49 protein-coding genes (2 of these 49 cut by a window edge) are annotated in these 57,010 nt (G+C 69.6%); 33 read left to right on the top strand and 16 right to left on the bottom strand.

Annotated features, from left to right (window positions below; translation table 11 throughout):
* The 12 genes from ASG72_RS01185 to glp all read left to right on the top strand — a co-directional run.
* Positions 1-524 carry the 3' portion of a biotin/lipoate--protein ligase family protein gene (locus tag ASG72_RS01185; RefSeq protein WP_056707817.1) on the top strand. The gene continues 220 nt to the left of window position 1, outside the view, so 524 of the gene's 744 nt are visible here — the last part of the coding sequence; its start codon lies beyond the left edge, outside the window; its stop codon occupies positions 522-524.
* Positions 521-1,075, top strand: coding sequence for a DUF6505 family protein (locus ASG72_RS01180; protein ID WP_056707813.1), 555 nt, complete (start codon positions 521-523; stop codon positions 1,073-1,075). The genes ASG72_RS01185 and ASG72_RS01180 overlap by 4 nt, the downstream gene beginning before the upstream one ends.
* Positions 1,072-2,082, top strand: coding sequence for a DUF6352 family protein (locus ASG72_RS01175; RefSeq protein ID WP_056707810.1), 1,011 nt, complete (start codon positions 1,072-1,074; stop codon positions 2,080-2,082). Before ASG72_RS01180 ends, ASG72_RS01175 begins: the two co-directional genes overlap by 4 nt.
* A 10-nt stretch (positions 2,083-2,092) precedes the next feature.
* Entirely contained in the window at positions 2,093-2,611 is a 519-nt protein-coding gene (locus ASG72_RS01170; protein ID WP_056707807.1) for a DUF3305 domain-containing protein, read from the top strand.
* Complete coding sequence (locus ASG72_RS01165; protein ID WP_056707804.1) at positions 2,608-3,312, top strand: DUF3306 domain-containing protein; 705 nt, start codon at positions 2,608-2,610, stop codon at positions 3,310-3,312. The genes ASG72_RS01170 and ASG72_RS01165 overlap by 4 nt, the downstream gene beginning before the upstream one ends.
* A gap of 110 nt (positions 3,313-3,422) precedes the next feature.
* A complete protein-coding gene (locus ASG72_RS01160) occupies positions 3,423-4,232 on the top strand; it encodes a Cro/CI family transcriptional regulator (RefSeq protein WP_056707801.1) in 810 nt (269 codons plus the stop codon).
* A gap of 38 nt (positions 4,233-4,270) precedes the next feature.
* Complete coding sequence (locus ASG72_RS01155; RefSeq protein ID WP_056709848.1) at positions 4,271-4,465, top strand: hypothetical protein; 195 nt, start codon at positions 4,271-4,273, stop codon at positions 4,463-4,465.
* 13 nt (positions 4,466-4,478) lie between these two features.
* Complete coding sequence (locus tag ASG72_RS01150) at positions 4,479-7,457, top strand: formate dehydrogenase subunit alpha (protein WP_056707796.1); 2,979 nt, start codon at positions 4,479-4,481, stop codon at positions 7,455-7,457.
* Between the two features lie 14 nt (positions 7,458-7,471).
* Positions 7,472-8,068 carry a formate dehydrogenase FDH3 subunit beta gene (gene fdh3B, locus ASG72_RS01145; protein ID WP_056707793.1) on the top strand — a complete coding sequence of 199 codons (597 nt, stop codon included), beginning with the start codon at positions 7,472-7,474 and terminating at the stop codon, positions 8,066-8,068.
* Between the two features lie 95 nt (positions 8,069-8,163).
* On the top strand, positions 8,164-9,171 hold the full coding sequence (locus ASG72_RS01140) for a formate dehydrogenase subunit gamma (protein ID WP_056707792.1): 1,008 nt from the start codon (positions 8,164-8,166) through the stop codon (positions 9,169-9,171).
* Between the two features lie 97 nt (positions 9,172-9,268).
* Positions 9,269-9,799: a molybdopterin-guanine dinucleotide biosynthesis protein B gene (gene mobB, locus ASG72_RS01135; protein ID WP_056707789.1), complete on the top strand. Its 531-nt coding sequence runs from the start codon at positions 9,269-9,271 to the stop codon at positions 9,797-9,799.
* A 4-nt stretch (positions 9,800-9,803) separates the two neighbouring features.
* Positions 9,804-11,057, top strand: a complete 1,254-nt coding sequence (gene glp / locus ASG72_RS01130) for a gephyrin-like molybdotransferase Glp (protein ID WP_056707786.1) — start codon at positions 9,804-9,806, stop codon at positions 11,055-11,057.
* Positions 11,058-11,086: 29 nt separating this feature from the next.
* Here the strand turns inward: glp and ASG72_RS01125 are convergent, their stop codons facing one another.
* The 3 genes from ASG72_RS01125 to ASG72_RS01115 form a co-directional block, all read right to left on the bottom strand.
* Positions 11,087-11,860 (bottom strand): TIGR02186 family protein, encoded by a 774-nt coding sequence (locus ASG72_RS01125; protein WP_056707783.1) that lies wholly within the window; start codon positions 11,858-11,860, stop codon positions 11,087-11,089.
* Entirely contained in the window at positions 11,857-12,786 is a 930-nt protein-coding gene (locus ASG72_RS01120; RefSeq protein ID WP_056707780.1) for a sulfite exporter TauE/SafE family protein, read from the bottom strand. Before ASG72_RS01120 ends, ASG72_RS01125 begins: the two co-directional genes overlap by 4 nt.
* A gap of 243 nt (positions 12,787-13,029) precedes the next feature.
* On the bottom strand, positions 13,030-16,512 hold the full coding sequence (locus ASG72_RS01115) for an SEL1-like repeat protein (protein ID WP_056707777.1): 3,483 nt from the start codon (positions 16,510-16,512) through the stop codon (positions 13,030-13,032).
* A 348-nt stretch (positions 16,513-16,860) separates the two neighbouring features.
* Between ASG72_RS01115 and ASG72_RS01110 the strand changes: the two genes are divergently transcribed.
* The 4 genes from ASG72_RS01110 (at position 16,861) to ASG72_RS01095 (ending at position 23,051) form a co-directional block, all read left to right on the top strand.
* Positions 16,861-17,304, top strand: coding sequence for a MerR family DNA-binding transcriptional regulator (locus ASG72_RS01110; RefSeq protein WP_244488654.1), 444 nt, complete (start codon positions 16,861-16,863; stop codon positions 17,302-17,304).
* 210 nt (positions 17,305-17,514) lie between these two features.
* A complete protein-coding gene (locus ASG72_RS01105; RefSeq protein ID WP_056709846.1) occupies positions 17,515-19,311 on the top strand; it encodes an acyl-CoA dehydrogenase C-terminal domain-containing protein in 1,797 nt (598 codons plus the stop codon).
* Positions 19,312-19,498: 187 nt separating this feature from the next.
* Positions 19,499-20,707 (top strand): acetyl-CoA C-acetyltransferase, encoded by a 1,209-nt coding sequence (locus ASG72_RS01100; protein ID WP_056707768.1) that lies wholly within the window; start codon positions 19,499-19,501, stop codon positions 20,705-20,707.
* A 145-nt stretch (positions 20,708-20,852) separates the two neighbouring features.
* Complete coding sequence (locus ASG72_RS01095) at positions 20,853-23,051, top strand: 3-hydroxyacyl-CoA dehydrogenase NAD-binding domain-containing protein (protein WP_056707766.1); 2,199 nt, start codon at positions 20,853-20,855, stop codon at positions 23,049-23,051.
* A 129-nt stretch (positions 23,052-23,180) separates the two neighbouring features.
* On the opposite strand, the gene ASG72_RS01090 is transcribed toward ASG72_RS01095, so the two are convergent.
* Positions 23,181-24,521 (bottom strand): aspartate aminotransferase family protein, encoded by a 1,341-nt coding sequence (locus ASG72_RS01090; protein ID WP_056707763.1) that lies wholly within the window; start codon positions 24,519-24,521, stop codon positions 23,181-23,183.
* A gap of 161 nt (positions 24,522-24,682) precedes the next feature.
* Here ASG72_RS01090 and ASG72_RS01085 point away from each other — a divergent pair, with 161 nt between their 5' ends.
* The 3 genes from ASG72_RS01085 (at position 24,683) to ASG72_RS01075 (ending at position 29,130) form a co-directional block, all read left to right on the top strand.
* On the top strand, positions 24,683-26,506 hold the full coding sequence (locus tag ASG72_RS01085; RefSeq protein WP_056707760.1) for a hypothetical protein: 1,824 nt from the start codon (positions 24,683-24,685) through the stop codon (positions 26,504-26,506).
* 154 nt (positions 26,507-26,660) lie between these two features.
* Positions 26,661-28,172, top strand: a complete 1,512-nt coding sequence (locus tag ASG72_RS01080; protein ID WP_156395742.1) for an EAL domain-containing protein — start codon at positions 26,661-26,663, stop codon at positions 28,170-28,172.
* 88 nt (positions 28,173-28,260) lie between these two features.
* Positions 28,261-29,130 (top strand): TIGR01459 family HAD-type hydrolase, encoded by an 870-nt coding sequence (locus ASG72_RS01075; RefSeq protein WP_244488653.1) that lies wholly within the window; start codon positions 28,261-28,263, stop codon positions 29,128-29,130.
* Positions 29,131-29,134: 4 nt separating this feature from the next.
* On the opposite strand, the gene ASG72_RS01070 is transcribed toward ASG72_RS01075, so the two are convergent.
* The gene (locus ASG72_RS01070; RefSeq protein WP_056707755.1) at positions 29,135-29,518 is read right to left on the bottom strand and encodes a response regulator; all 384 of its coding nucleotides are present in this window, start codon (positions 29,516-29,518) and stop codon (positions 29,135-29,137) included.
* A gap of 256 nt (positions 29,519-29,774) precedes the next feature.
* Here ASG72_RS01070 and ASG72_RS01065 point away from each other — a divergent pair, with 256 nt between their 5' ends.
* The 11 genes from ASG72_RS01065 to ASG72_RS01015 all read left to right on the top strand — a co-directional run bounded on the left by ASG72_RS01065 (position 29,775) and on the right by ASG72_RS01015 (position 43,615).
* Positions 29,775-30,224 carry a MaoC family dehydratase gene (locus tag ASG72_RS01065; RefSeq protein ID WP_056707751.1) on the top strand — a complete coding sequence of 150 codons (450 nt, stop codon included), beginning with the start codon at positions 29,775-29,777 and terminating at the stop codon, positions 30,222-30,224.
* A 93-nt stretch (positions 30,225-30,317) separates the two neighbouring features.
* Positions 30,318-31,301 (top strand): bifunctional riboflavin kinase/FAD synthetase, encoded by a 984-nt coding sequence (locus ASG72_RS01060; protein WP_056707747.1) that lies wholly within the window; start codon positions 30,318-30,320, stop codon positions 31,299-31,301.
* 203 nt (positions 31,302-31,504) lie between these two features.
* Positions 31,505-34,495 carry an isoleucine--tRNA ligase gene (ileS, locus tag ASG72_RS01055; protein WP_056709842.1) on the top strand — a complete coding sequence of 997 codons (2,991 nt, stop codon included), beginning with the start codon at positions 31,505-31,507 and terminating at the stop codon, positions 34,493-34,495.
* Positions 34,492-34,974, top strand: coding sequence for a signal peptidase II (gene lspA / locus ASG72_RS01050; protein WP_056707744.1), 483 nt, complete (start codon positions 34,492-34,494; stop codon positions 34,972-34,974). The genes ileS and lspA overlap by 4 nt, the downstream gene beginning before the upstream one ends.
* Positions 34,975-35,053: 79 nt before the next feature.
* Positions 35,054-35,707, top strand: coding sequence for a hypothetical protein (locus ASG72_RS01045; protein WP_056707741.1), 654 nt, complete (start codon positions 35,054-35,056; stop codon positions 35,705-35,707).
* A 75-nt stretch (positions 35,708-35,782) separates the two neighbouring features.
* A complete protein-coding gene (locus ASG72_RS01040) occupies positions 35,783-37,078 on the top strand; it encodes a pitrilysin family protein (protein WP_056707737.1) in 1,296 nt (431 codons plus the stop codon).
* 55 nt (positions 37,079-37,133) lie between these two features.
* On the top strand, positions 37,134-38,432 hold the full coding sequence (locus ASG72_RS01035; RefSeq protein ID WP_056707734.1) for a pitrilysin family protein: 1,299 nt from the start codon (positions 37,134-37,136) through the stop codon (positions 38,430-38,432).
* A gap of 40 nt (positions 38,433-38,472) precedes the next feature.
* Entirely contained in the window at positions 38,473-39,795 is a 1,323-nt protein-coding gene (locus ASG72_RS01030; RefSeq protein WP_056707731.1) for a hypothetical protein, read from the top strand.
* A gap of 58 nt (positions 39,796-39,853) precedes the next feature.
* Positions 39,854-41,665 carry a DNA mismatch repair endonuclease MutL gene (gene mutL, locus ASG72_RS01025; protein WP_056707730.1) on the top strand — a complete coding sequence of 604 codons (1,812 nt, stop codon included), beginning with the start codon at positions 39,854-39,856 and terminating at the stop codon, positions 41,663-41,665.
* Between the two features lie 199 nt (positions 41,666-41,864).
* Positions 41,865-42,851, top strand: coding sequence for a DUF3616 domain-containing protein (locus tag ASG72_RS01020; RefSeq protein ID WP_056707727.1), 987 nt, complete (start codon positions 41,865-41,867; stop codon positions 42,849-42,851).
* A gap of 77 nt (positions 42,852-42,928) precedes the next feature.
* Positions 42,929-43,615: a glycoside hydrolase family 19 protein gene (locus tag ASG72_RS01015; RefSeq protein WP_056707724.1), complete on the top strand. Its 687-nt coding sequence runs from the start codon at positions 42,929-42,931 to the stop codon at positions 43,613-43,615.
* 9 nt (positions 43,616-43,624) lie between these two features.
* Here ASG72_RS01015 and rsmD read toward each other — a convergent pair whose 3' ends face one another.
* Both rsmD and ASG72_RS01005 read right to left on the bottom strand, forming a co-directional pair.
* Positions 43,625-44,185 carry a 16S rRNA (guanine(966)-N(2))-methyltransferase RsmD gene (gene rsmD, locus ASG72_RS01010; RefSeq protein ID WP_056707720.1) on the bottom strand — a complete coding sequence of 187 codons (561 nt, stop codon included), beginning with the start codon at positions 44,183-44,185 and terminating at the stop codon, positions 43,625-43,627.
* Positions 44,186-44,195: 10 nt separating this feature from the next.
* Positions 44,196-46,244 (bottom strand): pseudouridine synthase, encoded by a 2,049-nt coding sequence (locus tag ASG72_RS01005; RefSeq protein WP_082539985.1) that lies wholly within the window; start codon positions 46,242-46,244, stop codon positions 44,196-44,198.
* 102 nt (positions 46,245-46,346) lie between these two features.
* On the opposite strand from ASG72_RS01005, the gene ASG72_RS01000 reads away from it, so the two are divergent.
* Positions 46,347-46,775: a nucleoside deaminase gene (locus tag ASG72_RS01000; RefSeq protein WP_056707718.1), complete on the top strand. Its 429-nt coding sequence runs from the start codon at positions 46,347-46,349 to the stop codon at positions 46,773-46,775.
* A 9-nt stretch (positions 46,776-46,784) separates the two neighbouring features.
* Here the strand turns inward: ASG72_RS01000 and ASG72_RS00995 are convergent, their stop codons facing one another.
* The 5 genes from ASG72_RS00995 to purD form a co-directional block, all read right to left on the bottom strand.
* Positions 46,785-47,636 (bottom strand): hypothetical protein, encoded by an 852-nt coding sequence (locus ASG72_RS00995; RefSeq protein WP_056707715.1) that lies wholly within the window; start codon positions 47,634-47,636, stop codon positions 46,785-46,787.
* Positions 47,637-47,763: 127 nt separating this feature from the next.
* Positions 47,764-48,504 (bottom strand): sulfite exporter TauE/SafE family protein, encoded by a 741-nt coding sequence (locus ASG72_RS00990; RefSeq protein ID WP_056707710.1) that lies wholly within the window; start codon positions 48,502-48,504, stop codon positions 47,764-47,766.
* Between the two features lie 66 nt (positions 48,505-48,570).
* Positions 48,571-49,443, bottom strand: a complete 873-nt coding sequence (locus ASG72_RS00985; protein WP_056707707.1) for a patatin-like phospholipase family protein — start codon at positions 49,441-49,443, stop codon at positions 48,571-48,573.
* 28 nt (positions 49,444-49,471) lie between these two features.
* Positions 49,472-50,386: an alpha/beta hydrolase gene (locus ASG72_RS00980; protein WP_056707704.1), complete on the bottom strand. Its 915-nt coding sequence runs from the start codon at positions 50,384-50,386 to the stop codon at positions 49,472-49,474.
* Positions 50,387-50,442: 56 nt separating this feature from the next.
* A complete protein-coding gene (gene purD, locus ASG72_RS00975; RefSeq protein ID WP_056707701.1) occupies positions 50,443-51,723 on the bottom strand; it encodes a phosphoribosylamine--glycine ligase in 1,281 nt (426 codons plus the stop codon).
* Positions 51,724-51,866: 143 nt separating this feature from the next.
* Here purD and xseA point away from each other — a divergent pair, with 143 nt between their 5' ends.
* Positions 51,867-53,453 carry an exodeoxyribonuclease VII large subunit gene (gene xseA, locus ASG72_RS00970; RefSeq protein WP_082539984.1) on the top strand — a complete coding sequence of 529 codons (1,587 nt, stop codon included), beginning with the start codon at positions 51,867-51,869 and terminating at the stop codon, positions 53,451-53,453.
* Positions 53,454-53,455: 2 nt separating this feature from the next.
* On the opposite strand, the gene ASG72_RS00965 is transcribed toward xseA, so the two are convergent.
* On the bottom strand, positions 53,456-54,301 hold the full coding sequence (locus ASG72_RS00965; protein ID WP_056707695.1) for a dienelactone hydrolase family protein: 846 nt from the start codon (positions 54,299-54,301) through the stop codon (positions 53,456-53,458).
* 77 nt (positions 54,302-54,378) lie between these two features.
* On the opposite strand from ASG72_RS00965, the gene ASG72_RS00960 reads away from it, so the two are divergent.
* Positions 54,379-54,600, top strand: coding sequence for a DUF2093 domain-containing protein (locus ASG72_RS00960; RefSeq protein ID WP_056707693.1), 222 nt, complete (start codon positions 54,379-54,381; stop codon positions 54,598-54,600).
* Here ASG72_RS00960 and lpxK read toward each other — a convergent pair.
* The 3 genes in view from lpxK to ASG72_RS00945 are tightly spaced (each overlapping or abutting the next) and all read right to left on the bottom strand, a layout consistent with a single transcriptional unit that may run on beyond the window.
* Positions 54,577-55,596: a tetraacyldisaccharide 4'-kinase gene (gene lpxK / locus ASG72_RS00955; RefSeq protein WP_056707690.1), complete on the bottom strand. Its 1,020-nt coding sequence runs from the start codon at positions 55,594-55,596 to the stop codon at positions 54,577-54,579. The two genes, ASG72_RS00960 and lpxK, sit on opposite strands and share 24 nt — an antisense overlap.
* Positions 55,596-56,897: a 3-deoxy-D-manno-octulosonic acid transferase gene (locus tag ASG72_RS00950; RefSeq protein ID WP_056707688.1), complete on the bottom strand. Its 1,302-nt coding sequence runs from the start codon at positions 56,895-56,897 to the stop codon at positions 55,596-55,598. The genes lpxK and ASG72_RS00950 overlap by 1 nt, the downstream gene beginning before the upstream one ends.
* Positions 56,894-57,010: the 3' end of a lysophospholipid acyltransferase family protein gene (locus tag ASG72_RS00945; protein WP_056707685.1), read on the bottom strand. It continues 627 nt past the right edge of the window; 117 of the gene's 744 nt are visible here — the last part of the coding sequence; its start codon lies off the right edge, out of view; it ends in the stop codon at positions 56,894-56,896. Before ASG72_RS00945 ends, ASG72_RS00950 begins: the two co-directional genes overlap by 4 nt.

Raw genomic sequence — 57,010 nt, 5'->3', positions numbered from 1 at the left:
TCGCGCATTATCTCGCCATGAACGCGCTGGCCGATGCGCTGGCCGTGCATTGCCCGCCCGAGCGGCCGATCCTGTTCCGCTGGCCTGATGCGCTGATCTACGATCTCGGCCTGATCGGCGGCGGCCGCCTGGCCTGGCCCGCTTGCTGCGACGAAAGCGAGGTGCCGGACTGGCTGGTGTTCGGCGGCATGATCCGCGCCAGCACCATGACCCCCTTCGAAATCGGGCATATCGGCGTCGGCATGGCGGAGGAGGGCTTCGAGGAGGTCGATGCGGTCGATCTGATCGAGGCCTTCGCGCGGCATCTGATGCTGGGCGTGACCCATTGGCAGAGCGAGGGCCCCAAGGCGATCGTGCGGCGCTGGCTCGACCGGATCGAGAAGGTGACCGGCACGCGCCATGGCATCGAGCCCAATGGCGATCTCCTCCTGACGACCCAGGCCGGCACCGAGCGCCGCAACTTCGTCGATGCGCTGGCGCGCGTCGACTGGCTGGATCGCGAGAGCGGCGGGCCGAAGCTGTGACGGCGCTCAGGCTGCCCAGGGCGATCAGGCTCGACCCCTCCGATGGTTTCGTCTTCCGCCAGGCGGCGGAACCGGGGGAGTGGCTGGTGACGGGCTCCTTCCTGTTCGATCCGGCCGGGCTCGACGGGCTCGATCCCAAGGGGCGCGCCGCGTTCCGCTCCGGCTTTCTCGGCATCGGCAGCTTCGGCTGGTCGACGCTCGCCATCGTCACCGACGCGACCGAGGCCGAGCGCGACGCGGCCATCGAGCAGCTGGCGGGGCAATTCGTCGAGCGGCTCGGCGCCCCCGATCTCGCGACGGCGCGCCGTGCCGCGCAGGAGGAGATCGGCTTCGCTGCCTCGCTCTGCGACCATCCCGACCAGACGCTGCTCGCGCTCCATCGCACGGTCGAGGAGGGCGAGATCCGGGAGCGGTTCCGCACGCTGAGCAAGCGGCCCGCCCATGACACGCAGGGCTTCCGCGCCTTCGAATTCCTCGCCGTGGACGGTGAAGACGACGCCGTCTCGGAGGAGGTCGATCTCCTTTCGCTTGGGAAGACCGCCAGACCATGACGCATTTCTGGGCGACATCCGGCCATCTCCTGCTCGACCGCCGTCCCGGCGGCGGGCTCGTGGTCGGCGATGATTTCCTCAAGGCCTATCTGGCGCGGCCGGAGGTGCTGCCGCCCGAAGACGCCTGCGCGGCCGAGCGCGCTCTGCATGCGCGGCTGATGGACCAGCCGCAGGCCCCGGTCGCGCCGGCCGAGATCGCGGCTTTGGCCGATCCCGATGCGCGGGAGAACTGGCAGTTCCTGCTCGGTTGGCGCGAGCGCCTGCTGGCGGAGCCGACGCTGGAGGGCGCCTATGCCCGCATCATCCGCGAGGGCGCCGGCACGATCCCGCCGCTGTTCCTCGACCAGCTCGTCCATGTCATCCTGCGCGGCGCGCTCGACGAGGTCGAGGATCCCTTCGTCGTCCGCGCCGCGGAATGCCTGTTCCGGCCGCAGCGGGTCAGCCTCCATGAGGGGACCCTGCTGCTGGCCGATGCCGAGATCATCGAGGGGCATGAGGCGGACCGCCATGCCTCACCGCTGCTGGCGATGCTGGGCGGGCCCGCCGTCACCTCGCTGGACATCCTCAAACCCGCCAATGCCGACCAGTACTGGCAGCGCTCCGACGGGTTCGACATGGTGCTGGACCTCGGCGGCACGCCCTCAGGCCGGGCCGCGCTGGGGCAGGCGCTGGCGGTCTGGGTCAAGGCGATCCATGGGTTCGACGTCGCGATCGAGCCGGTCGAGACGGTGAAGGACGCGAATTGGCGCTGGTTCGTCGGGCTCGATGCGGAGGCGACCGCGATCGGCAACGCGCTCTGGCAGGGGGAGGCGCCCGGCGAGGAGCCGCTGTCGCGGGTGATCGCGCTCTACCGGATGACGCTGCCGCCGCAGGTGCCCGTGCTGGCCGCTGCCGCAGGCGCGCCGATCTACCTGATCATGGCGATGACGCCGGACAAGCTGCTGCGGATCAAGCCGCAGAACCTGGTGACCGGCCTGCCTCTGGCGGCGCCCGGTCCGACGCATTGAGGAGGCCGCGATGACGCAGCAGCACATCGAGGTCGGCATCGTCGCCGAACGCCGCCGCATCGATTCGCCCTGGGCCGACCATGCCTGGGCGCCGCTCGCCGTGCTGCCGGAGCCGCCGCCCTTGGCGCCCTGGACCGTGCTGGCCGAGACCCCCGAGCGTCGCAGCGTCTATCTCGGCCCTGCGGTGCTGACCCTGCACTCCGTCGATACGGCGCATTTCCGCGAGAATTTCCAGGCCGGCCGGGCCAAGCTCTGGGTCGCGATCCGCCCCACCGGCATCGAGCCGGAGCTCGAGATCGTCGGCGTCACCGCCGATCCCTTCGAGGGCGAGGTCTATTCGGAGAATGTCGACGACCTCGTCGAGGCCGTGCCGATGCCGGAACCGATCGCCCTGCAGGTCCTGGCCTTCTTCGAGGCGCATCATGTCGAGCGCGCTTTCGTCAAGCGCCAGCGGGCCGAGTTCGACCCGCGCAAGGGTGGCGGCCCCCGCTCGGGACCGCCCGGGCTGCGCGGGGGGAGGGGCTCGTGAGCGCCCGCACCGAGGATGAGGGCGGGTTCCTGGCGCGCTGGTCGCGGCGCAAGCGCGAACTCGCCGAGCCGGAGAAGGCCCCGGTCCCGCCGCCCGAAGCGGCGCCGCAACTGCCCGCCGCACCGGCCGGAGAGGAAGCGGCGGCGCCGGAGATGGTCGAGCCGCCTTCGCTCGACCTCGTCGACAAGGATTTCGACGTCGCGCATTGGCTGAAGCAGAATGTCCCGGAGAGCTGGAAGCTCGCGGCTCTGCGCCGGGCCTGGGAAGGCGATCCGGCGATCCGCGACTATCTCGATCCGGCGCGCGACTACGCGCTCGACTGGAACACGCCGGGCGGCGCGCCGGGCTATGGCCCCCTGACGGAATCGGACGATGTCGCCGCCATGGTCCGCAAGGTCTTCGGCGACGCCCCGCCCGAGCCGACCGTCATTGATCAGGATCAAAGCTGCGACACTCTGGCACATGAACTTTCGTCGGCTGACGAAAATGCCGCAGCCTCTGCTGCAACGCAGCACGACGCAACGTCAGAATCGCTTGAAAGCGCCGGGCTGGAGCGCGATCTTCAGGATGAAACGCAGCTCATTGAGGCGAAAACGCGGCCGGTTGAGCAGGGCGCCTTTGCTGCAGCGCAACAAAATCCCGATGCGGATATCCCGAAGCCGAGGCTGCGCAAGCGGGGAGGGGGCGCGATACCCCTGTAGCCGGTGTTTGGAACAGTTGTAATTTTAGGCGATAAGCGCTCATTATCACGGCTCTAAACAATCAACAGCGGCGGCGAACCGCCGGCTTGTCTTGGGGAACGAAAGCTTCGATGCGCGATGCGGCTCTGGACAGAGCTATCGATGTCATGGGCGGGGTCCGCGCTCTGGCGCGAACGCTGGGCGTCTCGCAGCCGGCCATCTCGGGCTGGAAGCGCGTGCCCGCGGCCCGTGTCCTGGCTGTCGAGGCCTCGACGGGGGTGTCCCGTTCCGAGCTCCGCCCCGATCTCTATCCCTGCGAGGCGCAGGCCCCGGAACCCCGATACATGAACGAGTTGCAGAGCGCCCCGCTCGACGAGATCGACGAAGCGCGGGCCCGCGAATACGAGCTGATCGGGGCGCTGATGTGGCGCGCGCCCACGGCCGAGACCCTGGAGTTCCTGCAGACGCTGCAGGGTGACGGCTCGCCGCTCGGCCTGGCGCATCTCGCCCTCGCCGATATCGCCGCCCAGACGACGCCGGAGGCGATCCGCGACGAGTTCTTCGAGCTCTTCATCGGCGTCGGCCGCGGCGAGATCCTCCCCTACGGCTCCTATTACCAGACCGGCTTCCTGCATGAGCGCCCGCTCGCCTCGGTGCGCGAGGATATGGGCCGGCTCGGCATCGCCCGCGCCGAGCGCGCCGGCGAGCCGGAGGACCATATCGCCATCCTGATGGACATCATGGCGAACCTCATCCGCGGCGAGTTCGCCGGCGCAGGGGTCGACGAGGCCGGCTTCTTCGCCCGCCATATCGAGCCCTGGGCGGAGCGCCTCTTCGCCGATCTCGAAATCGCGAAAGCCGCCCGATTCTACAAGGCCGTCGGCCGCATCGGCAGCCTGTTCCTGTCCATCGAGACGGAGGCCGCGAGGCTGCCGTCATGACCAAACACACCGTGATGCCCGACGCGAAGGAGACGACGATGTCGCAAGAAACCAGGAAGGCGGCCTTCGATCGCCGCAGCTTCTTCAAGGCCCTCGGCGCCGGCGCCGCCGTGGCCGCTTCTCCCGCCGTCGTGACGCCGGCCGCCGCCGTCGATCCGGGCAAGGAAGAGACCAAGGGGCGCTATCGCGAGAGCGATCACGTCAAGAATTTCTATCGGGTCAACCGGTACTGAGAGGGTCGAAACCATGCTCATCAAGCGCAAATCGGCCGATGTTCAGCGCGGCAAGCTCCAGGCCGCCATGGCCGGCCTCTCCTCCGGGGTGATGGATCGCCGCACCTTCCTGCGCCGCTCCGGCCTCGTCGCGGGCGGCGTCGCCGCTGCCGGCGCCCTGCAGATCGGCTCGGTCCGCAAGGCCGAGGCCGCCGGCCTGGGCCCCGCGACCGGCACCAAGATCGTCAAGAACATCTGCACCCATTGCTCGGTCGGCTGCACGGTCAAGGCCGAGGTCGCCAACGGCGTCTGGGTCGGCCAGGAGCCGGCCTGGGAGAGCCCGATCAACCGCGGCAGCCATTGCGCCAAGGGCGCTTCGGTGCGCGAGCTGGTCCATGGCGACCGCCGCATCAAATATCCGATGAAGCTGGTCGACGGCCAGTGGCAGCGCATCAGCTGGGACGTCGCGATCAACGAGATCGGCGACAAGATGCTGGAGATCCGCAACAAGTCCGGCGCGGATTCCGTCTATCTCCTCGGCTCGGCCAAGTTCTCCAACGAGGGCGCCTATCTCTTCCGCAAGTTCGCCGCCTTCTGGGGCACGAACAACGTCGACCACCAGGCGCGCATCTGCCACTCCACCACGGTCGCAGGTGTCGCGAACACCTGGGGCTACGGCGCGATGACGAACTCCTATAACGACATCCGCAACGCCAAGACCGTGCTCTTCATGGGCTCCAACGCCGCCGAGGCGCACCCGGTCGCGATGCAGCACATCCTCGAGGGCAAGGAGGTCCAGCGCGCCAACGTCATCGTCTTCGACCCGCGCCTGACCCGCACCGCGGCCCATGCCACCGACTATGTCCGCTTCCGCTCCGGCACCGACATCGCCGTGATCTGGGGCATGATGTGGCACATCTTCAAGAATGGCTGGGAGGACAAGAACTTCATCGCCGCCCGCGTCCACGGCATGGATGACGTCCGCAAGGAGGTCGAGAAATACGACCCCAAGACCGTCGAGGACATCACCGGCGTGCCCGAGGCGCAGATGAAGCGCGTCGCCGAGACCTTCGCCAAGGTCAAGCCGGCCACCTTCATCTGGTGCATGGGCGTCACCCAGCACTCGGTGGGCACCGCCAATGTCCGCGCCATCTGCAACCTCCTGCTCGCCACCGGCAATGTCGGCGGCATGGGCAATGGCGCCAACATCTTCCGCGGCCACTGCAACGTGCAGGGCGCGACCGACTTCGGCTTGGATATCTCGAACCTGCCCTGCTATTACGGGCTGGTCGAAGGCGCCTGGCGCCATTGGGCCCGCGTCTGGGACGTGCCTTACGATTATTTCGTCTCGCGCTTCGACGAGGTTCCGGCCAAGGGCGGCCGTCCGGCCCGCACCCGCAAGGCCAATATGGAGACCTCGGGCCACACCTCGACCCGCTGGTTCGACGCCGCCAACATGCCGGCCGAACAGGTCGACCAGAGGGACAACCTCAAGGCCATGTTCGTCATGGGCCATGGCGGCAACACCATCCCGCGCATGCCCGATGCCGTGAAGGGGCTGGAGAAGCTCGAGCTGCTGGTCGTCGCCGACCCGCATCCGACCAATTTCGTCTCGCTCGGCGGGCGCAAGAACGGCACCTATCTCCTGCCGATCGGCACGCAGTTCGAATGCTCGGGCTCGCGCACCTGCTCGAACCGCTCGGTGCAATGGGGCGACAAGGTCGTCGAGCCGATCTTCGAGGCCGCCAACGACTATTGGGTGATGTATAAATTCGCCCAGAAGCTCGGCTTCGCCGAGGCGATGTTCAAGAACTACGAGATGGTCCAGGGCAAGTTCGGCATGGAGCCCTCCGCCGAATCGATCCTGCGCGAGATCAACAAGGGCGGCTGGTCCACCGGCTATACCGGCCAGTCGCCGGAGCGCCTGAAGCTGCACATGCAGCATCAGGACAAGTTCGACATGGTCTCGCTGCGCGGCGCCAAGGGCTCGCCCGTGGAGAACGACTTCTACGGCCTGCCCTGGCCGTGCTGGGGCACGCCGGAGTTCAAGCATCCCGGCACCCACATCCTCTACAACACCTCGCTCGAGGCCCGTAACGGCGGCGGCACCTTCCGCCCCCGCTTCGGCCTGACCCGCGAGCGGACGCTCCCGGACGGCAGCAAGGTCAACGACACGCTGCTGGCCGAGAACGGCTCCTACTCGCTGAATTCGGAGATCAAGGACGGCTATCCCGAGTTCACCATGGGCGTGCTGAAGAAGCTCGGCTGGGACAAGGATCTCACCCCGGCGGAACTCGCGACCATCACCGCGATCGGCGGCAACGCCATCGACGGCGTCAGCTGGACGACCGATCTCTCCGGCGGCATCCAGCGCGTCGCGCTCGAGCATGGCTGCGTGCCCTATGGCAACGGCAAGGCCCGCGCCAACGCCTGGAACCTGCCCGATCCGGTGCCGGTCCATCGCGAGCCGATCTACTCGCCGCGCGTCGATCTGGTCGCGAAATGGCCGGCGCGTCCGGACGAGCGCACCCTGCGCATCCCCAACCTCCACACCTCCGTGCAGAAGGCGGCCGTGGAGAAGGGCATCGCCAAATCCTTCCCGATCGTCCTCACCTCCGGCCGCCTGGTCGAGTATGAGGGCGGCGGCGAGGAGACCCGGTCGAACAAATGGCTGGCCGAGCTGCAGCAGGACATGTTCGTCGAGATCAATCCGGCGGATGCGGCGGCGCGCGGCATCAAGGACGGCGCCTTCGTCTGGGTGTCCGGCCCGGAGAACAACGCGAAGGCCCGCGTCAAGGCGCTGGTCACCGAGCGTGTCGGGGCGGGCGTGGCCTTCATGCCCTTCCACTTCGGCGGCTTCTACCAGGGCCAGGATCAGCGCGGGAACTACCCGAAAGGGACCGACCCGATCGTGCTGGGCGAATCCGTCAACGTCATCACCACCTATGGCTACGACCCCGTGACCGCCATGCATGAAGGCAAGGTCACGCTTTGCCAGATCGCAGCGGCGTGAAGAGGAACTGAAACATGGCCCGTGTAAAATTCCTCTGCGACGCCGATCGCTGCATCGAGTGCAACGCCTGCGTCACCGCCTGCAAGAACGAGAACGAGGTGCCCTGGGGCATCAACCGCCGCCGCGTCGTCACCATCAATGACGGCAAGCCCGGCGAGCGGTCGGTCTCGATGGCCTGCATGCACTGCACCGATGCGCCCTGCGCCGCGGTCTGCCCGGTCGACTGCTTCTACACCACGGCGGACGCCGTGGTGCTGCACAGCAAGGACCTCTGCATCGGCTGCGGCTATTGCTTCTACGCCTGCCCCTTCGGCGCGCCGCAATATCCCAAGGTCGGCAACTTCGGTTCGCGCGGCAAGATGGACAAGTGCACCTATTGCGCCGGTGGTCCGGAAGCCGATCTCTCGCCGGCCGAGTTCCAGAAATACGGCTCGAACCGCTTGGCCGAAGGCAAGCTGCCGCTCTGCGCCGAAATGTGCTCGACCAAATCGCTGCTCGCCGGCGATGGCGAGATCATCGCCCAGATCTACAAGGAGCGGGTGGTGAAGCGCGGCTACGGCTCGGGCGCCTGGGGTTGGCAGACCGCCTACAAGGAAACGATCGCCATCTGAGGCTTGGGGAGAGGGCGCGTCACGGCCGGAACCGGCCGGGCGCGTCCGCCCCCCCGGAGCAGGTGTCCGGTTCATCTCGCGAGAGGATTTCGCTCATGCGTCTCGGCGCTCAACTTCGTTTCCTGGCCCTCGGCCTCATGCTGGCCCTTGCCGCCGGCTTCGCCACTCCGAGCTCGGCCCAGCAGATCAATCCGACCGCCAGCGCCGTGAAGGAACAGCAGTTCCTCGACGCGCTGAAGGGCAACAAGGATGCCGAGCTGCAGGGCCGCATCACCATTCCCGACGGCAAGGCGGCCACTCTGGAACGCCCGGCCGGCCGCGAATGGCGCGCCTTCCACCAGGGTACGATGTTCCGCATCGCCGCCATCGCCGTGCTCGGCACCCTGCTGCTGCTCACCGCCTTCTACCTGATCCGCGGCCGGATCAGGATCGAGGCCGGGCCCTCGGGCCGCACGATCACGCGGTTCAACGGCTTCGAGCGCTTCACCCATTGGCTGACGGCGAGCTGCTTCATCATCCTGGCGCTGTCGGGGCTCAACGTCACCTTCGGCAAGGCCGTGCTGCTGCCGCTGATCGGCCCGGCCGCCTTCACCGACATCTCGATCATCGCCAAATGGTCGCATAACTATCTGGCCTGGCCGTTCATGGTCGGCATCGCCCTGACCTTCCTCATCTGGATCAAGGACAACATCCCGAGCGGCGCCGACCTGCAATGGTTCGCCCAGGGCGGCGGCCTGATCGGCAAGGGCCATCCGGCGGCCAGGCGCTTCAATGCCGGTCAGAAGGTCATCTTCTGGTCGGTCGTCATCGGCGGCGCGGCCCTCTCCCTCTCCGGCTTCTACCTGCTGTTCCCGGCCTATGCCGGCGGCGTCCTGAACCTGCAGTTCTGGAACTCCGTCCACGGCATCGTCTCGGTGCTGATGGTCGCGATCATCCTGGCCCATATCTACATCGGCTCGCTCGGCATGGAGGGCGCCTTCGATGCGATGGGCTCCGGGGAGGTCGATCTGAACTGGGCCCGCGAGCACCATTCGCTCTGGGTCGAGGAAGAGATGCGCAAGGGCGGCGTCCACAAGGATCCGGCGCTGCAGCCGGCCGAATAGGCGGCCGAGCACGGCGCAGTGGCTTGACCGCCGCGGCCCGATTGAACCAAGACAACCGGGCGCTCGCGCCCGGTTTTTCGTTGCAAGGACGTCGTCGATGCGTGTGATTGGACTGGCGGGCTGGAGCGGGGCCGGCAAGACGACGCTGCTGACCCGGCTGATTCCCGAGCTCGGCCGCCGCGGCCTGTCGGTCTCGACGCTGAAGCACGCCCACCATGCCTTCGATCTCGACATGCCGGGCAAGGATTCCTACGCGCATCGCGAGGCCGGGGCGCGCGAGGTGCTGATCTCCTCGGAGCGGCGCTGGGCCCTGATGCATGAATTGCGCGACGAGAGCGAGGCCTCGCTCTACGCCTTGCTGACGCGGCTCTCGCCCGTCGATCTCGTGATCATCGAGGGTTTCAAGCGCGAGCCGCACCCCAAGATCGAGGTCTATCGCCATGGCAACGGCAAGCCGGCCCTGCATCCGCGGGATCCGGCGATCGTCGCCATCGCCAGCGACATCGCCTTTCCGGAGGCGGCGCGGCCGGTCGTGGATCTCGACGATATCCTCGGCATCGCCGATATTGCGCTGCAGGCGGCGGAGCCTTTGGCAACCGTGCTGGCCCGGCAGAAGCAGGCAGGCTGAACCCATGGCACAGCTGAGTGCGGACGAGGCGGCCTTCGGGGCGCTGATGAGCGTGGAACAGGCGGCGGAACGCGCCTTCGCGCTGGTCGTGCCCGTGCCGGAGGTGCAGACCCTGCCGCTCGCGGACGCGGATGGGCGTGTCCTGGCGGGGGATGTCGTCGCGGCGCTCGACCTGCCACCCTTCGCCAATTCGGCCGTCGACGGCTATGCCGTGCGCTTCGGCGATCTCTCCGCCTCCGGCGAGACGAGGCTTCCGCTCGCCGGCCGCGTGCCCGCCGGTGCCGATGCGGCGGGGCTCGCCACCCGAGGCAACGCGATCCGCGTCTTCACCGGCGCGCCGATGCCGCAAGGCGCCGATACCGTGTTCATGCAGGAGGACGTCGTCCTCGAGGGCGAAACGGTGGTGCTGCCGAGCGGGCTCGCCCGGGGCGCCAATGCGAGGCCCGCGGGCGAGGATATCGCGCGGGGCGATCTCGCCGTGCCCAGCGGCCAGCGCCTGCGCCCGCAGGACATCGCCTTGCTGGCGGCGCTCGGCGAAACCGAGCTGGTGGTCCGGCGCCGGCCGCGCATCGCCATCTTCTCCACCGGCAATGAGCTGACCGAGCCCGGCCGGCCGCTCGGCCCGGCGGCGATCTACGATGCGAATCGCAGCCTGCTGCGCGCCATGGTGACGCGCGCCGGGGGGGCGGTGGTCGATCTCGGCATCCTGCGTGACGATCGCGCCAGCCTGGCGGAGAGCCTGAAGCAGGCGGCCGGCCATTGCGATCTCATCCTCACCTCCGGCGGCGTCTCCACCGGCGAGGAGGACCATGTCAAGGCGGCGGTGGAGCAGGCCGGCACGCTCGATTTCTGGCGCATCGGCATCAAGCCCGGCCGCCCGGTGGCGATGGGGCTGGTCGCGGGCAAGCCCTTCGTCGGCCTGCCCGGAAACCCCGTCGCGGTCTTCGTCACCTTCGCCTTCGTCGCGCGGCCGCTGATCGCGCGGCTCGGCGGCTGCGCCTACCGGCTGCCGCCCTCCCTGCCGGTGAGGCTCGGCTTCCGCTATCGCAAGAAGGCGGGCCGCCGCGAATATGTCCGGGTGTCGCTGGCGCCCGGCCCGGACGGGATCCCCGAGGCGAGCCGGCATCCGCAGGACGGCGCCGGCGTGCTGACCTCGCTGACCCGCACCGACGGGCTGGTGGAATTGCCGGACGCCGCGACCGAGATCGCCCAGGGCACGATGGCGGCCTTCTACCCCTATGAGGCGCTGCTCGCCTGAGGCGCGGGTCGCCGGCGGGCCCGCCGGGCTCAGTCGCGCCGGAAGATAACGCTGGCGAGCCAGCCGAAGAACAGCGCCAGCAGCGCCGTCGCCAGCCCGTAGAAGAACGGCCATTCATGGGCGCCCCAGGCCAGCCTTTGCTCGACGCCGGATTTCACCACCTCGAAATTGGTGGATTGCCGGGCGAGCGGCACGCCGCCGGCATAGAGCACGATGTCGATGTCGTAGGAGCCGGTCGGCGCCGTCGCCGGCACTGTGATCGGCGCGCTGAACAGGGTGTTGGAGAGGAAGGTGACGCCGCGCGGCTCCTCCCGGAACAGCCCCTTATCCTCCATGATCCGCAGCAGCCCCTCGCGGAAATGCGTGGTCGTCAGGTCGAAGTCGAGGCCGTAATCGGCCTTGCGCTCGGCATTGGCGAGGCCGATGCGCTCGCGCCGCGCCGCCTCCTCGCTGACGATCTCGCCGAGCGGCCGGTTGCTGGAGACCGACAGGAAGACCGGATGGTCGGGGAAACGGCGCTGCGTCCGGTTCAGCCAGATCGGCCCCATCTCCTCCTTCTCGCGCACGATCAGCATGCGCCGCGGCCCGCGCACCGTGATGACGATGTCGTAGGGATCGCCCCGCGCGGCGGTGCGGCCATCGCGCTCCACCAGCCCGAAGACGGTGAGCTGGTCGCCGGTATAATTCGAGGTGATCTGGATCTGGTGGCTCGACATCGCCGCGATCAGCGTCTCGGCGCGCGGCCCAGCGGCCGGCGCGGCCAGCCCGGCAGCCAGAGCGAGCAGGGCGAGCAGGCGCCTCATCGCGCGCTCTCCGGCATCACCACCGAGAAGGGTTCGCTCGGCGTCACCACCAGCTCGACGACGAAGCGCATGCCCACGGAGAGGATCAGCAGGGCCAGCATCAGCCGGAAGGATTCGACGTTCAGGTTGCGCGCGGCACGGGCGCCGAACTGCGCCCCCACGACCCCGCCGACCAGCAGCAGCACGGCGAGGATGAGGTCGACCGATTGGTTCGTCACCGCATGCAGGATGGTGGCGCCGGTCATGGTGACCAGGATCTGGAACAGCGAGGTGCCGATCACCACCGAGGGCGGCACGCGGAAGAAATAGATCAGCGCCGGCACCAGGATGAAGCCGCCGCCCACTCCCAGCACGGCGCCGATGAACCCGATGATCACCGCCAGCAGCGCGATCGGGATCACGCTGGAATAGAGCTTGGACTGGTGGAAGCGCATGCGCAGCGGCAGCCCCATCCACCAGGGATGGCTGCCGGCCAGGCGCTTGAGCCGCGCCGGCTTGCCGGCCCGCACCCGCATCATGGCCCGCAGCGCATCATACAGCATCAGCCCGCCGATGATCGTGAACAGCGTGACATAGGACAGGGTGATGACCAGTTCGAGCTGGCCCAGCCGCCGCATCAAATTGAAGAACAGCACCCCGAGCACCGTGCCCAGTATGCCACCGCCCACCAGGATGCCGCCGAGCTTGAAGTCGAGCGCGCGGCGGCGCCAATAGGTCAGCACCCCGGTGGTGGAGGAGCCGGCGACCTGCGCCGCCACGGTCGCCACGGCGACCGCCGGGGGAATGTCGAGGAAGATCAGGAGCGGGGTGAGTAGGAAGCCGCCGCCCACGCCGAACAGCCCGGAGATGAAACCGACCGCGCCGCTCAGCCCGAGCACGGTCAGGACACCGATCGGGAGCTCAGCGATCGGGAGATAGATCTGCACCCGTGACCCTCGGTTCCTCACTGTCCCGCCGCTGCAGGATCGTCCCATCCTGCACCATTCCGGTTAAGGCATGGTGCCGAGGGCGCGGCGCGGGACGGATTTCTGCTCCGGACGCTGTCGCGTCCGGCGAGCTGAGCGTCGCTGATGACGTGCCAACACGTCGAAACGATGACGTTGCGCGAAAGGCCGCGCGGAAACCCGCATGATTCGCCCCGCCTCGCCCGAGGCGGGGACCCTTGGTGATCAGCCCCGGACGGGCTTGGCGGGCTTGCGCTCGGCGCTCGGCGTCTCGGCGCTGTTCACCGCGGGAACGGCGACCTCGTTGGCCTCGGCATCGAGCAGCCTGGGCTTCCAGCCCTCGACCTTCGTCTTCGCGGCGGCGAGGTCGGCGGCGCTGAGCCGCTGGGCCACCTCGTCGCGCTTGCGCCCGGCATCCTCGTCGCCCTGATTGGCGGCGATGGCGAACCAGACATAGGATTGAGCGAGGTCGGCCGGCGTGCCGAGGCCGCGGCCGAGCAGGATCGCGAGGTTGTACTGGCTGTCGCGCACGCCCACCTCGGCGGCCTTCTTGAACCATTCCGTCGCCAGCGCGTAATCCGGCTTGCCGGACACGCCTTCGGCATGGAGCACGGCGAGATTGTGCATCGCCTTGGCGTTGCCGCGCTCGGCCGCGCGGGCATACCAGACGCGGGCGAGGCCCGGGTCGCGCGCCGTGCCGACGCCCTTCTCGAACATGTTGCCGACGCGGAACTGCGCCGGGGCCAGCCCCGCCACCGCCGCCCGCTCGAACAGGCGCAGCGCCAGCTTGGCGTCGCGGGAGGCGGCCGGCCCGTCGGCCGCCAGGGTGGCGAGCTGGTAGACGGCGCGCGCATCGCCGGCCTGTGCCAGCTTGCGAAGCCCGGCGCTGCCGAGATTGGCCGGCAGCTCGCCGATATTGGTGGCCTGCTTGACGCCATCCGCCTGCACGCCGGGCGCTGGCCCGTTGAGCGTGAAGCTGGGCGGAGTCACCGGGGCCGGTGCCGGCTCGGCTGGCGGCGGCGCGGAGGCTGCGATTTTGGCGGGTTCCGCCGGAGCGGGCGCCACGACGGCGGCCTGCTCCTCGGCGGCGGCCGCAGGCGCGGGCTCGGCCGCGGCCTGCATCGGTGCGGAGGCCGGCGCGGCCTGGCCGGCCTGCTCCGCGGCGGGGGTCTCGTCGGTCAGCACGCCCTTGACGACATGGGCCGTGCCCATCGCCAGAACGATCGCGGCCAGCCCCAGCAGGATCGGGCGGCGGCGCTTCTCGAGCGCGTCCTTGAAGCGGCTGCGGCCCTTGCCTTCGGGTTCGGGCGTCGCGGCCACGGGGGCGGCCGCCTCGCTCGCCGCCTTGGCCGAACGCCGGGCCGCCGCGATCAGGTTCTGCCGGATCGATTGCTGGTCGGTCCCGGGCCCGGCCGCGGCCAAATCGACGGCGCTGCCGGGGCGCGGCCTTCCGGAGCCGGGCTCGAGCGGCAGGTCGAGGGCGGTGGCCGCCGGCAGCTCCGGCTGGCGCGGCTCTTGCCGATCGGGCGCAATGCGGTCGGCCGCGGCGGCGGCCAGGCTCGGGGCCGCGGCGGCCTTGGCCATCGCCGCCTGGGTCGGGCGGGCGCGCGGCGGCATGGGAGGCGCCGCGGGAGCCTGCCGCTCCTGCGCCAGCTCCGCCTCGATGCTGGCCAACCGGGAGATGATGGTTTCGAGCGTCTGATGGACGGCACCGATCGCGTGCTGCGTCTCGCGCCCGGAGCTGAGATGGGTCTCGCGCAGGCCCGACAGCAATTCGCTGAGCTCGCTCGCGCGCCCCTCGGGACGCGCCCCGACGGCGGCGACGGCTTCCTGTGCCGCGCGCGAGGCGGCTTCCGTGGTCTCCTGGCGCAGCGATTTGAGATGGACCACGAGATCCTGCAGCGTCCGCTCGATCCCGGTCTCGGCGGAGCGGGTGGCGACGGCGGCGTCGAGCCGCGAGGCGAGCCCGGAAATCTGCTGCTCCAGCGAATCGAAGGCGTCGGCCTCGGCGCCGGGCCGTCCGGCCTCGTCGATCTTGGCCGCGAGCGAGCGCAGCATATCCTCGATCGGCCGGAGATTGACCTGCGGCGCCACCGGCGCGACGCCGTCATGGACCATCTGGGTGAGGTTGCTGGCGGCCGCCATCGAGTCGATCCGCCCGGCCAGCGCCTCGATCTGCCGCGTCACGGCCACCGGGCCCTGCTCCGCCAGCATCTCCAGCCGCTGCTGCATCCGGTCGATGCGGTTCTCGATCTCGACGGGCCTGCGGCTCGCCACATCCTCGAGCCGCACCAGAAGCGTCTCCAGCCGCGAGGCCAGCGCGTCGGAGGCGCCGGAGCCGGAGCGGTCGAGCTCGTCCAGCCGCTGGGCCAGGAGTTCGGCATGGGCGCTGAACGCGTCGCGGTTCATCCGCGGCAGCGCGTCGAGCTTGGCGGCGAGCGCCTCGACCTGGCCCGACAGCGACGCGAGCGCGCCGGAATCGACCGCGGGCCGGTTGCGATGGTCGGACAGGATGGCGTCGCGGACATCCTCGATCGCCACCGCCAGATTGCGGATCTCGCGCTGATCGGATTGCGCGTTCCGCAAACCGCCGATCTCGAAGGAGAGCGTCGCGATCTGCTGGGAGATCTCGTCGAGCCGGCCGTCATGCCCGGCGGAGGCGAGCAGCATCTCGCGCAATTCGCCGATCTGGCGGATGATCGGGGCCGTGACGGAGCGATCGGTGCCGCGGGCCGCCAAGGCGTCGACCTTGGCGGCGAGATTGGCGATCTCCATCTCGACGCGCTGATAATTCTCGCCGGCGCGGTCCTGCGACAGCCGCGACAGATCCGATTCGATCCGCGCCAGCGGCTTCAGAACCGGTTCGAGGCGGTCGCGCCGGTCCAGCCGGTCGAGCCGCGCTGCGAGGTCGGCCAGCATGGCGTCCATCGCGCCCGGCCGGGCTTCCGGCTGCTGAAGCGGACGGTCGGCGCGGGGAGGCGTCGCCGGCGCGGCCGCGGGCGCGATCCGGGCGCTGAGGTCGCGGAGATCCTGGCGCAGCGCGGCGATGCGGCTTTCCGGCATGGCGCGACGGGTGCCCGCCTCGCGCTCGGGATCGAGATCGCGCTGGCGCGTGCGGATGTCGCTGACGGCATCGGCGAGATGCTCGCGGCTGAAGGCGAGGCGGGGCCGTCCCGCCTCGGCCGCGAGGCGCGGCGCTTCCACGGCCTTGCGCTCGATCTCGACCAGCCGCTCGCCCATGCTCTTGATCGCATCCGCGATCACGCTGGTGGCGCGTTCCTGCCGCTCGGCCGCGGCGCGCTCGCTGGAGACGATGCGGGTCTCGGTCTTCTCGATCCAGCGCGCGATCGAATCGAGCGCCCCCGCCGTCTTGGCGCTGGATTCGCGGGTCAGCCGCTCGGCGGAGGCCGCCTGGTTGATCACGGTTTCGATGTCGCGGCGCGACAGGGCCGGCTCACGTCCGGCGGTCGCCGCCTGGGGGGAGGCTTCGGTGCGCCCCTGCGACAGCTTGGCGAGGCGTTCGGACAAAGCGGCGATGTCGAGCTGCTCGGGCTGCTCCTGGGTAGCACCGTCCTGCTCGGCCTCTTCGCGGATCTTGTGGTCGAGCCATTCGCCGAGCGTCATCCCGGCGCGGCGCGCAGCGGCCTTGGCGGCATCGCGGGTCCGGGGATCCACGCCCTTCACGCTCCAGGGCAAGCTCGTCGCCATGATTCATGCTCGCCTGGGGGCTGTTTCTCGCCTGAACGGCGCGGGCCCCCGAGGCCGCGCCCATTCGTCCGAATCGGATGAGGCGGCCAAGCCGAGGGGCCACCTGTCGAACCGTGACGGCAGCTTTTGGCGGTTAAGGTAAACAGCTGGTTAAAAACCGGGACAAATCTTAACTTTCTCCGAAGCCCCGCCCCGCGGCGGCGGCCGATCCCGGGACAGGTAACGGTAACTTACCTCGCGGAACCCCGGCCTTACCTAACGAAAGCCACTGTCGCCGCGTAGGGTTCGTGCATCCTAAGCCTTCGCCCGTCACCGACGAAGCACCCTCTCCATCCGAAGGACAACACGATGCCGCGCCAAAGCGCCATGGCGGTTTCCGCCACGACAACCGGTCGCTCCACCGCGTCCGAGAAGGACAATGCGGAGGCCGGTGGCTTCACCATCAGCGATCTCGCCCGGGATTTCGACGTCACGCTCAGGACGCTGCGCTTCTACGAGTCGCGTGGCCTGCTGTCGCCGACCCGCTCGGGCATGACCCGGATCTATTCCGGCCGGGATCGCAGCCGCCTCGCCTTGATCCTCAAGGGCAAGCAGCTCGGCTTCACGCTGGTGGAGATCCGCCAGATGCTCGCCAATGAGGAGAAGAAGGGCGCCGTGGAAGGCGCCGCGACCGTCGGCGGCCTGCATCTGAGCGCCGAGCAGATCAGCGAGCAGCTCGAGCTCCTCCGCTCGCAGCGCGCCGAGATCGATGCCGCCATCGCCGAACTCGAGGCGACCCAGGCCAAGGGCTGAGCCTCACCGGCCATGATCGACGGACCCGCCGCTCCGGCAGGTCGAACCCCGGGTCTCGCGGCCCGGGGTTTTTCGTATCGGGGCCGGGATCCGCGACGAAGCTGCGGGATGCCCTTCATCGGCCATGCCCCCTTCTCAAGCGGCGGTTAATAGTTTATATGTGAACTATATCGAGCGGGCCCACCGCTCCGCGATCCGAGGGAGGACATGATGCCGGTCTACAAGGCACCCGTCGAAGACACGCTGTTCCTGCTCGCCGACGTCTTCAACATCGAGCGCTACAACAACCTTCCCGGCTTCGCCGACGCGACGGCCGACGTGGTCGAGGCCGTTCTGGGCGAGGGGGCGAAGCTCTGCGAGGAGGTGCTGCAGCCGCTCAACCGCTCGGGCGATCTCGAAGGCTGCACCCGTAACGCCGACGGCACGGTGACCACGCCCAAGGGCTTCAAGGAGGCGCACAAGGCCTATGCCGAAGGCGGCTGGATCGGTCTGGCGATGGACCCGGAATATGGCGGGCAGGGGCTGCCCTATACGCTCGGCGCCGTGATGAACGAATTCGCCTCCTCGGCCAACATGGCCTTCGCCATGTATCCCGGCCTCACCATGGGCGCGCTGGCGGCGCTCTATGTCCATGGCTCGGAAGAGCAGAAGCGCACCTATCTCCCGAAGATGATCGAAGGCGCCTGGTCGGGGACGATGAACCTGACCGAGCCGCATTGCGGCACCGATCTCGGCCTGATCAAGACGAAGGCGGTGCCGCAGGCGGACGGCTCCTACGCGATCACCGGTACCAAGATCTTCATCTCCGCCGGCGAGCAGGACATCACCGAGAACATCATCCATCTCGTGCTCGCCCGCATCGAGGGTGCGCCGGCCGGCACCAAAGGCATTTCGCTCTTCGTCGTGCCCCGCAACATCATCCGCGAGGACGGCTCCGTCGGCGAGCGCAACGGCGTCTCCTGCGGCTCGATCGAGCACAAGATGGGCATCCACGGCAACGCGACCTGCGTCATGAACTATGATGGCGCGCGCGGCTGGCTGGTCGGGGCCGAGAACAAGGGCCTCAACGCGATGTTCGTGATGATGAACGAGGCGAGGCTCGGCGTCGCGATCCAGGGGCTGGCGCAGTCGGAGGTCGCCTACCAGAACGCCGTCGCCTATGCCCGGGACCGGCTGCAGGGCCGCGCGCTGACCGGCGCCAAAAGCCCTGACAAGGCGGCGGACCCGATCATCGTCCATCCCGACGTCCGCCGGAACCTGATGTCGATCAAGGCCTTCAACGAAGGCGCGCGCGCCTTCATGCTGTGGAACGCGCTGAAATCCGACATCGCGCACCGCTCCAGCGACCAGGCCGAACGCCAGGCGGCGGATGACCAGCTCGGGCTGATGACCCCGGTGCTCAAGGGCGTGCTGACCGATATCGGCTTCGACAACGCGGTCAAGGCGCAGCAGATGTTCGGCGGCCATGGCTATATCGCGGAATGGGGCATGGAGCAGTTCGTGCGCGATGCCCGCATCGCGATGATCTACGAGGGCGCCAACGGCATCCAGGCGATGGATCTGGTCGGCCGCAAGCTCGGCCGCGACGGTGGCCGCGCCATCATGGCCTTCTTCAACGAGGTCGGCGGTTTCCTGAAGGAGAATGGCGAGGACGAAGCGCTGAAGCCGCTGCTGGCGCCGCTCCAGGCCTCGCTCGGCCATCTCCAGCAGGCGACGATGTGGTTCATGAACAATGCGCTCGCCAAGCCCGACAATGCCGGTGCCGGCGCCAATGACTACATGCATCTGCTCGGCCTGGTCTCGCTCGGCTATATGTGGGCGCGCATGGCGAAGGTGGCGCAGGACAAGCTGAAGGCCGGCGCAAACGGCGCGACCGAGCGGATGAACACCAAGCTGGTGACGGCGCGCTTCTTCATGGAGCGGGCCCTGCCGGAGACGGCCGCGCATCTCGCCCGGATCACCGCGGGCGCCGACAGCACCATGGCGCTCGCCGCCGAACAGTTCTGAAGACGGCTCCGGCCCTCGACCCGAGCGGCCGCGTATAGCGGCCGCGCGAGGATCATTCGGTTTGCGCCAGGCGCTTTCCGGAGCATCCTGCGAGACGCGGTCCCGGCGGGATCGCGGCTCGGGGCGAGGGCCGAGAGACAAGCCTGATCAATGAGCCGCCTCGCTGCGGCCAGCCCGGGAGGCCCTGATGGCAGACGCATTCATCTACGACCATGTCCGCACACCGCGCGGCAAGGGCAAGGCCGACGGCTCGTTGCACGAGGTCACCGCGATCGAGCTCGGCACCCAGACGCTGCGCGCCCTGCGCGACCGCAACGGGCTCGACACCAGCCTGGTCGAGGACGTCGTCTTCGGCTGCGTCGATCCGGTCGGCGAGGCGGGCGCCGACATCGCCCGCGCCGTGGCGCTGAAGGCGGGCTACGGCAAGGAGGTGCCGGGCGTGCAGATCAACCGCTTCTGTGCCTCGGGGCTGGATGCGGTCAACCTCGCCGCCGCGCAGATCATGTCCGGCCAGAAGGAGATGGCGATCGGCGGCGGCGTCGAGAGCATGAGCCGTGTCGGCATGGGCGCCTCCGGCTTCGGCATGGCGGTGGACCCCTCCGTCGCCATCGACACCTATTTCATGCCGCAGGGGATTTCGGCCGATCTGATCGCCACGAAATACGGGTTCTCGCGTGACGATGTCGACGCCTATGCCGTGCGCTCGCACAAGCGCGCCGCCGCCGCCTGGCAGGCGGGGCATTTCAAGAACTCGGTCATCCCCGTCACCGACATCAACGGGCTGATCCTGCTCGACCGGGACGAGACCATCCGGCCCAATACCGACATGCAGGCGCTCGCTGCGCTGAAGGCCTCCTTCGTCCAGATGGGCGAGATGGGCGGCTTCGATGCGGTGGCGACCGCGGCCCATCCGGATGTCGAATTCGTCAATCACGTGCATCACGCCGGCAATTCCTCCGGCATCGTCGACGGCGCCGCCGCCGTGCTCGTCGGCTCGAAGAAGGGCGGCAAGGCGGCGGGGCTGAAGCCGCGCGCCCGCATCCGCGCCTTCGCCACCATCGGCTCCGATCTCGCGCTGATGCTGACCGGTCCGGTCGACGTGACCGAGCGCGTGCTGAGCAAGGCGGGGATGACCACCCGCGACATCGACCTGTTCGAGCTGAACGAGGCGTTTTCCTCGGTGGTGCTGCGCTATCAGCAGGCCTTCGACATCGACGACGCCGTTCTGAACGTGAATGGCGGCGCCATCGCCATGGGCCATCCGCTCGGCGCGACCGGCGCGATGATCCTCGGCACCGTGCTCGACGAGCTGGAACGCACCGACAAGACGACCGCTCTGGTGACGCTCTGCGTCGCCGCCGGCATGGGCGTCGCGACCATCATCGAGCGCGTCTAGCGCCGTCCGATTTGCCGGCCCTCGTCGCGGGGCACCGCGCGGCGGCCCAGAGGAAGGTCCGGGAGGCTCCGCCGATCGGGCCGGCGGCCCGCCCCTCGGGCGAGGGATTTTTCGATTTCGTCACGGCCTCCAAGGAGAGTGTCCCATGAACCTCACCAATTTCCGCTTCGAGACCGATTCGGACGGCATCGCCACCGCGAGCTGGGACATGCCCGGCCGCTCGATGAACGTCATCACGCCCGAACTGATGGCCGAGCTCGACGCGATCGTCGACAAGGTGGCCTCGGACGAGGCGATCAAGGGCTGCGTCGTCACCTCCGGCAAGGAGAGCTTCTCCGGCGGCGCCGACCTCACCATGCTGCAGGGGCTGCGCGACCTCTATGTCGGGCTCGCCAAGGAGCAGGGCGAGCAGGCCGCGATGCAGCGCTTTTTCGACGAGAGCCGCAAGCTATCGCTGCTCTACCGCAAGCTCGAGACCTGCGGCAAACCCTTCGCCGCCGCGATCCACGGCGTCTGCCTCGGCGGCGCCTTCGAGCTCGCCCTGGCCTGCCAGTACCGCGTCTGCTCCGATGACGGCACCACCAGGGTCGGCCTGCCCGAGATCAAGGTCGGCCTGTTCCCGGGCGCCGGCGGCACCCAGCGCGTCTCGCGGCTGATGCAGACCGGCGACGCGCTGCAGATGATGTTCAAGGGCGAGCAGATCAAAGCCCTGCCGGCGCGCAATTCCGGCCTCGTCCATGCGGTTGTCCCGCGCGACCAGCTCGTCGCCAATGCCAAGGAGTGGCTGAAGGCCAATCCCCAGGCGAAGGCGCCCTGGGACGACCCGAAGTTCAAGCTGCCCTCCAACAAGGTCTATTCCCCGGCCGGCATGCAGATCTGGCCGCCGGCCAACGCGATCTATCGGCGCGAGACCAACGATAATTACCCCGCCGCCCGCGCCATCCTCTCGGCGGTCTATGAGGGGCTGCAACTGCCGATCGACCTCGCTTTGAAGGTCGAGAGCCGCTATTTCGCGAAAATCCTGCGGACGAAGGAAGCGGCCTCGATGATCCGCTCGCTCTTCGTCTCGATGCAGGAGCTGAACAAGGGCGCGCGCCGCCCGGCCGATATCCCGCCGGGCAAGCTGAAGAAGATCGGCGTCGTCGGTGCCGGCTTCATGGGCGCCGGCATCGCCTATGTCAGCGCCAATGCCGGCCTCGAGGTGGTGCTGATCGACCGCGACCAGGAGGCCGCCGACAAGGGCAAGGCCTATTCGCACAAGCTGGTCTCCGACCAGATCATGAAGGGCCGGGCCAAGACGGCCGACCGCGACGCGCTGCTCGGGCGCATCCAGGCCACGGCCGATTATGCCGAGCTCAAGGGCTGCGATCTGGTCATCGAGGCGGTGTTCGAGGATCCCAAAGTCAAGGCCGAGGTCATCGCCAAGGTCGAGGCCGCGGTCGGGCCGCGCACCATCTTCGGCTCCAACACCTCGACCCTGCCGATCACCGGCCTGGCGGCCGGCAGCCAGCGGCCGAAGAACTTCATCGGCATCCATTTCTTCTCCCCGGTGGAGAAGATGCTGCTGGTCGAGATCATCATGGCGAAGAAGACCGGCGACAAGGCGCTGGCGCTGGCCCTGGATTTCGTCCGCGCCATCCGCAAGACGCCGATCGTCGTCAACGACACCCGCGGCTTCTACGCCAATCGCTGCGTCGGCAATTACATCCGCGAGGGCCATCTGATGCTGATGGAAGGCGTGCCGCCGGCGATGATCGAGCAGGCCGGCAGACAGGCCGGCATGCCGGTCGGCCCGCTCTCCCTGAACGACGAGGTCGCGGTCGATCTCGCCTTCAAGGTGCTGAAGGCGACCAAGGCGCAGCTGGGCGAGGGCGCCGTCGACCCGGCGCAGGAGACGCTGCTCTCGGCGATGGTCGAGACCCATGGCAGGCTCGGCCGCAAGAACCGCAAGGGCTTCTACGATTATCCCGAAGCCGGGCCCAAGCGCCTCTGGCCCGGGCTCGCCGATCTCGTCGGCAAGAGCCAGGAGCCGGAGCGCGTCGACATGCAGGAGCTGAAGCACCGGCTGCTGGTGACGCAGGCGCTCGAAGCCGCCCGCACCTATGAGGAAGGCGTGGTCACCGACCCGCGCGAGGCCGATGTCGGCTCGATCATCGGCTTCGGCTTCGCGCCCTATTCCGGCGGCACCCTGAGCTATATCGACAATATGGGCGCGGCCGCCTTCGTGAAGCTGTGCGAATCGCTGGCCAAGAAGCATGGCGAGCGCTTCAAGCCGAACCGGCAGCTCAAGCGCATGGCCAAGACCGGCGAGAGCTATTACGGGACCGCCGGCAAGGCGGCCTGAACGGGCTCCGGGCCGCGCGGATGCAGATGCACCATGCGGCCCGTCAGCGCTGTCTGAGAGGCGCGGCGCGGGCCGCAGCCCGGCCCGGGGGCGGCCGCCGCCTCCGGTGCCCGCGCTATTGCCGTGGGCTCATCCCGCCACGGCCCTGATCACCCGCCGCACCTTCTCGGTCAGCTCCTCGATCTGGCTTTCGGAAATGATCAGCGGCGGGGTCAGCGCGATGGTCTCGCCGGTGATGCGGATCATCAGCCCCTCCTCGCGGAAGGCCCGGTCCATCGCCTCATAGGCGCGCTTGCCCACGCCTTCGGGGCGGGAGGCGAGGTCGATGCCGGCGACGAGGCCGAGCGTGCGGATGTCCAGCACGTTCGGCTCCTCCTTCAGCGACATCATAGCCTCCGCCCAGATCGGCTCCAGCGTCTTCGCCCGCTCGAACAGCCCCTCGTCGCGATAGATGTCGAGCGCGGCCAGCGACGCCGCCGCCGCCAGCGGGTGGCCGGAATAGGTGTAGCCGTGGAATAGCTCGATCACATTGTCGGGACCATGCATGAAGGCGTCGTAGATGTGCTTGCGCGCGATCACGCCGCCCATCGGGACGGTGCCCGAGGTGACCCCCTTGGCGAAGGTGATCATGTCCGGGATCACGCCGTAGCGCTCGGCGGCGAAGGCATGGCCGAGACGGCCGAAGCCGGAGATCACCTCGTCGAAGATCAGCAGGATGCCGTGCTTGTCGCAGATCTCGCGCAGGCGCTTGAGATAGCCCTGCGGCGGCGGCAGCACGCCGGTCGAGCCGGCCATCGGCTCGACGATGACCGCGGCCACGGTCGAGGCGTCGTGCAAGGTCACGATCCGCTCGAGCTCATCGGCGAAATGCGCGCCATATTCGGGCTCGCCCTTGGTGAAGGCCTGTTTCGCGCGGTCATAGGTATGCGGCAAATGGTCGGTGCCGGTCAGGAGCCCGCCGAAGAACTTCCGGTTGCTGACGATGCCGCCGACCGAGATGCCACCGAAGCCGACGCCGTGATAGCCGCGCTCGCGGCCGATCAGCCGCGTCTTGGCGCCCTTGCCGGAGACGTTCCAATAGGCGATCGCGATCTTCAGAGCGGTGTCGACGGCCTCGGAGCCGGAACCGGCAAAGAACACATGGTCGAGATCGCCCGGCGCCAGCGCGGCGATGCGTGCGGCGGCGGCGAACACCTTGGGGTGGCCGAACTGGAAGGATGGCGCATAGTCCAGCTCCTCGGCTTGCGCCTGAATGGCCTGTATAATCGGCTTTCTTGCATGGCCGGCATTGCAGCACCACAAGCCTGCCGTTCCGTCCATGATGGGCTTACCTTCAGGAGTGTAATAGTATATTCCTTCTGCGCGGGCTATCATGCGCGGATTTTGCTTGAAGGACCGGTTCGCCGTGAACGGCATCCAGAAGGCATCGAGGTCGTTGGGCGTTCCCAGAGGCTTCAGGGCGGAGGTCATTGAGCGTTCCTGTCCGGTTGAGAGCCCGGCAACCTAGCAGCCAACAACAAGGGGGGAAATGACGCAAAATCACCGCCACCCTGCACATACTGAATGTGACGAGAAGATAGTGGAGTGACGTAGGGCAGGTTAATGCCTTAAATAGGACAATGAGCGAAGCGATGGGCCATAACCCGCTCCCCGAGGGTAGCGCTGTTCTGACCGCGCCGGAGAAATCCGGCGAGCGGCCGGAGCGTGCCGCCCTGGCGCGGGTGCTCGGCTCGGATGCCTTCCGCAGCGCCCCGAAGCTCTCGGCTTTCCTGTCCTACATCGTCGAGACCGAGCTGGCCGGCCGCGGCGCCGAGCTCAAGGGCTACACGATCGCCGTGGAGGCGCTCGGCCGCTCATCCGATTTCGATCCGCAGACCGATCCGATCGTGCGGGTCGAGGCGGGCCGACTGCGCAAGGCCCTGGCTCACTATTATGCGCATGAGGGCGCCGACGACCCGCTCCGCATCGCGATCCCGCTCGGCGCCTATGTGCCGCAATTCCAGCGGGCCGATGCGCCGGGGCCGAGCTTTCCGCCGGTGCCCGATATCGGGCCACGCCCCAGTGCCGCGCCCGCTTTGCCGCCGGCCCCGGCGCCGGCCGCCCCCGGCCCGGTGCGGCTGAACGCGCTGCGCATGATGGTCATCGGAGCCTTCGTCGCCGGAGCGCTGCTCGCCGGGCTTTCGGTCTGGTTCGTGGTCGATGACGAGCCGCTTCTGGTCGGCGGCGCTCTGACCAGCCTGTCCGACGAGCGTCTGCGCCCGCCGGGCGGCGCGGCCGCCGCCCAGCCTCCCGCCACCCGCGCCAGGCTGCCTTTGCTCGCGGTCGTCAACGAGCCGCAGGACGATCGCTCGCTGATCGAGGCGGACAAGAGCTTCTCCCGCTATTTCATCGACGCTCTCGCCCGCTACGACGATGTCGTCGCGGTCCGGATCCAGCCGGAGGGGCAGGCCGCCGCCGAGGATGTGGATTACATCTTCGAGACCAGCGTCGAGCGCGTCGGCGATGCGATCAGCGCCTTCGGCCGCCTGCGCGGGGCACGCGACGGACGCGTCGTCTGGACCACCTCTGTCCCCAGCCCGGGGGGCGATCGCCCGACCGATTCCGAGCTGGCGGAGCTGGCGCAGCGCCTCGCGACGCGCCTGGCCGAGCCGCATGGCGTGGTGCGGGCCGATGCGCGCCAGCATTCGCCGTCCTGGATGATCCGCTGCATCTTCCAGGCCCAGGATTTCCGCAGGACGATCACCGCCGAGGGGCATCTGGAGGCGCGCGCCTGCCTCGAGGACGTGCTGCGCTTCGACCCGAATTTCCACCCGGCCTGGTCGCATCTCGCGATCATCACGCTGATGGAATTCGCCTCCGGCCTCAACGCCCGTCCCGGCTCGGCCCTCGACCGCGCCCTGACCCAGGCGATGACGGCCGTCCGCCTCGCGCCATCGAGCGCGCGGGCGCATAAATCGCTGATGTCGGCGCTGTTCGCGCGCGGCAAGATCGAGGAAGGGCTCGCGGCCGGGCAGGAGGCCTTCGCCCGCAATCCCTCCGACCCCGACATCATGGCCAATCTCGGCGCCCGCTACATCATGCTGAACCGGCCTCAGGACGGCCTGCCGCTGATGCAGCGCGCCATTCAGCTCAGTGCCGGACGCCCGCCCTGGTATGATTTCTACGTCTATCTCGGCGCCAGGCTGGCCGGCAACGCGCAACTCGGCGAGACGCATCTCGCCGTGCTGATGGGCGACGGCAATTCGCTCAGCCTGCTCGCCGTGGCGATGGAGGCCGCACGCACCAATGACGGCGCGGCCGTCGCCTCGGCGGTCAATGCGCTGATCCGGCGCGAGCCGCTCTTCCGCTCGGATCCCGCGGCGTTCCTGGCCCGCAAGGGCTTCAACGCCGAGGTCTCGAGCCATATCCTGCAGGCGCTCGGCCCGCTGGTGATGGACCGGCTGAAGGCGCTCTGAGGCGCAGGGCCGGCAAGTCCGCTCGCTACGTCATCGATCATCGTCAAGGCCGCGCGGGAGGCAGGCTCGCTTGCGGGGGCGGGCGCGGGTACAGTTGCGGCACTTCGTGTGATTCGCCGCTTTCCCTGCCTCTTTCAGACGTGCGAACGCTGCCTTGGCCCGTATCGACTTCAGTACCCTGCATCCCTTGGCCGGCGCGGTCACCGGCCTGTCGCTCGGCGCCGGCACCGTGCTGCTCGTCCCGGGTGCGCTGGGGAGCGCGCTGGGGCTGATCCTTGCGGGCGGTGGGCTGATCGCGTCGCTCTGGCAGCAGCAGCGCAAGGCGCTGGCCCTGCGCGAGCAGGTGCTCGCGGGGCTGGGCGAGATCAAGGTCCGCTCCGCCGCCAATGCGATCCGGCTGGACAATCTCTCCCAGCGCGTCGAGCAGATGCCGATGCGCGATGCCGATGCGGCGCCGGCGCGCGCCGCCATCAACGAGCTGACGGCCGAAGTCGGCCTGCTCGGCGATCTCATCCATCAGATCGCCACCACTCTGGCCGATCATGACGAGCAGCTGGCCAAGGCCGCTCCCGCCGCCGCGAAGCCGGCGCCGCCGCAGCTCGCCCCCGTGCCGGTGATCGATCCGGAGGCGGCGCGGCGCGAGCGGCAGGAGGCGCTGATCGCCGAGCGCGAGGAAGCGGCGCGGGCGGCCGAGCGCGCCGCCGAGGACGAGCAGGCAGCCCTGATCAGCCAGGCCCTGTCCGAAGGCCGGGTCGAGGTGCATCTCCAGCCGATCGTCGAGCTGCCGCGGCGGCGCACGCGCGGCTACGAGGCGGTGGTGCGGCTGCGCCTCGACGAGGCGACCCTGCTGATGCCCGAACAGTTCCTCGGGATCGTCGAGGCGAGGGGCTTCGGACCGACGCTCGACGCGCTGGTCCTGACGCGCACCCTGGCCATCGCCCGCCACCTCTCGGCCAAGGCCAAGGGCGCGGAGAGGAAGGGCGCGGAGAGGAAGGGCACCGAGAGCCGGGAGCCCGCGCTCTACGTCTCCTGCAATTTCAGCCGCGCCACCTGGAACTCCGCCCGGGCGCTGGCGACGCTGGCCCGCATCCTCGACAAATATCGCGAACATGCGGAAAGCCTGGTCATCGAGATCCCGCAGCCGGTATTCCGCCTGCTCGATCCCGCGAGCCTCGGCCTGCTCGGAGCGATGGCCACGACCGGGGTGCGCTTCGCGCTCGACCAGCTGGTGGATCTGCGCTTCGACCCCGCTTCGCTGTTCGAGCGGGGCGTCCGCTTCGTCAAGACTCCGGCCGCGCTGCTGCAGGCCGAGATGAGCGGCGCGGTCTCGCTCGACATCGCGGCCAGCGACCTTTCGACGCTGCTGGCCCGGGCCTCCATCTCCCTGATCGCCGAGGAGGTCGCGGATAATCCCGCCGTCGCCGACATGATCGAGCTCGGCGTCGGCTATGCCCAGGGCAACGTCTTCTCGCCGCCGCGCCCGGTCAAGCCGGAGGTCTTCGCCGAGCCGGAGGCCCCGCCGGCGCAGGATACCGCCGAACCGGCCGCGCCCGCGCGCGCCTCGGCCGAGGTGATCGGCTATCCCGATGCGCAGCCCAGCCGGCCCGCGGCCGAGCCGCCGGAGCGGCTGCCCTTCCGCTCCGTCCTGCGCCGCGCCACCGCCTGACCCGCCTTCGACGACGATCGCTCCCCGCCCTTGGCAGTTGCGCCGCAATCGGGGACAAGGCGCTGACACCGCCCCCGGAGTGATCGCCTTGCAACTGCCCATCGCCACCCGCACCGCCCCGCTCGCCGGCTTCTCGGAGATCGCCGGCCAATTCGACCTGTGCCTGTGCGACATCTGGGGCGTCGTCCATAATGGCGTCACCGCCCATCGCAATGCGGTCGAGGCGCTGATCGCGATGCGCGAACAGGGCGGCACCGTCGTTCTGGTCACCAATGCGCCGCGCCCCCATCGGGAGATCCGCGCCCAGCTCGCCGGTCTCGGTGTGCCCGAAGTGGCTTTCGATGCGGTTGTGACCTCCGGCGATGTCTGCCGCTCGCTGATCGCCGCACGGGCGGGCGAGCCGCTCTATATGATCGGGCCGGACCGGGACCTGCCGTTGATCGCCGGGCTCGACGCGCCGCGCGTTTCGGCGGAGGAGGCGGCCTATGTGCTGTGCACCGGCCTCTTCAACGACGAGGAGGAGACCGCCGAGACCTATGCCGACATGCTGACCGACTTCGCGCGGCGCAAGCTCAGCCTGATCTGCGCCAATCCCGATCTGGTGGTCGATCGCGGCGGCCGGATCGTGCCCTGCGCGGGGTCGCTCGCTCTGGCCTATGAGGAGATGGGCGGCGAGGCGATCTATGCCGGCAAGCCGCATCGGCCGATCTACGACGCCGCCCTCGCGGCGGCGCAGGAGGCGCGCGGCGCCACGATCGACAAGGCGCGCATCTGTGCCATCGGGGACGCGATCCGCACCGATATCGCCGGCGCGCACAGCTATGGCGTGACCAGCATCATGGTGCTGGCCGGCATCCACGCCCAGGATCTGATGGAGGCCTCATGGGAGGCGCGACATGGCTGGATCGGCGAGCAGAGCCACCGGCCCGATTATGCCTGCGAGCACCTGGTCTGGTGAGGTTTCAGGCCGCGCAGACCGATTCGATCTTGGTCTTCAGCGTCTGCGCGTTGAACGGCTTGACGATGTAGTTGTTCACGCCGGCCTTCTTGGCGGCGATGACGTTCTCGGTCTTGGATTCGGCCGTGACGATGATGAAGGGGGTCTCGGAGATCGCCTCCTCCTCCCGCACCCGGCGCAGCAATTCGAAGCCGGTCATCGGCTCCATGTTCCAGTCGGAGATCACCAGCCCGTACTTCTTGTCGCGCATCTTCTCGATGGCGGCGGAGCCGTCGGGAGCATCGTCCACATTCTCGAAGCCGAGCTGCTTCAGCAGATTGCGGATGATCCGCACCATCGTCTGGTAATCATCCACCACCAGAATCGGCATGGTCGGGTCGAGAGCCATGTGGCGTGCTCCAAGCAACATATCGCGTTCCGGAACGAAGCTCCGGCCGCGCTGCCGTCATCCTTGGCGGCATGACCAAAGGTCTAGCGCCGGCCGGTTTCGATCGGGTTAATCCGACCGCTCAGTTCCGCTATGCGGTTCGCGCCTTGCGCACCAAAGTCCAATGGTTGAACCGATCGGCTTGTGAGACGTTTGCCGCGTGGCCGCCCTCCGGCGGCGGATCAGACGCCACGCCTTTCGGAAGCAGCAGCACGCGATGAGCACCTCACTCTATCAGGTCCATGGTTTCGAGGATCTGGCCATCGGCCAGAGCGAGAGCCTGATGCGGACGGTGATGGAGCGCGACGTCTCGCTCTTCGCCGACATCTCCGGCGACGCCAATCCGATCCATCTCTGCGACCGCTACGCGGCCACCACGAAATTCGGCCAGCGCATCGCGCATGGCATGCTGACCGCCAGCCTGGTCTCGGCGCTGCTCGGCACGCGGCTCCCGGGCCCGGGCGCGGTCTATCTCTCGCAGACCCTGACCTTCCTTGCGCCGGTCAAGATCGGCGACGTCGTCACCGCGCGGGTCGAGGTGGTGGAGCTGGTCGCCGAGCGGCGCCGGGCGCGCTTCTTCTGCGAGTGCCTCGTCGACGGCAAGGCGGTGCTGGAGGGCGAGGCCTGGGTTGCCCTGCCGCCGGCGTCGCGGCTGCCGGCGGGTTAGGGGCGGCCGGGGCCTCGGCTTGACGGCCTCGCGCGGTTTCGGCCAAACACGGCCGAACTCGCTGTCTCGCCGGCAACCGGACCCTCATCCTCAATGACCGCACCCGCCGCTGCTGAGCCGGCCGACCCTCACGCCAGCCTGGTCCTCGACCCCGCCCGGCCGATTCCCGCGGCGCTGCGCGGCGCGGTCGTCGCGCTCGGCAATTTCGACGGGGTGCATCGCGGCCATGCCGAACTGGCCCGGGCCGCCGCGGCCATCGCCGCTCCGCTGGGCGCGCCGACCGCGGCCCTTACCTTCGAGCCGCATCCGCGCAGCGTGTTCCGGCCGGAGCAGCCGGTCTTCCGGCTGACCCCGCCGGCGATCAAGACCGAGCTGCTGTCGAAGATCGGCTTCGCCACGAGCTTCATCCTGCCCTTCGACAGGGAGGTCGCGGCGATCTCCGCGGAAGCCTTCATCGACGAGCTGCTGCTCGGCCGGCTGGGGGCGCGGGGGCTGGTCTGCGGCTATGATTTCCATTTCGGCCGCGGCCGGGCCGGTTCGCCGGAACTGCTGCAGGCACGGGGTGCGGCGGAGCATGTGCCGGTCACCGTGGTCCCCCCCTTTCTGGTCGATGGCGAACCGGTGTCGTCGACCGCGATCCGCCTGGCGTTGGAGGCCGGCGACGTCGCCCGCGCCGCCAGATTGCTCGGCCGGCCCTGGTTCGTGCGCGGTTCCGTGGCGCATGGCGACAAGCGCGGCCGCGATCTCGGCTACCCCACCGCCAATCTGCATCTGCCGCGCGATTGCCGCCTGCGCTACGGCATCTATGCCGTGCGCATCAGGATCGACGGCATCTGGCGCGACGGCGTCGCCAGCTTCGGCAGCCGCCCGACCTTCGACGACGGCGCCCCGCGGCTGGAGACCTTCGTCTTCGATTTCGCCGGGGACCTCTACGGCGCCAGCGTCGACGTCGCCTTCGTCGCCTTTCTCCGCGGCGAGGAGAAGTTCGACGATCTGCCGGCGCTGATCGCGCAGATGGACAAAGACAGCGCCCGCGCCCGGGCCATCCTGGCGCAAACACCGCCCTTCCTTCCGTAAGCGCCGCCTGCTAGAAGCCGCTGATGTCCGCTCTCCGCGTTTCCACCCGCTCGCCTGCGCGAATTACGGGCCCGGCTGCCGCCCTGCGCTGATGCGCGGGCGCTTGCGCAGTCCGGGATGACCGCCGCATCTTCCTGTCCCGTAGGACGAAAGCGCCCGCCGGCCGATCGGCGAGCCCGTCCCCCTTGCCCGAGCCGGATTCCATGACCGACAAAGCCACTGACAAGCCTGCGGATGCCGCCGATTATTCGCAGACCCTGTTCCTGCCGCAGACCGAGTTTCCGATGCGCGCCGGTCTGCCGCAGCGCGAGCCGGAATTGCTGGCGCGCTGGGCCCGCATCGACCTCTACGGCAAGCTGCGCGAGGCGGCGAAGGGCCGCGACCGCTTCGTTTTGCATGACGGCCCGCCCTATGCCAACGGCAACATCCATATCGGCCACGCCCTCAACAAGGTGCTGAAGGACCTCGTCGTCCGCTCGCAGCAGATGCTCGGCCAGGATTCCAATTACGTGCCGGGCTGGGACTGCCACGGCCTGCCGATCGAATGGAAGATCGAGGAGGAATACCGGGCGAAGGGCCGCAACAAGGACGATGTCCCGGTCGTCGAGTTCCGCAAGGAATGCCGGGCCTTCGCCGAGAAATGGGTCGCCATCCAGCGCGAGGAGTTCAAGCGGCTGGGCGTCGAGGGCGACTGGTCGGACCCCTATCTCACCATGGCCTATCCGGCCGAGGCGCAGATCGCCCGCGAGATCATGAAATTCGCCGAGAGCGGCCAGCTCTATCGCGGCTCCAAGCCGGTGATGTGGTCGGTGGTCGAGAAGACCGCTCTGGCCGAGGCCGAGGTCGAGTACGAGGAACACACCAGCGACACGGTGTTCGTGGCGTTCCCGGTGATCGCCTCCGCCTCGCCGGAACCCGACGCGGCGTTGCTGAAGGCCTCCATCGTCATCTGGACCACCACGCCCTGGACCATCCCGGGCAATCGCGCGATCTCCTTCAACAACAGGATCGATTACGGACTCTACGAGGTCACGGCCGCTCCGGATAATAATTGGGCGAAGGTCGGCGCATCCTATGTCCTCGCCAAGAACCTCGCCGCCGGCGTCTTCAAGGCGGCCAAGGTCGAGGATTTCAGGCTGGTCCGCGATCTCGCGCCGGGTGTGATCGAGGGCCTGACCTGCGCCCATCCGCTGCGCGGCCAGGGCTATGATTTCGAGGTTCCGCTGCTCGATGGCGACCATGTCACCGACGAGGCCGGCACCGGCTTCGTCCATACCGCGCCCGGCCATGGCCGCGAGGATTTCGACATCTGGATGGCCAGCGGCCGCCGGCTCGGCGAGCGCGGCATCGAGACCCGCATCCCCTATACCGTCGACGAGAACGGCCGCTTCACCAAGGACGCGCCGGGCTTCGAGGGCGCGCAGGTCATCACCGACAAGGGCGAGAAGGGCGACGCCAACGAGGTCCTCATCAAGGCGCTGGCGGGCAGCGGCCATCTCGTGGCGCGGGGCCGGCTGAAGCACCAGTATCCGCATAGCTGGCGCTCCAAGAAGCCGGTGATCTTCCGCAACACGCCGCAATGGTTCATCGCCATGGACAAGCCCGTCCAGGGCCTCGGCAACCGCACCCTCCGCGAGATCGCTCTGGGCGCGATCAAGGAGACGCAATGGGTGCCGGCGGCGGGCGAGAACCGCATCAACGGCATGATCGCCAACCGCCCGGACTGGGTGGTCTCGCGCCAGCGCGCCTGGGGCGTGCCGATCACCGTCTTCGTCGACAAGGAGAGCAAGGAGGTCCTGGTCGATGCGAAGGTGAACGCCGCCATCGCCGAGGCCTTCGAGGCGGAGGGCGCCGACGCCTGGTTCACCGACACCGATGGCGCCCGCTTCCTCGCGCCCTTCGGCTATGATCCCGCCCGCTACGAGCGGGTCACCGACGTGCTCGACGTCTGGTTCGATTCCGGCTCCACCCATGCCTTCACTCTGGAGAAGCGTGGCGATCTGCGGGCCCGCCGGCGTGGCGATGGCGGCAATGACCGGATCATGTATCTCGAAGGCTCGGACCAGCATCGCGGCTGGTTCCATTCCTCGCTGCTCGAGAGCTGCGGTACGCGCGGCCGGGCGCCCTACGACATCGTCCTGACCCATGGCTTCTGCCTGGACGAGAAGGGCGAGAAGATGTCGAAATCCAAGGGCAATGTCACCGCCCCGCAGGACATCATCAAGGATTCCGGCGCCGACATCCTGCGCCTCTGGGTCGCGGCGGCGGATTACTCCGACGATCTGCGCATCGGCAAGGAGATCCTGAAGACCTTCGTCGAGACCTATCGCAAGCTGCGCAACACCATGCGCTGGATGCTCGGCACGCTCGCCCATTTCAGCGAGGACATCCGCGTCGTCGAGCCCCAGACGATGCCGGAGCTGGAGCGGCTGATGCTGCATCGGCTGGCCGAGCTCGGCCCGCAGGTCGAGGAGGCCTATCGCGGCTACGACTACAAGAAGGTCGTGACGCTGCTGTCGCAATTCATGAACACCGAGCTCTCGGCCTTCTATTTCGACGTGCGCAAGGACGCGCTCTATTGCGATCCGCTGTCCAGCCATGTCCGCAAGAGCGCGCTGACCGTCGTCGACCATCTCTTCCGCTGCCTCACCACCTGGCTGGCGCCGATCCTGGTCTTCACCGCCGAGGAAGCCTGGCTCGAGCGCTATCCCGAGGTGAAGGGGCTGGACGGGTCGGTCCATCTCGAACTCTTCGCCCAGGCGCCGGAATCCTGGCTCGATCCGGAGCTGGCCGAGCGCTGGACCAAGATCCGCCGGGTCCGCCGCGTCGTCACAGGCGCGCTGGAGCTGGAACGCGCCGCCAAGCGCATCGGCTCCTCGCTGGAGGCGGCGCCGCAGGTCTTCATCTCCGATCCCGATCTGCTCGCCGCTCTGTCCGGCGTCGATCTGGCCGAGATCAGCATCACCTCCGGCATCCGCATCGAGAGCAGGGACGGGCCGCAGGACGCGTTCCGCCTGGCCGATGTGCCGGGCGTCGCAGTGGTCTCGCATCGCGCCGACGGCGTGAAATGCGCCCGCTCCTGGAAGTATTTCGATCCGGCCAGCGCCGATCCCGCCTATCCCGAGGTGACCGCCCGCGATGCGCGGGCGCTGCGCGAGCTGGGCGTGCGGCAGAGCGGGGCGGGCGGGCGATGACGCGCAACCGCCGCCTCGGCCTCGCCATCGTCCTGGCCGTCTTTCTCTCGGATCAGGCGAGCAAGCTCTGGCTGCTGTTCGTGGCGCGGCTCGCCGAGAACGGGCCGTTCTCGATCACGCCCTTCATGGACATCGTGCTCGCCTGGAATCGCGGCGTCTCCTATGGGCTGTTCCAGCAGGATGGCGAGATCGGGCGCTGGGCGCTGGTGGTGATCTCGATCGTCGCCTCGATCTGGCTCGGCCGCTGGATGTGGCGCGAGCCGCGCCGGCTGACCGTGATCTCGCTCGCGCTGATCGTCGGCGGTGCGCTCGGAAACGCCGTGGACCGCGCCGTCTACGGGGCAGTCGTCGATTTCGTGCATCTGCATTACGGGGATTACGGCTGGTACATCTTCAACATCGCCGATGTGGCCATCGTTGTCGGGGTGGCCGGCTTGCTGTATGAGTCCCTGCCGTCCCGTGCCGACAAGCCGGCCTGATCGCCGGCTCTGCCATTGTTTTGCCGCTCGCCCGTGATTGGGGAGAGCGGAGATCAGACACTCCGAGGGAGAACTCGACATGGCTCTTCGCATCTGCGCGCCGCATCTCCTGCTGGCCGCCGGCATGCTGCTGACCGCGGCGCCGGCTTCGGCGCAGGAAGGCGTCCTGTTCAAGAACCTGATGGAGAGCGTCATCGGCGGCGGCAAGAACGAGATCGAATATCGCCAGCGCCCGCCGCTGGTGGTGCCGCCCTCGACCGCGCTGCCGCGTCCGCAGGAGCCGGGCAGTGCCCGCACCGCCGCCTGGCCGAACGATCCCGACGTCGCCAAGCGCCGCGAGCAGCGCGCCAATGCGCTGATGCCGGCGACCGAGCGCGAGAAGTGGCGCGAGAACCAGCGCCCGCTGCTGAGCCAGGAAGAGCTGCGCAAGGGCCGTGTCGCCGGGCGTGACGGCTATGGCCCGTCCAATGTCGGCACCACGACCTATGAGGAGAATATCGGCCCGATCCGCATCGGCCGCGATCTCGCTGCCCGCAAGCAGCAGGACAACATGGACAAGCTGGTCTACGGCACGGAGCCCGAGCGGCAATATCTCTACGAGCCGCCGGTCGGCTATCGCCGCCCTGCCGGCACCGCACCGCTCGGCCCCGGCCGCGGCGGCCCGCGCGAGGACACGCAGGCGATCGGCCAGCTCGAATTCGCCACCGGCCGTCCCGCGCCGACGATCCAGTAAGCCGGAGCGACGGCTGGCAACCGGGAGGGGAGCGTCCTATATGGGTCCGACGCATCCCCGACCGATGGACACGCCATGACGATCCACACGCCACCGACCCATATCGCCGCGCAGGTCGACGCCTTCAGGCTGGCCAACGGGATGGATGTGGTGGTGGTGCCCGATCACCGGGCCCCGATCGTCACGCATATGGTCTGGTACCGGAACGGCTCGGCCGATGATCCAGCGGGCAAATCCGGCATCGCGCATTTCCTCGAACATCTCATGTTCAAGGGCACGGCCAAATGGCCGGCGGGCGAGTTCTCGAAGATCGTCGCCGGCTTCGGCGGCCAGGAGAACGCCTTCACCTCCTTCGACTACACCGCCTATTTCCAGCGCGTGCCCAAGCAGCATCTGCGGGCGATGATGGATTACGAGGCCGATCGCATGACCGGCCTGCATTTCGACGAGGATGTCGTGGCGCCCGAGCGCAATGTCGTGCTCGAGGAGCGCCGCATGCGCGTCGATTCAGACCCGGCCGCGCAGCTCGGCGAGGAGTTCTCGGCGGCCCTGTTCCTGCACCACCCCTACGGCACCCCGATCATCGGCTGGGAGCACGAGATCGAGGAGTTGAACCGGCAGGACGCCTTCACCTATTACCAGCGCTTCTACACGCCCGAGAACGCCATCCTCGTCGTCGCGGGGGATACCGATGCGGCGGAGGTGCGCGCCTTGGCGGAGGCGACCTATGGCGCCATCCCGGCGCGGGGCGAGACGCCTTTGCGCAAGCGCCCGGCCGAGCCGGAGCCGCGCGCTTCGCGCCGGGTCGTCCTCGCCGATCCTCGCGTGCGCCAGCCCTCGCTGCGCCGTGGCTGGCTGACCCCCACCTATGTCAGCGGTGACAGGGACGAGGTCTTCGCGCTGGAACTCGCCGCCGAGATCCTGGGCGGCGGCACCACCTCGCGGCTCTACCGCACGCTCTGCGTCGAGCAGGAGCTGGCCGCCGGTGCCCAGGCCTATTTCATGGGCTCGATGGTCGATCGCTCCGCCTTCCAGATCTCGGCCAGCCCCCGACCGGGCGTCGCGATGGAGACGCTCGAGGCGGGTCTGGACGCCGTTCTCGCCGCCTTCCTCGAGCAGGGGCCGAGCGAGATCGAGTTGGCGCGGGCCCGCACCCGCCTCGTCGCCGAGACCGTCTTCGCCCGCGACAACCAGTCCTCGCTGGCGCGGATCTTCGGCTCCTCCCTCGCCGTCGGGGAGACGGTCGCGGATGTGCTGGCCTGGCCGGAGCGCATCGAGGCGGTGCCGCGCGAGGCGGTGGTCGCCGCCGCGCGCCGCTACCTCAGGCCGGACCGTGCCGTCACCGGCCTGCTGCTGCCGGCCACGGCCTGACCGACACTCATCGCCATAACGGGCCGGGCCCAAAGCCTGGCCGTGAGGACTGCCCATGAACGCGCCGATCCCGTCATCCCTCTCCGCCATCGCCGCGGGGCCTTCGCTGGCCGTGCAGAAGGTGGCCTCGCCCGGAGGCGTCGAGGCCTGGCTGGTGGAGGAGCACAGCCTGCCGCTGATCGCGCTGGATTTCGCCTTCGACGGCGGCGCGACGCGCGATCCCGACAATGAGGCCGGCAGCGCCTATCTCGTCTCCGGCCTGCTCGACGAGGGCGCCGGCGATCTCGATGCCGAAGCCTTCCAGGGCAAGATGGCCGATCACGCCATCAATCTCGGCTTCGAGGCCCGCCGGGACGATTTCCACGGGCATATGCAGACGCTCTCGACCCATCGGGAGACGGCTTTCGAGCTGCTCGCTCTGGCGCTGAACGCGCCGCGCTTCGATGCCGATGCGGTGGAGCGGGTGAAGGCCCAGGTGGTGGCGGGGCTGCAGCGCCAGGCCCAGAACCCCGAGACCCTGTGCCGCAACGCGCTCTATGCGGCGGCCTTCCCCGGCCACGCTTATGGCCGCCCGGAGAAGGGCGATGTCGACAGCGTCTCGCGGCTGGAGAGCACGGGCCTGCGCGCCTTGACCGCGGATCTGCTCAGCCGCGGCGGGCTGAAGATCGTCGTGGTCGGCGACATCACCGCCGCCGAATTGTCGCGCCGGCTCGATCAGCTGTTCGGCGCGCTTCCGGCCGGGGCGCCGCGGCGTCATCCGGCCGAGCCGCTGCCGATCCAGGGGCTCGGCCAGACGCATGTCATCGATCTCGACGTTCCCCAGACCGTCCTGCGCTTCGTCGCCCCCGGCGTGATGCGGCGCGATCCCGACTTCATCGCCGCCAGCGTGCTGAACCATATTCTCGGCGGCTCCGCCTTCACCTCGCGGCTGTTCACTGAGGTGCGCGAGAAGCGCGGCCTCGCCTATGGCGTCTCCTCCAGCCTGCTGCCCCTGCGCGACAGCGCCATGCTGATCGGCGGCACCGCCACCAAGAACGACCGCGCGGCCGAATCCGTGACGGTCATCCGCGGCGAGATGACCAAGCTCGCCCAGGAGGGGCCGAGCGAGCACGAGGTCGAGGAGGCCAAGCGCTACATCATCGGCTCCTATCCGCTGCGCTTCGACACCTCGCCGAAGATTGCCTCGGAGCTTTTGGGCCTCGCCCTGAACGGTTTCGAGCCGGAATTCCTGGCGCAGCGCAACCAGCTCTTCGCCGATGTCGGCCTCGCCGATGTCCGCCGTGTCGCCGGCCGCCTGTTCGGCGATCCGAGATTGCTGGTGCAGGCGGTCGGCCGCCCGGTCGGCCTCGCCTGACAGACCATCACGCCCAGCCTTCAATCGGGACCCCAACGCCATGCTCCAGCAGACCCATGATCTCGCGCTCGAATCCGGCGTCGGCCCGGGCGGCATTCCCGATGCGGCCTTCAGGACGGCGCTCACCGACCTCGCCCCGGCGCTGGCGCGGCTGAAGAGCCAGGCGCAGGACGGGTCGCTGCCGCTGCTCTCCTTGCCGGCGGAGACGGGCGATCTCGCGGCGATCGAGCAGGCTGCGGCGCGGCTGAAGCGCGATGCCACCGACATCCTCGTCCTCGGCACGGGCGGATCCAGCCTCGGCGGCCAGACGGTCGCGCAGCTCGCCGATTACGGCATCGCCGGCCTGTCGCGCTTCTCGCCCGAGCCGCGCCTGCACTTCATCGACAATCTCGATCCCGACAGCTATGCGCGCCTCCTCGCCAGCCTGCCGCTGCGGACGACGCGCTTCATCGCCATCTCGAAATCCGGCGGCACCGGCGAGACCCTGCTGCAGAGCATCGCCGCGATCACGGCCCTGCGTCAGGCGGGCTTCGACGACGCCGCGATCGGGGAGCGCTTCCAGGGCCTGTCCGAACCGGCCAAGCCCGGCAAGCTGCATGCGCTGCGTGCGCTGCTCGAGCCTTTCGGCGTGCCGTTCCTGGAGCATCACACCGGCGTCGGCGGCCGCTATTCCGTCCTCACCAATTGCGGGCTGCTGCCGGCGGCGGCGCTCGGGCTCGATGCGAGGGCGCTGCGGGTCGGCGCCGCCAGGGCGCTCGCCCCGGTCCTGTCGGGCCGGAGCGTCGAGGAGACGCCGGCCGCGCTCGGTGCGGCGCTGCATCTCGCGGCGATGCGCAGCGGCAAGGGCATCGCGGTGCTGATGCCCTATGCCGACAAGCTCGCTCTGCTGACCCGCTGGTGGGTCCAGCTCTGGGCGGAGAGCCTCGGGAAGGACGGGCAGGGCACGCAGCCGGTCGCGGCTCTCGGCCCGGTCGACCAGCATTCGCAGCAGCAGCTCTATCTCGCCGGGCCGAAGGACAAGTTCTTCACCGTCATCACCGTCGGCGCCAAGGGCAAGGGCCCGCGGATCGACGCGGACCTGGCCGGCCGCATCGGCGAGGACGGCTTCGCCGGCAAGACGATCGGCGATCTCGTCGCCGCCCAGGGCGTGGCGATGATCGACACTTTCGCCAAGAACGGCAGGGCAGTGCGGCGCATCCATGTCGACCATGTCGACGAGGCGGTGCATGGCGAGATGCTGATGCATTTCATGCTGGAGACCATCCTCACCGGCTACGCCATGGGCATCGATCCCTTCGACCAGCCGGCGGTGGAAGAGGCCAAGCTGCTCGCCAAGCGCTATCTTGCGGAAGGGCGCAGCTGAGCGAATCGGCGGCTGCGACCCGTGAGCGGGGGCGCAGCCTGAGGGCCGGGACATCATCATGAGCGTTCGCCGCCTCGATCCCGTCCTCGTCGACCGCATCGCCGCCGGCGAGGTGATCGAGCGCCCCGCCGCGGCGGCGAAGGAGCTGGTCGAAAACGCGATCGATGCCGGCGCCACGGCGATCGCGGTGACCATCGCGGCCGGCGGGCGCGAGCTGATCCGCGTCGTCGATGACGGCCAAGGCATGACGCCGGAGGATCTGGCGCTCGCCGTCGAACGCCACGCCACCTCGAAACTGCCCGATGGCGATCTCTTCGCCATCGGCACGCTCGGTTTCCGCGGCGAGGCGCTGCCTTCGATCGGCTCGGTCGCGCGGCTGGCCATCGCGACGCGACGGCGCGATGCGGCCCAGGGCTGCGCGCTGGTCGTCGAGGCCGGCGAGAAAGGTGTCGTCAGGCCGGCCGCCGCCGCCTTCGGCACGCGCATCGAGGTCAGCGATCTCTTCGCCTTCACGCCGGCGCGACTCAAATTCCTGAAGAGCGACCGGGCGGAGGCGCAGGCGGTCTCGGACATGCTGCGCCGCCTCGCCATCGCCCATCCCGCCATCCGCTTCAGCCTGGAGGGCGAGCATGTCAGCGGCTTCGACTGGCCGGCCGAGCCGCTCGGCGAGGAGGGGCAGTTGCGCCGGCTCGCCCGGGCGCTCGGCCGGGATTTTCCCGAGAATGCCCTGCGCTTCCAGGCGGCGCGCGAGGGTTTCGCGATCGAAGGCTATGCCGGCCTGCCCACCTATCATCGCGGCAGCGCGGCGGGCGTGCATCTCGCGGTGAATGGCCGCCCGGTGCGCGACAAGCTGCTGCTCTCCGCGGTTCGCGGCGCCTATGCCGATGTCGTGCCCTCGGACCGGCACCCGGTGCTCTTCCTCGATGTCGGCTGCGACCCCCGCCTGGTCGACGTCAATGTCCATCCGGCCAAGAGCGAGGTGCGTTTCCGCGACCCCGGGCTGGTGCGCGGCCTCGTCGTCTCCGGGCTGAAGGCGGCGCTGGCGGAAGCGGGCCATCGCGCCACGACGACTGGCGGCGCCCGCACCCTCGAAGCCTTCCGCAGCATCGTGTCCAGCGGCCGCGCCGGCTTCGTCCAGCGGCCCGACCTGCCCTCCGCCCCCGCCTGGCCGCGCGGGCAGGAGAGCTTCGGCACCGGGTTTGGCGAGACGCCCCAGGCCGGCTTCGACGGCCTCGGACCCTCGGCCGATGCGCGGGCCCATCTGGCCGAACCGTCTGAAGGGACGCTCGACCGCCCGCTCGGCGCGGCGCGGGCGCAATTGCACGAGACCTATATCCTCGCCCAGACCCGCGAAGGCATCGTCCTGATCGACCAGCACGCCGCGCATGAGCGGCTGGTCTATGAACGCCTCAAGGCCGAACGCGCCCGCGACGGCATCGCCCGCCAGGCGCTGCTGCTGCCCGAGGTGGTGGAGCTCGATCCGGTCGATGCCGACAGGGTCACCATGGCGGCCGGCGAGCTCGCCTCGCTGGGGCTGGTGATCGAGAGCTTCGGCCCGGGCGCGGTGCTGGTCCGCGAAGCGCCGAGCGCACTCGCCGGCGGAAATCTGCAGAGGCTGGTGCGCGATGTCGCCGATGCGCTGGCGGAGGAGGACCAGGCCCGGACGCTGGAACGCCGGCTCGACCATGTGCTCGCGACCATGGCCTGCCATCATTCCGTGCGCGCCGGCCGCCGCCTGCGCCCCGAGGAGATGGACGCCCTCCTGCGCGAGATGGAGGTGACGCCTAATTCCGGCCAGTGCAATCACGGGCGGCCGACCTATGTCGAGCTCAAGCTCGCCGATATCGAGCGCCTGTTCGGCCGGCGTTGAGGCCCTCACACGCGGAAGAGGATTCACCCTCTTTACAACGATTGCAAGTTGTATTGAGATGAGAGCTCGATCGGTGAGGGTATCGGCCATGGATGTCAGCGTCTCGCGGATCCTCGTGACGGCCCTTGCCCTAGCGTCGCTGGGCGCCGCCATCTCGCCCGCATCGGCGGAAACCTTGAGTCGGGGTGCGGCGGTTGCCGTGGAGGGCCGCTTCTTCGGCAAGCAGCCCCGCGGCATCAGCGGCATGGCCTGCCTCGGCAGGGCGGGAGACGCCGAGCGGCCTTGCCTCGTGATCAATGACGAAGAGGCTGCAGCCGAGATCGCGCTGCTGGCGGGAGACCGGCTGAAGCCCACGGGCCGTGCGGTGCCGATCATCGGCAAGGATGCGCCCGACCGGCCGATCCTCGGCAGGCAGCCGGCCGTCGCCTGTCCCGACGGCGTCGGCAAGCCAAACGAGGCGGATGGCGAGGGCATCGCCCGGGCGGGGGCCTATCTCTATCTCGTCGGCTCGCATTCCTGCAGCGGCGGCGGCAAGTTCAAGGCCTCCAGCTATCTGGTCTCGCGGATCGCCCTGGCGGGTGAAGCCATTCCGGACAGGCCCGTCGTCGAGCGGAGCTGGCGCCTCTCCGATGCGCTGGCGGCGAGCGTCGTGAAACACGCCTTCGGCAAGGACAAGGCGAGCGGGACGAATATCGAGGGGCTGGCGGTGGTGGGGGACACGCTCTATGCCGGGCTGCGCACGCCGCTCCTGCCCCGGTCCGACGCGGCCGGCAGCCCGCGCGACGCCGTCATCTTCCCCGTCTCGATCCCGGCGCTGTTCGCCCCGGGCGATGCGCCGCTGACCGGCGCATTGCCCGCACCGATCCGGGTCGAGCTCGGCCCCGGCGCAGGGATCCGCGATCTGGCGGCGCTGGCGAATGGGGAACTGCTGGTGCTGTCGGGCCCGACGGGCGACCAGGCCGAGATCCCCTATGCGTTGCACCTGCTGCGACGCAAGGGCGAGGGCTGGACACTCGGCCAGGCGATGCCGGTGCGATCGGACACCAAGGGCGCGAAGGGCGAGACGGCCAAGGCGGAGACGGTGGTCGTCCTCGCGGAAGGCGCCGGCACGATCAGCGTGATGGTGCTCTACGACAATATCGACGAAGGCGCGCCGACGCGCCACGAGATCATCCTGCAGCCCTGAGCCGGCGCCGCCCTAATGCCATGGGCCCGTCGCGGCGGCCCGATCCGTTCTTCGACCAAAGTTTCCGGGGGGAAACCATGACGCTCGCCATCACCGCCGCCGATTGGCGCGCGATCTTTCCACATGCGCCCGACGACATCATCGCCGCCTTCGTCGCGCAGATCGGCGCGCTCGATCGGGTCGGGATCACCGAAACCCGCACCAGGCTGGCCTATACCCTCGCCAATGCCGAGCATGAATGCGGCGGCTTCACCATCACGGATCTGACAGAGAATATCGGCTACTCCGCCGAGCGGCTCGCAGAGGTGTTTCCCAAGCGCTTCGCCGATGCGGCCGCCGTGCGGGCCCGCTTCGGCACGGCGAAGGGCTGGCAGCGGAAAGCTTTCGACGAGATCTATGGTGGCCGGATGGGCAACCGGCCGGGGACCGATGACGGATCGCGCTTCATCGGGCGCGGCTGCCCGCAGATCACCGGGCGCGACGGCTATGAGCAGGTCGGCAGCCGGTGCGGGCTCGATCTGGTCGGCCAGCCGCGGCTCGCCACGCTGCCGCAGCACCAGCCCGCGATCCTGGCCGCCTTCTGCGCTTGGAAGAACATCCTGCGCTGGGCGGACAAGGGCGATTTCCCCCGTTTCGTCCATGAGTGGAACGGCGGCGAGAACGGCATGGCCGATCGGCGCGAGCGCCTGGCCGGCAATGACCCGATCATCGCCAGGCTCAGGAGCGTGGCGACGATGCTGCCGGCGCTGGACCGTCTGGTCTGAAGGCGCTGCTCAGGCGGCGCGCAGGATCAGCACCTGCGTCTCGCCATAGTCGCGGCGCTCGATCTGGCTGAAGCCCTGCGGCGGCGTCACCGTGCAATCCGCGGCCTCCTCCAGCACCACGAGCGCGCCGGGCTCCAGCCAGCCGCCGGCGGCTGCCGAGGCGAGGGCGAGTTCGCCGAGCCCCTTGCGATAGGGCGGGTCGCAGAAGACGAGGCCGAAGGGCGGCATGCCGGAGATCGGCCCGAGCTTGGTCGCATCGCGCCGGAAGACCCGGCTGAGCCCGGCCAGGCCGAGCGCCATCTGGTTCTCGCGAATGAGCCCGCGCGCCTCCGTCCCGTCATCGACCAGGAGGGCGAAGCCGGCGCCGCGGGAGAGCGCCTCGAAGGCCATGGCACCGGTGCCGGCGAAGAGATCCAGAACGCGCACCCCCTCGATCGCATCCTCATAGGCATGGGCGAGGACGTTGAAGAGCGATTCCCGCAGCCGGTCCGAGGTCGGTCGGATCGTCCCGATCCCCGGCTTCGGCCCCGCCAAGGCGCGGCCGCGAAACCGCCCACCGATGATGCGCATGAATCAGGCCTCAGCCGCGCGGGCCGCGGCCGCCCGGCGGCCTGCCACCGGAGGGCCTGCCACCGGAAGGTCTGCCACCGGAGAGCTTCCCACCGAAAGGCTTGCCACCGGAGGGCTTGCCTCCGAAGGGCCTGCCGCCGGCGGGCTTGTCTCCGAACGACTTGCCCCCAAAGGCCTTGCCTCCGAAAGACTTGCCCCCGAAATCCTTGCTGCCGCCGGATCGGCCGGGCCCGGCTCGGCCGCCCTCGGGCTTGTCGCCGAAGCCGCGGCGGCGCGGCCGCTCGTTGCGCGGTGCCTGCTCCTGCCAGGGCCGTTCGTCGCCGCGGTCACGGCCGGGTTCGGCCACGTTGCGCGGCCGGCGCGGCCTTGCGGGGGCTTCCTCGCGGGGCGGGGCGCTGACCCGCTCGACCAGCACGCGCCGGCCCTTGGGATCGGCGATGGCGTTGCCGCGCTCGCGCTTGACCGCGCCGGCGGCTTCGCGCGCCACGCGCTCCTCGCGCGGATCGGCGCCGCGCCGCGGCGGAGCCTTGCGCTCGCGCTGCGGCTCGGCTTCGGCATCGCGCCAGACGGTGCGCTTCCAGGGCTTGTCGCTGCGATCGTCGCGCGAGGGGGTGCGCACCGCGTCGCTGACGAAGCGCTCCGGCTTGCCGCCCTCGCGGCGGCGCGGCCGATCCTCGCCCGCGGGCGCGCGCCTCGGTTCGGCCGGGCGCTCCTGGGCCGGCATCTCGTCGCGGCGCGGCGCATCGAAATCGACCCCCGCCTTCGCCATCAGCTCCTCGCCGAGCTGGTCCTTGATCACCCGCGAGCGTACCTCGTCGACCTCGCCCTCGGGCAGGTCGCCGAGCTGGAACGGGCCGAAGGAGACCCGGATCAGCCGGTTCACATCGAGCCCGACATGCTCCAGCACCGTCTTCACCTCGCGGTTCTTGCCTTCGCGCAGATCGACCACCAGCCAGGTATTGGCGCCCTGCTGCCGCTCGAAACGGGCGATGACCGGCCCATAGCTCACGCCGTCGATGGTCACGCCGTCGCGCAGCGTGTCGAGCCGGTCCTGGGTGATGCTGCCGAAGGCGCGCACGCGGTAGCGCCGCAGCCAGCCCGTCTCCGGCAGTTCGAGCATGCGGGCCAGCCCGCCATCATTGGTCAGCAGCAGCAGCCCTTCGGTGTTGATGTCGAGCCGCCCGATCGAGAGCACGCGCGGCAGATCCTCCGGCAGCGCCTCGAAGACGGTGGGGCGGCCTTCCGGATCATGGTTCGTCGTCACCAGCCCGCGCGGCTTGTGATAGAGCCAGAGCCGGGTGCGCTCGCGCGCCGGCAGCGGCTCGCCATCGACCATGACCACATCGTCGGGACCGATATCGAGCGCCGGGCTCTCGATCACCTTGCCGTTCACGCTGACGCGGCCTTCCGCGATCATCGCCTCGCTGTCGCGGCGGGAGGCGATGCCGGCCCGCGCCATCACCTTGGCGATGCGCTCCGGCTCCTGCGGGGCGGCGGGAGCGACGGCGCGATGCGGCGCCGTATCGTCCTCGGCCCGCGGCCGCCGCGGCCGCTCCGATCCAGATCGATCCTGCCTCGGCCGCTCGAATCCGGTCTCGCCGCTCGGCCGGCCGGGCCGGCTCGCGCCGCGCTCGCCCGCCGGCCTCGCCCGCTGCGGGCGCTCGCTGCCACTCCGGGGAGCACGCTCCTCGCCGGCGCGGGCGCGGAAGGGGGCGCGCTCGCCTTCGGCCGGCCTCGCGCGGAAGGGCCGCTCGCCCTCGCGCGGCGGCCGCGGTGATCCGGCAGCCGTGTCGAAGCGGCGCTGGGGGCGCTCGCCGCCATCCCCGGCGGAGCGCGGGGGACGGTCGCCGCCCGCGGAGCGGCCGCGGAAGGGCTGGCGCTCGCCGCCGGCCGGGCCGCTCGAACGGGCAGGGCCGCGGGCGCCGTCGCGGCCCAAGCCGCCGCCACGAGGACCGCCGCCACGAGGACCGCCGCCTTTGCCGCCATCCTTGCCGCCGCCTTTGCCACCGCCGCCGCCCTTGCGCGGGCCCCGGCTTTTCTGGTTGTTGTCGTCGCTCATCACCGCTCCTGGATAGCCGGCGCTTGTAGCAGAGCCTCCCGGTCCCTGCGAGCGGCAAAGCAGGGGGTGGTGGTGGCATCGGATGCGGGCAGGACGGAGGGCATGCAGCTGGCGCTCGACGAGGCGAGGGCCGCCGCGCAGCGCGGCGAGGTCCCGGTCGGCGCCGCGATCCTGCGCGACGGGGCGGTGCTGGCCCGCGCCGGCAACCGCACTTTGGAGCTGAAGGACCCGACGGCCCATGCGGAAATGCTGGCGCTGCGCCTGGCCTGCGAGGCCATCGGCTCGGAACGTCTCATCGGCTGCGATCTCTACGTCACGCTGGAACCCTGCCCGATGTGCGCGGCGGCGATCTCCTTCGCCCGGATCAGGCGGCTCTATTTCGCCGCCGACGATCCCAAGGGCGGCGCGGTCGAGAATGGTGTGCGGCTCTATGGCAGCGCGAGCTGCCATCACGCGCCGGAGGTCTATGGCGGCCTGCGCGCGGGCGAGGCGGCCGGGCTGCTGCGCGACTTCTTCCGCGAGCGGCGCTGAGCCGGTCGCTCAAAGCCGGCTCTGGTCGAACACCCTGTCCAGCAGCGTGAGCTTCGTGGCCTGGTAGAGACAATATTCGTCGCGGAAATCCGGGGTGATCCAGAGCTTGATCCGGCCGCGCAGATCCGACCAGCCGACCCCGCCCGCCAGCCGCGCCTCCTTCAGCCTCCGGGTCAGATCGGCCTGAGACAGGCTGAGCTGCTGGGCGAGCAGCGGGATCGAGGTCTCCGCGATCCGGACCCTGCCGTTCTCCGCGACATCCTCCGCCATATTGGCGATCAGCCAGTCGAGCACCAGCCCGCCATCGCCGAGCCAGGTGAAGAAGGAGAGCGCGCCGCCCTGCACGCGCAGCGGCCTCGCCGCGAGCAGCGCGGCGGTGATCAGCGGCTGGAGCCTCGCAACGGCCTGGGGCTCGGCGGCGAAACGTGTTCCGCGCGTGCCGCCATCCAGCGCGTCCAGCGTTTCGAACTGAATCGACAGCCAGTGATGCAGCATGTCGATGACGAAGCCCTGGGCGTGCAGCAGCCTGAGGCGCCTGTCGCTGTCGGAGGTCTCGATGGTGACGAGACCATGCTGCTGCATGTCCTGCAGGAAGCTGTGGGCGGTATTGCGGCTGGCGATGTCGAGGCGGACCGCCTCGTCGAGCAGCAGCGTCGCCCGCAGCCCCGGCGTCTCCGGATGGCCGTCGCGGCTGAGATAGAGCGACAGGGCGAGCATCGCGAGGAGCCAGCGCTGCTGCGTGGCGAAGATGGACGCCAGGCGCGGCTGCGCCTCATGGGTCGCGAGGCAGGCTCTCGCCTGGCGGCGCAGCGCGGCCTCGCAATGCGGGTGTGCCAAAATGACGTCGGGAGTCAGCGCCATCCATGTCTCCGCAGAATCGTTAGTTGCGGCATGCGGCGTTCAAATGCTGCGCGCCATAACGTCTATCTGCGAAGATACAATTTCAGACAAGCAACTACTGCGTCAATTTGTAAAATTACACAGCGGCCTAGCCCAGGCTGCGCCAGACGAGATAGGCCCCCAGCGCCAGGAGGCCGGCGAAGAAGCAGAGCTTGAAGGCGGAGGCGGAAATCCGCCCGCGCAGCGCGGTGCCCGCCGCCATCCCCGCCAGCGCCGGGGCCAGGGCCAGGAGCGACCAGGCACCGATCCGCCAGTCCAGTGTGCCCATGCCGATCAGCCCGACGGAAAGCGCCAGCGTCGATACCAGGAAGGAGAGGCCGAGCGCCTGGACCAGCTCGTCCTTGTCGAGGCCGAGCGCCTGCATATAGGGCACGGCCGGCAGCACGAAGACGCCGGTCGCGGCCGTGGCGACGCCGGTCGCGAGCCCCACCAGCGGCGCCAGCCAGGGCTCGAATCGCGTCGGCACATGCAGCCGCGCCGCCTTCAGCCCGATCAGCGCATAGGCGATCAGCGCCAGGCCCAGCCAGAGCGTCGCCCCGCCATTCTTCTGCTGCTCCAGCAGCCCCGCCCCGGCGAAGATGCCGATGCAGATGCCGGCCAGCATCGGCCAGAGCCGGCGGATGATGCCGGCGAGCCCGGGGCCACGGGCGATCTGCCAGCCATTGGTCACGATATTGGGCACCGCCAGCAGGGCGGCCGCCTGGGCCGGCGCCATCGCCACGCCCAGAATGCCGATCGCGATCGTCGGCAGGCCGAGCCCGATCACGCCCTTGACGAAACCGGCCAGCAGGAAGGTGGCGGCGATGAAGACGACGAGGTTGATGTCCATCCCTAGGTTCTGACCGACGCCGGGCGATTTGTCGCCAGGGAACGTTTCGCTCCGCGACGAACTGGCTCAGCCCTCGAGCAGCGCCCCCAGCCGGCGCTTGACCTCCTCCTTCACCGGCTCGGAGGCGTCGAGAATGGCCTGGACCTTGAAGAAATCGAGCCCGCCGATGCCGTCGACACCGGCGCGGATCAGCAGATCCGGCGGGTTGCGGTCGATCATCCGCTGCACCAGCGTCCGCATCAGGATCTGCGAGACGCCGACCATCGCCTCCAGCGGCTCCGGGACGCGGCTGTCGCTGACGGTCGCCGGGGCGCTGGTATCGACCGCCATGACGATCCGGTGGGGCGCCAGCAACCTGTCATAGGGCAAGGGGTTGATCGCGCCGCCATCGATCAGCACCCGCCCCTCGATCACCACCGGGCGCACCAGTCCGGGAATCGCGAGCGAGGCCGCGACCGCCGGGGTGAGCGGGCCCTGCGACAGCGAGACCTCGCAATGCAGGTGATAATCCGCTGCCAGCGCGGCGAAGGGAATGGCGAGATCCTCGAATCGGTCGGGCACCGCTTCGGGCCAGAACAGGTCGAGCAGCCGCTCGCCATCGACCAGCACGGGATTGCCGAGCCCGCGCATCAGATCGGTGAATTTGCCGACCCGGGCATCGAGCAATCTGGCGATGACCCGTGCCCGGTCGCGAAAGCCGTGCACCGCATGCTGGCGCAGCTCGCGCCCCGTCAGCCCCGCCGCATAGGCCGCGCCGATGATCGCCCCCATCGAGCAGCCGACGATCAGCGCCGGCTTCACGCCGAGCTCGTCCAGCGCTTCCAGCACGGGGATATGGCTCAGCCCGCGCGCCCCGCCCGCGCCGAGCACGAGCGCGAGCTCGCGGCCCTGTGTCGACGCTTCGGTGGCGGCGGGAAACTGGCTGGCGGGGGAGGGCATCGCCGCTGATGTGGGGCAGCCCGCCCGCTCACGCAAGCGGCGCGGCGAGGAAGGGCTGGAGCGCCGCCAGCGTCGCCTGCGGGTTCTCCTCCGGCAGGAAATGCCCGCTGGCAATGGCCTGGCCTTGCGCCTGCGGCGCGAAGCCCGCACGCCAGATCGCGAGCGGGCTCGCCCCCCGGGCGGGGATGCCGGCCTCGCCCCACAGCGCCAGAACCGGGCAGAGGATCGTCTTGCCGGCCGCCTGGTCGTCCCGGTCATGGGCGAGATCGGTGGTGGCGCCGGCGCGGTAATCCTCGCAGGCGGCATGGATGCGGCTGGGATCGCCGAAGGATTCGGCATAGGCCTGCAGCGCCAGCGGGTGGAAGGCGTCGAGGCTCTTCGCCGCCGTCCAGCTCGCGATGCAATGCTCCAGCCAGGCCTTGGAATCGCCCTGCAGCAGCCGCTCGGGCATCGGCTCGGGCTGCGCCAGGAAGGTCCAATGATAGACCTGCATGGCGCGCGCCGAATCCATGCCCTCCCACATCGACAGCGTCGGCATGATGTCGAGCAGCGCCAGCTTCTCGACCCGGCCGGGATGGTCGAGCGCCAGCCTGTAGCCGACGCGCGCGCCGCGATCATGCCCGACCACGGCGAAGCGCAGATGGCCGAGCGCCTGCATCACCGCGACGATGTCGCCGCCCATGGCGCGCTTGCTGTAGGTCTCGCGCCCGCCATCGCCATGCGGCGCGGAGGACCAGCCATAGCCGCGCAGATCCGGGCAGACGACCGTATGGGTCCTGGCCAGCTCGGGCGCGATGCGGTGCCATTCGGCATGGGTCTGCGGGAAACCGTGGATCAGCACCACGGGCGGCCCTTCGCCGCCGACGCGGGCGAAGATCCGGCCGATCTCCGTATCGATCCAGTGGCCCTTGAAGCCCGGGAAGAGGCTGTCGAGATTGGTCATGGCGCGCATCCTGCGTGAGTGGACACCGCAGTCTTAAACGCGCAGCGGGCGTGGCGTCAGCCCTCGCGCTCCCGCTTCACCGCCTGCCAGCCGATGTCGCGGCGGCAGAAACCGCCCGGCCAATCGATCAGATCGACCCCGCGATAGGCCTTGGCCTGCGCCTCGCTCACCGTCTTGCCGAGCCCGACGATGTTGAGCACGCGCCCGCCGCTGGCGACCAGATCCGTCGCGCCCTGTTTCGTCCCGGCATGGAAGACCAGCACGTCCTCCAGCGCTTCCGCCTTCTCCAGGCCCTTGATGACGCTGCCGGTCTGCGGGCTGTCGGGATAGCCTTTGGCGGCCATCACCACGGTCAGCGCCACCGCATCCGACCAGCGCAGGTCGAGATTGCCGAGCACGCCGTCGCAGCATGCGAGCAGGGCGGGCACGATGTCGCTGCGCAGCCGCGGCATCAGCACCTCGCATTCCGGATCGCCGAAGCGGACATTGTATTCGATCAGCTTCGGCCCCTCCGCGGTGATCATCAGCCCGGCGAAGAGAACCCCCTTGAACGGCGTGCCGCGCCTGGCCATGCCGGCGAGCGTCGGGCGGATGATCTCGGCCATCACCCGTTCCTGCATCGCCCTGGTGATCACCGGAGCCGGGGAATAGGCCCCCATTCCGCCTGTGTTGGGGCCGGTATCGCCATCGCCGACGCGCTTGTGGTCCTGCGCCGAAGCCAGCGCCAGCGCATGGCTGCCGTCGCAGAGCGCGAAGAAGCTCGCCTCCTCGCCGATCATCCATTCCTCGATGACGATCTCGGCGCCGGCCGCGCCGAAACCGCCCGCGAACATCATCTCGATCGCGGCCTCGGCCTGCGCCGCCGTCTCGGCCATCACCACGCCCTTGCCGGCGGCGAGCCCGTCCGCCTTGATCACCAGCGGCGCGCCCTGGCGCGCGACATAGGCCTTGGCCGCCGCGGCATCGGTGAAGCGCGCGAAGCCGGCTGTGGGGATGCCGCATTCCGCGCAGAGCTCCTTGGTGAAGGCCTTCGAGCCCTCCAGCCGCGCCGCCTCCTTCGAGGGCCCGAAGGTCTTGATGCCGGCCGCAATCAGGGAATCGGCGAGGCCGTCGACCAGCGGTCCTTCCGGTCCGACGACGACCAGCCCGATGCCGTGGAGCCGGCAGAAATCGCCGACCGCGCCGTGGTTCGCCAGATCGAGCACGATGTTCTCGCCGCATTGCGCGGTGCCGGGATTGCCGGGCGCGATATAGAGGCGGTCGCAGAGCGGCGAGGCCGATATCGCCCAGGCCAGCGCATGCTCGCGCCCGCCCGAGCCGATCAGAAGGATGTTCATCGCAGTCTCCTTGGCCGCCGGATCGGCTTGGGCAATAGCGGCGGGCGCCGGCGAGGGCAATCGCCGCACGGCAGCGGCAGCCGCGCCGTCCGCGGAGGCCGCGATGCTTCAGCTTCGCTGCCCACCCGGCTAAGGTCCCGGCCATGGACAGCGAATCGCCCGACAGCAAGACGTCGAACGCCCCGGACTGGTCGGTCTCGGAACTCTCCGGCGCGCTCAAGCGCACGCTGGAGGACGCGTTCGGCTTCGTCCGGGTGCGCGGCGAAATCTCGGGCTATCGCGGCCCCGTCGCCTCCGGCCATGTCTATTTCTCGCTGAAGGACGCCAATGCCAAGATCGACGCGGTCATCTGGAAAGGCGTCTTCGGACGGTTGAAGACGCGGCCGCAGGACGGGCTCGAGGTGATCGCCACCGGCAAGATCACCACCTTCGCCGGCAAGTCGAGCTACCAGATCATCATCGATACGCTGGAGCCGGCCGGCGTCGGCGCGCTGATGGCGCTGCTCGAGGAGCGGCGCAAGAAGCTGGCGGCGGAAGGCCTGTTCGCGGAAGGCCGCAAGCAGCTCATCCCCTATCTGCCGCGTGTCATCGGCGTCGTCACCTCGCCGACCGGCGTGGTGATCCGCGACATCCTGCACCGGCTGGAGGATCGCTTCCCGCGTCAGGTGCTGGTCTGGCCGGTGCGGGTACAGGGCGAGACCAGCGCGGCCGAAGTCGCGGCGGCCATAGCCGGCTTCAACGCCTTGCCGGAGGGCGGGCGCATCCCCCGGCCGGACGTCATCATCGTGGCGCGCGGCGGCGGCTCGCTCGAGGATCTCATGGGGTTCAACGAGGAGATCGTGGTGCGCGCCGCCGCCGCCTCGCTGATCCCGCTCGTCTCCGCCGTCGGCCACGAGACCGACTGGACGCTGATCGACCACGCCGCCGATCTGCGCTGCCCGACGCCGACCGGCGCCGCGGAAAAGGTCGTGCCCGTGCGGGCCGAACTGATGGCGATGGTCGCCGATCTCTCGCGCCGGCAGGCGGGCGCCATGCGCCGTCTCTCGGACAGGCGCCGCAGCGATCTGCGGGCCATGGCGCGGGCCCTGCCGGGGCCCGAGGCGGTGCTGTCGGGGCCCCGCCAGCGGCTCGACCTGGTGGCGGCGAAGCTCGCCCCGGCGCTCGCCCGCAATGCCCGGGTCCATGAGCAGCAGGCCCAGGGGCTGGCGCAGAGGCTGGCGCGGCAATCGCCCACGGTGCGGCTCGCGGGCTATGCGGCGCGGCTCGACGGCCTGTCGAACCGTCTGCGCGCCGGCCGCGACGCGCTGCTGCGCGCCGAGACCCTGCGCGTGTCGCGGGCGCATGAGCGCGTCGCAGAATTGAACGCCCGGGCCACGCGCGCTCTGGCGGCCCTGCTGCAGCGCCGGCAGGAGCGCATCGACGCGCTGGCGGAACGCGGCCTGCGCTGCTTCACGCAAGGCGTGGTGCGCCGGCGCGACCGGCTGGGCTCGCTCGGGGCGCTCGTCGCCTCGCTCGGACCGCAGGCCGTCCTGTCCCGCGGCTATGCGCTGGTGCGCGACGAGGCCGGGGCGCTGGTCCGCTCGGCGGCGCAGGTCCAGCCGGGGCACCGGCTCTCGATCCAGCTCGCCGATGGTGCGGTCTCCGCCGTCGCCGGCGGCGAAGGACCCGCGCGCGCGCCGCGGCCGGCGCGTCGGGAGCCGCCCAAGCCGGGGCAGGGCGATCTGTTCTGATCTCAGGGCCGCTTCAGGAACGCTTTCACCCGGCGCAGCGCATCCTCCCGCGCCTCCGGATTGGTGCCGACCATCGCCTTGCCGGTGCCGGTCGCCGAATAGGCGATGTCGGAACGCTCCTTCACATCCAGCCGCGGATGGTCGAAATCATGCAGCGCACCGGGATAGAGCACGAGGTCGACCGGCTCGCCCCGGGCCTTCGCCGCCTTCACGAGATAGGCGCAGGGCGCGGGCGGCGTCCAATCATCGGCGTCGCCCATCAGGATCAGCGCCGGCAGCCTCGCCGCGAAATCCGCCGATTCGGACTGGAGCCGGCAATTCGGATAGAAGGCCACGGCGCTCTTGAAGTCGGGCCGCGGATCGGCCGGCCTGCGGTCGCGGCGGATCGCCGCGAGCACGGCCGCCCCGCCGCCGGACCAGCCGAGCAGGCTGATCGCGTCGGCCCGGACATCCTTGCGCCCCTGCAGCCAGTGCCGCGCCGTCGCCGCATCCGCCACGCGCTCGCGGCTGGACCGGACGGTCGCATCCTTGACGCCGCATTGCGAGCCGAGCTTGCGCGAGCCATAGCTGTCCGGCATCAATACCAGGAACCCGGCGGCGGCGAGCTGCTCGCCCCAGTCGGAATGGCGCAGCGACAGCTGCCCGTTCTGTCGCCAGAGCCCGTTGCAGCCATGCATCGCCACCACGGCCGGAAAGGGACCGGGGCCGGCGGGCACATAGAGCACCGCGTCGAGCGTCAGCATGTCGCCCGGCAGCCGCACGCGCTCATAGCCGCCGGCCCTGGCGGTCGAGGCCAGGGTGCAGGCAAGACAGAGCAGGGCCGCGCCGAGGCGCACGAAACTGGACATGACAGGTCGCAACGTTAACACCAGATGGAACTATTTCGGCAATCCGCTTCACAATCAATGGCTTCTGCGAAATCAAAATGAACATCAGCAATCGAGTGCCTCCTATTGGCCCGGAAGCGTCGGTCGATTACGGCCATGGTGACTTCCGCGTGGTGCGGCCCGGCGCCTTCGTGCGCTGCGCCGTCACCGGCGTCCCCATCCGCCTGGAGGATCTGCGCTACTGGTCGGTCGAATGGCAGGAGGCCTATGCCTCGCCCGATGCCGTGCTGACCCGGCTAAAGCGCGCCGGCCGCGCCTGAGCGCCGCGCCAGCACCTCGCGCAGCAGGACGTCGAGCGGCGCCGGTGTGAGGAAATTCAGCGCGACCGGGACCACCGCCAGCCGGTGGCGCGCAGCCTCGGGCCAGAGCGCGGCCAGCTTGGTCATGTCCTTCTCGGTCGTCGCCACCAGGGCATCCTGCGCCTCGGCCGAGGCGAGCAGCGCGGCGACATCGGCGGCGTCATAGGCGTGGTGGTCCGGGAAATGCCGCTCCGCCACGATCTGCGCGCCCATCTCCTGCAGCGTCCGCGTGAATTTGGCGGGCCGCCCGATGCCGGCCACGGCGATGACCCGCCGGCCCGACAGGCTGTCGCTCCCCTGCGAGGGCTGCAGATCCGCCTCGATGACCGCGACGCCCTCGGCAGCCGCCAGCGCGGCGAGCTCGCCCCCCGCCGCGCCGGAGCCGATGATGATCACCCCCCGCACCTGGCGGAGCTGCGCCTGCAGCGGCGCCCGCAGCGGACCGGCGGGCAGGCAGAGCCCATTGCCGATACCGGCGACGGCGTCGATCACGGCGAGGCTCAGCTGCTTCTGCAGCCCCGGATTTTGCAGCCCGTCATCCATGATGATCAGGCTCGCGCCCGCCGACTTCGCGAGGGCTGCGCCCGCCGCCCGGTCCCGCGCCACGATCGTCGGTGCGCATCGCGCCAGCAGCAGCGCCTCGTCGCCGACATCGCCGGCCCGATGCCGCGCGAGATCGACCTGCAAAGGGCCGGCGAGCCGGCCGCCATAGCCGCGGGTCAAGAGGACGGGCTGTTCGCCGCGCCGCTGCAGCAGCGTCGCCAGCGCCAGCACGGTCGGCGTCTTGCCGGCGCCGCCGGCGATGAAATTCCCGACGCAGATCACCGGCACCTCGGCGCGAAGGCCCGGCCGGCGCATCCGCCGCAAGGTGATGGCGCCATAGATCCAGCCGATCGGGCCGAGCAGCCGCGCCAGCCAGTTCGGCCGCGGCCGCCACCAGAAGCCCGGCGCCCGCATCAGGGCGCCGCCTCCCGCTGTTCGAGCGCCACCCGCATCAGCAACGGCTCGATCGCCTGCATCGTCCGGTTCAGCGCGCCGCCCAGCTGCGCGCTGGTCTGCGCCGCGGCGCGGGCCGCGCCACGGGCGGCGGCGGGATCGCTGAGCCAGCGGTGCAGCGCCCCGGCCAGCGCCTGCGCATCGGCCACCTCGCGCGAGCCGCCGTCGCGGTCGAAGGCGGCGAAGACGTCGATGAAATTCTTGACATGCGGCCCATGCAGCAGCGCGCAGCCGAGCTTGGCGGGCTCGATCGGGTTGTGCCCGCCGACCGGTACCAGCGAGCCGCCGAGAAAGGCGACCTGCGACAGGCGGAAGAACAGCCCGAGCTCGCCCACCGTATCGGCGATGTAGAGCTCGTCGTCGCGCTCCGGCGCATGGCCGAGCGAGCGCTGGGCGAAGGCCAGCCGGTTGGCGCCGGCCAGCGCCGCGATATCCGCGCCGCGCTGCGGGTGGCGCGGCGCGATGATCGTCAGCAGCTCGGGCAGATGCGCCCGCAGCCCGAGATGCGCCGAGATCACCATCTCCTCTTCGCCCGGATGGGTGCTGGCGGCGATCCAGACCGGCCGCCCGGTGGTCAGCCCGTCGAGAATGGCGAGCGCATTGGCGTCGGCCGGCGGGGCGGGCACGTCGAATTTCAGATTGCCGGCGATGCTGACGCGCGGCGCCCCGAGCTGCGCCAGCCGCTCGCCATCGCCCTGCGATTGCGCCAGGCAGCTGTCGAAGCAGGAGAGCAGGAAGCGCGAGGTCCGCGGCGCCTTGTACCAGCGCTGGAAGGAGCGCTCCGACATCCGGCCATTGACCAGCACCAGCGGGATGCCGCGCCGCTTCGCCTCCAGCACGAGATTGGGCCAGATCTCGGATTCGCAGATCATGCCGAGGGCGGGGCGCCAATGGTCGAGGAAGCGGCGCATGTAGCGCGGCACGTCCAGCGGCAGATATTGGTGGATCACCCCCGCCGGCAGCCGCGCGGCCAGCAGCCGCGCTGAGGTCACCGTGCCGGAGGTCACCAGCACCGCCAGCCCGCGCTGGCGCAGCCGCTCGACCAGCGGCAGCAGCGTCACCGTCTCGCCGACGCTGGCCCCGTGCAGCCAGACCAGGGTCTTGTCCGGCCGCTTGACGCCGGCATGGCCGCGGCGCTCGGCCAGCCGCGTCGGATCTTCCTTGCCGCGCCGCCGCCGCCACAGCAGCAAGGCGGCCGCCGCCGGCTCGAGCAGCGCGCTGAGCGAGCGATAGCTCTGCAGGATGGGGCCCTTGCCGATCATGCCGGGCTCTCCGCGCGCTTCGCCAGGGCCGCTTCCCGCAGCCCGGCCCCGGGATCGCGCGCCCCGACCAGTTCGTAGGCCCGGGCGTGGATGCGGTCGAGCCCGTCCTGGAC

Origin of the sequence: Allobosea sp. Leaf344, from assembly GCF_001426225.1 — a bacterium.
Lineage (GTDB): Bacteria > Pseudomonadota > Alphaproteobacteria > Rhizobiales > Beijerinckiaceae > Allobosea.
Note: the sequence above shows the minus strand (reverse complement) of the source record. Positions and strands in the feature narration are given on the sequence as shown.

Bases quoted from the DNA above. Each gene is read 5' to 3' on its own strand.
- ASG72_RS01175 (WP_056707810.1), top strand. From the start codon at position 1,072: ATGACGCATTTCTGGGCGACATCCGGCCATCTCCTGCTCGACCGCCGT.
- ASG72_RS01170 (WP_056707807.1), top strand. From the start codon at position 2,093: ATGACGCAGCAGCACATCGAGGTCGGCATCGTCGCCGAACGCCGCCGC.
- ASG72_RS01160 (WP_056707801.1), top strand. From the start codon at position 3,423: ATGCGCGATGCGGCTCTGGACAGAGCTATCGATGTCATGGGCGGGGTC.
- ASG72_RS01155 (WP_056709848.1), top strand. From the start codon at position 4,271: ATGTCGCAAGAAACCAGGAAGGCGGCCTTCGATCGCCGCAGCTTCTTC.
- ASG72_RS01150 (WP_056707796.1), top strand. From the start codon at position 4,479: ATGCTCATCAAGCGCAAATCGGCCGATGTTCAGCGCGGCAAGCTCCAG.
- fdh3B (WP_056707793.1), top strand. From the start codon at position 7,472: ATGGCCCGTGTAAAATTCCTCTGCGACGCCGATCGCTGCATCGAGTGC.
- ASG72_RS01140 (WP_056707792.1), top strand. From the start codon at position 8,164: ATGCGTCTCGGCGCTCAACTTCGTTTCCTGGCCCTCGGCCTCATGCTG.
- mobB (WP_056707789.1), top strand. From the start codon at position 9,269: ATGCGTGTGATTGGACTGGCGGGCTGGAGCGGGGCCGGCAAGACGACG.
- glp (WP_056707786.1), top strand. From the start codon at position 9,804: ATGGCACAGCTGAGTGCGGACGAGGCGGCCTTCGGGGCGCTGATGAGC.
- ASG72_RS01125 (WP_056707783.1), bottom strand. From the start codon at position 11,860: ATGAGGCGCCTGCTCGCCCTGCTCGCTCTGGCTGCCGGGCTGGCCGCG.
- ASG72_RS01115 (WP_056707777.1), bottom strand. From the start codon at position 16,512: ATGGCGACGAGCTTGCCCTGGAGCGTGAAGGGCGTGGATCCCCGGACC.
- ASG72_RS01110 (WP_244488654.1), top strand. From the start codon at position 16,861: ATGCCGCGCCAAAGCGCCATGGCGGTTTCCGCCACGACAACCGGTCGC.
- ASG72_RS01105 (WP_056709846.1), top strand. From the start codon at position 17,515: ATGCCGGTCTACAAGGCACCCGTCGAAGACACGCTGTTCCTGCTCGCC.
- ASG72_RS01100 (WP_056707768.1), top strand. From the start codon at position 19,499: ATGGCAGACGCATTCATCTACGACCATGTCCGCACACCGCGCGGCAAG.
- ASG72_RS01095 (WP_056707766.1), top strand. From the start codon at position 20,853: ATGAACCTCACCAATTTCCGCTTCGAGACCGATTCGGACGGCATCGCC.
- ASG72_RS01090 (WP_056707763.1), bottom strand. From the start codon at position 24,521: ATGACCTCCGCCCTGAAGCCTCTGGGAACGCCCAACGACCTCGATGCC.
- ASG72_RS01085 (WP_056707760.1), top strand. From the start codon at position 24,683: ATGGGCCATAACCCGCTCCCCGAGGGTAGCGCTGTTCTGACCGCGCCG.
- ASG72_RS01070 (WP_056707755.1), bottom strand. From the start codon at position 29,518: ATGGCTCTCGACCCGACCATGCCGATTCTGGTGGTGGATGATTACCAG.
- ASG72_RS01065 (WP_056707751.1), top strand. From the start codon at position 29,775: ATGAGCACCTCACTCTATCAGGTCCATGGTTTCGAGGATCTGGCCATC.
- ASG72_RS01060 (WP_056707747.1), top strand. From the start codon at position 30,318: ATGACCGCACCCGCCGCTGCTGAGCCGGCCGACCCTCACGCCAGCCTG.
- ileS (WP_056709842.1), top strand. From the start codon at position 31,505: ATGACCGACAAAGCCACTGACAAGCCTGCGGATGCCGCCGATTATTCG.
- lspA (WP_056707744.1), top strand. From the start codon at position 34,492: ATGACGCGCAACCGCCGCCTCGGCCTCGCCATCGTCCTGGCCGTCTTT.
- ASG72_RS01045 (WP_056707741.1), top strand. From the start codon at position 35,054: ATGGCTCTTCGCATCTGCGCGCCGCATCTCCTGCTGGCCGCCGGCATG.
- ASG72_RS01040 (WP_056707737.1), top strand. From the start codon at position 35,783: ATGACGATCCACACGCCACCGACCCATATCGCCGCGCAGGTCGACGCC.
- ASG72_RS01035 (WP_056707734.1), top strand. From the start codon at position 37,134: ATGAACGCGCCGATCCCGTCATCCCTCTCCGCCATCGCCGCGGGGCCT.
- ASG72_RS01030 (WP_056707731.1), top strand. From the start codon at position 38,473: ATGCTCCAGCAGACCCATGATCTCGCGCTCGAATCCGGCGTCGGCCCG.
- mutL (WP_056707730.1), top strand. From the start codon at position 39,854: ATGAGCGTTCGCCGCCTCGATCCCGTCCTCGTCGACCGCATCGCCGCC.
- ASG72_RS01015 (WP_056707724.1), top strand. From the start codon at position 42,929: ATGACGCTCGCCATCACCGCCGCCGATTGGCGCGCGATCTTTCCACAT.
- rsmD (WP_056707720.1), bottom strand. From the start codon at position 44,185: ATGCGCATCATCGGTGGGCGGTTTCGCGGCCGCGCCTTGGCGGGGCCG.
- ASG72_RS01005 (WP_082539985.1), bottom strand. From the start codon at position 46,244: ATGAGCGACGACAACAACCAGAAAAGCCGGGGCCCGCGCAAGGGCGGC.
- ASG72_RS01000 (WP_056707718.1), top strand. From the start codon at position 46,347: ATGCAGCTGGCGCTCGACGAGGCGAGGGCCGCCGCGCAGCGCGGCGAG.
- ASG72_RS00995 (WP_056707715.1), bottom strand. From the start codon at position 47,636: ATGGCGCTGACTCCCGACGTCATTTTGGCACACCCGCATTGCGAGGCC.
- ASG72_RS00990 (WP_056707710.1), bottom strand. From the start codon at position 48,504: ATGGACATCAACCTCGTCGTCTTCATCGCCGCCACCTTCCTGCTGGCC.
- ASG72_RS00985 (WP_056707707.1), bottom strand. From the start codon at position 49,443: ATGCCCTCCCCCGCCAGCCAGTTTCCCGCCGCCACCGAAGCGTCGACA.
- ASG72_RS00980 (WP_056707704.1), bottom strand. From the start codon at position 50,386: ATGACCAATCTCGACAGCCTCTTCCCGGGCTTCAAGGGCCACTGGATC.
- purD (WP_056707701.1), bottom strand. From the start codon at position 51,723: ATGAACATCCTTCTGATCGGCTCGGGCGGGCGCGAGCATGCGCTGGCC.
- xseA (WP_082539984.1), top strand. From the start codon at position 51,867: ATGGACAGCGAATCGCCCGACAGCAAGACGTCGAACGCCCCGGACTGG.
- ASG72_RS00965 (WP_056707695.1), bottom strand. From the start codon at position 54,301: ATGTCCAGTTTCGTGCGCCTCGGCGCGGCCCTGCTCTGTCTTGCCTGC.
- ASG72_RS00960 (WP_056707693.1), top strand. From the start codon at position 54,379: ATGAACATCAGCAATCGAGTGCCTCCTATTGGCCCGGAAGCGTCGGTC.
- lpxK (WP_056707690.1), bottom strand. From the start codon at position 55,596: ATGCGGGCGCCGGGCTTCTGGTGGCGGCCGCGGCCGAACTGGCTGGCG.
- ASG72_RS00950 (WP_056707688.1), bottom strand. From the start codon at position 56,897: ATGATCGGCAAGGGCCCCATCCTGCAGAGCTATCGCTCGCTCAGCGCG.